The sequence below is a fragment of the Microcoleus sp. CAWBG58 genome, assembly GCF_020883045.1.
Taxonomy (GTDB): Bacteria; Cyanobacteriota; Cyanobacteriia; order Cyanobacteriales; family Microcoleaceae; genus Microcoleus.
Window position 1 is genome coordinate 38740 of the sequence record NZ_JAHRFA010000028.1, and the last position, 43183, is coordinate 81922.

Genomic DNA, 43183 nt, shown 5'->3' on the forward strand with positions numbered 1-43183 from the left:
CTTCAGTCCTGATATTTTTTGAGGACTGAAGTCCTCACTACAAACTGAATAATAGGTTTGTAGTGAGGACTTCAGTCCTGATATTTTTTGAGGACTGAAGTCCTCACTACAAACTGAATAATAGGTTTGTAGTGAGGACTTAATACCACCTCCTTTGTTATTCATCCCCGTTATAAATTGTAGGGTGCGTCGCTCGCTGGCAGCCCGGTTGAGGGCGAGAATTATTCGTGGCGACGTACCCTACTTCTAGGTAGAGGTCGTTCTCAAACTGTCCCAGGTAAACTGTCAACTGTCAACTGTTGAAATATGAGCCAATTACTCATTCATATTCTTGTAAGTAGCAACTGCCGAAGGCGAACTGCGGTTTAAATAACGGAAGATCCAATACTTAAATACCGTATCCAAGATCACGGGAAACGTGGCAATAAACAGAAAGATAAACTGCCTATTTTCTGGGAGTCCCAAGTGCCTCGATAAACCTTCGAGAATTACTTCCCAACCGTGCGGCGAGTGGAATCCCACAAACACATCGGTAAACAAAATAATTACAAAAGCCTTCGCACTGTCGCTGAGTCCATAAACTACGTCATCCATGAAAGATTTTAAAACTTCAATCTCTTTCTTGCTATTGACGAGAATCGCGGCAAAGGCAATCACTGACATCAAATCGGCAAAAATATTTTTAATTGCTCCAGCGCTTTCTTTGCGGTATTCTTCCGCTAGCTCAACTGCTTTCTTAGCAATCTTCTTTTCTTTCTCATCTGGAGAAAGTGATGGTGTTCTGCCAATTAAAGTGTCAAATTTGAGATGATGCTCAAATCTCTCCAGTTCTTTTAAGGCTTCTTCTTCTAGGTCAACATTTATGAATAAAGAAGCATTTTGCTTGACTCGCAAGTGGTCAATTACTGGCCCGACTATAAAGTTTTTGGCAATTTGATTCGTCAGCAGTGGCACTAAAATTAAAAGCAAAATAAATCTTAGAGAAATAACTGTTTTTACTTTAGAATTTCGGAAATTTCTGACTACATCTTTTTCCGCTTCCGGATCTAACTCTCTAGTAATTCGATTTAAGGTTCCCAACAGCGATCGCGGTAATAAATTTACCTCTTCAGAGCTAGTGTCAACTTCCCCATTAGTTTGATTGCCATTAGCTAATCCTTGATTGGTGTCAGGTTGAGAACTGCTTGTAGATTTCACCTGCACGTTTACCGAACTGACAAGTGGGACAATGGCAGTTGATTTACTATTATTAATATATTTCTCAATGACTCGATCGATAAACTCTAACTTCTCGAATACCAGTGACGATCGCTCTTTATTCTCTAAACCTAATCGTTGTTGGTGGTGCTGGACACTGTTACCGGCCTGCGGTTTTGCCCCCACGCGATCGGGCAATTCCAAAAAAGAACGGCTAGCATTAAACTCAACCATTCTCGTTTGGATGACCTTGAGGTATTTTTGCAGTTCGGATTTAAAGTAAGACAGGGTACTGTGTCCGTAATCTCCCGATCGCTCGGAGATGCCTTGGCCGCCAAAATGCTCATCTTCGATCGCCTTAATTGCTAGGGCAGCATCATAGGCTTGTTCTAATGCTCTTTCAGGCGTTTCTCTATACCACTGGTTAGCGTTGTAGAGATATTTTACAAACCTGTTCCACAGAGAAGTATTCATCAGAAAAATGGGTTTGAAACCCCGTCCTTCTAGGACGGCTTTACATTTGTTGCCACTACGGCCGGGCGAGCTGCAAGAGTTCGGTGTGATGAAAGTGTTGCACTTTCAACGGGACAGTTACCGTTTCAAATCTTGCAGCCCTGTACGCATAGTGTTTTGCTACCGAAGTAGCCTCCCTTTCGGGGTAATGTTAGCTTCGCCAATGTTTAGTGAGCTTGTTAGGCTGGCAGCACTGTTCCAGTGACCTTAGAACTGTTTAACCACCAGCGACAGAGCAAGGAACTAGCTACGCATTCGCTTGGTGTCGTGACTCAAAAAACGGAGTCAGTTAAGACTTAGGCCCGTCAGAATGGCTTGAAGGATTTCTCTTTCAAGCCTCATGCCTTTAGACTGAGGTTCCTGACAATTGTTGGAGCCGATTAGTTAGTAGCGGACATTAGTGATTAAAGTATTCATGGTATGTTAACAAATTTAGATAAATCAGGAACCGTTTCCGCAGATTCTATTTGGATTGTAGGAGGCGCTCGCAGTGGCAAAACTGCTCGCTTAGTCGAGCAGTTCTGCCTGTGGAGCAAAACTGTCAAGCCATTGCCCGCAAACGTTTCAAGCCGCGGGCGTTCTGGGCGGTGGCGGGCGGGACAAACAGCCCCAGCAATTTTAGTCTTAGCAGCTAACGGGGACAACCGACTGGAATTAGCCGATCGCATCGCCATAGCTACTGAAGGAAAATATGCCTTTCACTCCACAACACCATTCGGTTTTTTTGAGCAGGAAGTATTGCTATTTTGGCCGCTGCTTTTGCAGTCGCTAGATTTGAAAGCTCAATTTCCCCTGCGGCTGCAACCTGAAACAGAATTGGAACTTGCAGCCAGACTCTGGCGTCGCGAGTTAGACGAAGGGATTTTGCAACAAACAGGGGTAAGTCCAAATCGCATGGTGCGTCGAACTCTAGACTTATTACAACTTGCTGCTGTCAGCGGTACGCCCAGAGAAGAAATTCCCCACATTCTCCAACAGGGATTTGCCGCTGGTGACGGCTCGAATAGCCTGTGGACTAGCATGGGAGAGTTGCTCGAAAGGTGGCGGGAATGGTGCCTGACGCGGGGGCTGCTGACTTATGGGATTGTCTGCGAACTCTACTGGCGCTATTTGTTGCCAAATGTCACTTACCAGCAGCAGTTGGCTTCTAGATATCAAGCTGTCATCGCCGATGATGTTGACGATTATCCAGCCATCAGCCGTCATTTGTTCGATCGAATGCTCGACACGGGCGCAGTGGGGGCTTTTTCCTACAATCGCGATGGAGGAGTGCGTTTGGGTTTGGGGGCTGACACGGAATACCTCGCCCAACTCGAAACCCGCTGCGGCTTGGTGGAAAATTTGGACGCACAAGCCGGTTTATCTTCAGAGATTGGCGCTTTGGCCGTAAGTTTGGCAGTCAATTCTGATGGTTTTTATCCTTTAGGCTTGAGTTTACCAGGGTCGGTGCGATCGCTCGAAACCACTTCCCGCGCGCAACTGCTGCGAGAAACCGCCGAAATTATCGTGGATGCGGTGAAGTCAAAAGCCGTGGAAGCGCAGGAAATCGCCGTAGTTGCTCCTGGGATGGATGCGATCGCCCGTTACAGTTTAACGGAAATTCTCGCCCGAGATGGTATCGCGGCCGAATCGCTCAACGATCAGCGTCCCCTATCGACTACGCCAGAGATTCGAGCTTTGCTGACTTTGCTAGCGTTGGTTTATCCTGGACTAGGTCGTTTAGTCGATCGAGATGCCGTAGCCGAAATGCTAGTAATTTTAGGCAGCCAGAAACACCGGGAATTGCCGGAAACAGCAGAAGATAACCTCACTTTCAAGCTAAAATCTCAAATCCAAAATCTCAAATCGATCGACCAAGTGAGAGCAGGTTTAATTGCGGATCACTGTTTTTGTCCTGATGTCGATCGACCTCAACTTCTGGCAATTACAGCCTTTCCCCGGTGGGACAGAGTGGGACACAGAGCAGCTTTGGCCTACGAGCAAATTGTAGAGTGGATCGAACAACAGCGATCGCAACAACAGGAGCGGCTGTTACCCAGTCCCATTGCCCTGCTCGATCGAGCGATCCAGAAATTTCTCATCAACGACAGATATCTGCCGTTCGATCGGCTAGCAGCCCTCCGAGAGTTAATGGAAACCGCCGCCCACTACTGGGAAATCCACGCGCGAATGCAGCGTGTAGAACCCACAAACGGGGGCGACTCAGAAACAATCGCCCGGTTCATCCAGTTGTTGCGGCAAGGAACCGTCACCGCCAACCCCTTTCCAGTCCGTTCCCAAGGCCCAGAAGCCCAAGCCGTCACCCTCGCCAACATCTTTCAGTACCGCAGCAGCCGCCGCGCCCACAAATGGCACTTTTGGCTGGATGCAGGTTCGCCCCTGTGGTTGAGCGGTGGTGCGGCGACGTTGTTTGGTGCACCCTTATTTGTGCGATCGCAATTGGGGCGTCCCTGGGGAACCGAAGACGAAACGGCCGCCGACCAACAGCGACTGCGGCGAATTCTGGTAGATTTGTTAAGTCGTTGTTCTGTGCTTTACCTTTGCCACAGCGAACTAGCCGTCAACGGCCAAGAGCAAACCGGGCCGCTTCTGCCTCTCATTAACAGCTCTGTTTCTTTTGATACTCCCCAGCCCTAAAGGGACGGGGATTCTTGAAGAGTCCTGATACGAACTTTCAAAGGCGAAATTAAGGCGCCTCTACCCGCTCAGCTTAAATAAATCCAAGCTTTGCGTATACTTTTAGCTTTTTTATGCTTTCGGAGTCCATCACTAATGTCAAAGATACGGTACGCTCAACAACCTGCCATTATTTGCCCTTTAACTGTTCCGAAGCGAAGTCGGATATGTCCGTTGCCTGGATTTCTCAGAACTAGGATGTCTCAACACGTAGATGGTTATTCTTACTTACTGCTCCATTTTATCACAAATACTGAAGGCGGTTGAAACCGCCGCCGACTTATCCCCGTGTCTCGCATCCAGGGGCCCGGCGGGCTCGTCCTTCGGTCAACAGTCACCCTAAGCCATTGGGCAACAAGCAGGAGGAAAGAAAAGTATGAATGCCAAGATTTTCATTTTTTCTACCTCTGGATAGATACTCGGGCTTTACTCGCAGCCTGACTTCTAGATTCGAGGGAAATTGGGGGAGATAAAAGTGTACCCAAAACAGGTATCAAAACGTGCAATCATTAATATTTTTAGCTCGAAATATATCAGAGTTAAAAAATATCTATAGCCCTTGCAATTTTGATTTAGTATGCTAGAAATGAGCGAGATTATTAATCAATTTTAAGCCAGATTTTTGGCAACAAGCTGATACTAATCAGTTCTTAAAGTTAATCGGGATTGTCGTTGATAAGGAGCCAAAATAATGCCCAGTGCAGTACCAATTATTATAGTTGAGCCGGAGACAACGCCAACGCCGGCAACGACGCCAACGCCGGCAACGACGCCAACGCCGGCAACGACGCCAACGCCGGCAACGACGCCAACGCCAGCACCGACGCCAACACGGACACCAACTCCATCTGACGACACATTTGGTGGCATAGACGACACATTGGGCGGAGGCAATACCGCACCCTCAATCATTGGGGGCGTGCTCCGGGGAACAGAAACCAACGACTCGTTAGTTGGCAGTCCCGGCCCCGACGTGATTTCCGGGCTGCAAGGCAATGACAACCTGCAAGGATCGGCCGGCGACGATTTACTATTTGGTAACGATGATGAGGACGTATTGTTTGGCGGCCCCGGCAACGACGTGCTCGACGGCGGTTCAGGACTCGATACCTTGTACGGAGGCAAAGGGGGCGATTCCCTCGACGGGGGAAATAACCCCGATTTGTTGTACGGCAATGACGGCAACGACACGGTAATTGGAGGCGAAGGCAAAGATACGAGTTACGGCGGCAAAGGCACCGACAGCTTGCGCGGTGGGTTGGGCGACGACAGCTTTTTGGGCGATCGCGGCGATGACGTTCTCTGGGGCGATCAAGGTAATGACTCGCTCTTCGGTGGCGAAGGCGAAGACTTGCTATTTGGCAACGAAGGAGGCGACTGGCTCTACGGCAATGGCGGCGCGGACACAATGTTTGCAGGTGACGGCGACGATATCGTGTTCGGCGGTGCTGGGGACGACATCGTGGACGGTGGTGCTGGCAACGATATTCTTTGGGGCGAAGCAGGCAAAGACATAGTAGCAGGAGGCGAAGGCAGAGATGTCTTCGTTATCGGTACCTTCAGTACCCCCGGCGGCAGCAGCAGCAACGGCACTAACCCAGCATTTCTCACCACAGGCGGCCCGGATATCGCCGATGCTGATATTTTCACAGACTTTCGCCAAGGTGAAGATGCGATCGGGCTGAGCGGCGACCTCAAGTTTGAAGATTTGGTAATCTTCCAAAGCACCGACAGCAAAGCCGGCAGCACCATTATTCGCAACGGCGTCAGCGGCGACTTTTTAGCAGTATTGCCCGGAGTAGACAGCAGAACCTTGGGACGCAGCTCATTTGTAATTGCCCCCATAGTTCCAGGCAGCGCCACCCCACTACCAGCTCCCACGCCGACTCCGAGTCCGACGCCGACTCCCACACCGACGGCAAGTCCGACTCCAACTCCGACACCGAGTCCGACTCCAACTCCCACACCCACAGACACTCCGACTCCCACAGACACTCCGACGCCGAGTCCGAGGCCAATCTTCCCCACGCCGACGGCAAGTCCGAGTCCAACGCCGACGCCGACAGGAAGCCCGACACCGACAGGAAGTCCGACGCCGACAGGAAGTCCGAGTCCGACACCTGTCAATCAGCTTCCAGTCGCAGTTAACGACAACTTCACTACGGTTTCAGGTCAAACTCTGAGTTTCAACGTTCTGTTGAACGATACCGATGCAGACAAGAACCCTTTGACGGTTACGACTTTTACCCCAACGGCAAAAGGAACTCTGACTCCCTTGGGCGGTGGCGACTTCAAATACACCCCAAATGCTGGCTTCTCTGGTTCTGACAGCTTCAGCTACTCGATCTCAGACGGCAACCGCGGCACGGCTCAAGCGACAGTAACTATCAATGTCAGCAACCCGCCACAGCTAGTAATTAACGATGGTGTGGTGGTTGCCAAAAGTGCTCCGACTCAGACAATTACCGCCGCCGATTTGTTGGTGACAGATCCCGACAACCCTCCATCGGAAATTGTTTACACGATTACTAAAGCCCCCGACGCTACCAGAGGTTTTGTGCAAAGGGGTACCACATTTCTCAACGTGGGCGGCAAATTTAGCCAAGACGATGTCAACAACAACATTGTCAAATACAACTTGCTAGCAGGAGGTGGCAGCGACAGTTTCACCTTTACAGCCTCCGACGGGTCTTCAAAGATCGGGCCGGCATCGTTCAGCATTACGGTGGTAGATAATATTGTCGATCGCACCGCACTTCCTGCCAGCAGCTTTACAGGCAGCAACCTCAGCGACTACATCATCGGCGGGGCAGGCAACGATACCATCTCAGGCGGTGCCGGGGACGACATCATCGACGGCAGGGGCGGCGACGACTTTGCATTCGGTGATGCAGGCAACGATTCGCTGCTGGGTTCGATCGGCAACGACAACCTCGACGGCGGACTGGGTAACGACACTGTCAATGGCGAAGATGGCATAGATTCGCTAACCGGCGGACTGGGCAACGACTTGATGTTCGGCGGCAATGACAATGACATCATCTCGGGCGGTGACAACGGCGACACCATTGACGGCGGCGCTGGGAATGATTCGATATTGGGAGAAGCCGGCGAGGACTCGATACTGGGAGGCTCCGGCACCGATACATTATTCGGTGGAATTGGCGACGACTCGATCGAGGGCGGTGCCGGCGACGACATCCTCGACGGCAGCATCGGCAGAGACTTGCTCGATGGCGGTATCAATAACGATTCGATCTCCGGCGGCGATAGCGAAGACACCATTTTAGGTGGAGAAGGCAGCGACACCGGACTCGGAGGTGCGGGCAACGACTACATATTAGGCGAGGGCGGCGGCGACTCCCTGTTGGGCGAAGCGGGCGACGACACTGTAGACGGCGGCGCCGGTAGCGACTGTCTCAGCGGCGCCTTCGGCAACGACTTGGTATTGGGTGGCGATGACAATGACTCGCTTTCCGGCGGTGCGGGCAATGATATTTTGGGCGGCGGGAACGGTTCTGACTTGCTGACCGGTGATGCTGGTAATGATTTCTTCTACTACGAAACTCCGAGTGAAGGTGTAGATATCATTACTGACTTTAACGCTAATGGCACCGGCACCGACAGATTCTTGTTCAGGTCGTCAAATTTCGCAGGTTTAACCAACTCGGGAACTACTAACGATTTCACCAGTTTTATCGTCAGGAATATCGGCAGTGGCGGCGACAACATCAGCAAGCAAGAAGTGATTTTGTTTGAATCTAAATTTGACAACGCTCAAGCAATCAATGCAGTGTTGAAGAATCAAAACGGTTCGAGCAAAACAGGAGCTTTCTTCGTGTACCTGAACAATACTTTTAACCAGTATGTTCTCGGCTTTGACCCGAATGTGGCAGACGACAGTCTTCCAGCTTTCGATTTGGCAGTGTTGAATTCTATTCCTACAGCGCCGGGAGCTCTTAGCACCGTCATTACTGCCTCTGACTTTAAGTTTATTTAGGATCTCAAATTAAATAATTTACAGAAGGAAAGTGGGATGGGCGTCCCGCCCGTCCTTTCTGCACGAGTTCTTTGGGCCCATCCCACAAGAACCATCAATTTGTAAGTTATTTAATTCTCATTCCTTAGTGGTTTTTTAGTAGCGTCGCAAGGAGTCCGAAAAATGCCTAGTGCAGTACCAGTGATTATTATACCGGAGACCACTCCTACGCCGTCGCCGGGGACAACTCCGTCGATGACGGGGACAACTCCGTCGATGACGGGGACAACTCCGTCGATGACGGGGACAACTCCGTCGATGACGGGGACAACTCCGTCGATGACGGGGACAACTCCGTCGATGACGGGGACAACTCCGTCAATGGGGACGGGCCCGGGGATTTCGATCGTACCGGTGCCTCGACCAACTCCGACTGTACCCACGCCTCCCCCACAGCCGCTGTTTGTCGATGGTGTAGTTGTCGCCAATGACGGGAATAACTATTTAATCGGCAGCTTGTTCAACGACACGATTTCCGCGCGCGACGGGGACGACACGGTTCTGGGTCGGGACGGGGACGATATCATCAGGGGCGAAGACGGTAACGATTATCTCAATGGTGGCGCTGGTAAAGATATCGTTGAAGGCGGGCGCAGTAATGACAGCGTGCGGGGCGGCAAAGGCGATGACTTGGTTTCTGGCGACCAGGGCAATGATACTGTTTTTGGCGACCAGGGGAACGATGTTGTCTTGGGCTCTGAAGGCAACGATACGCTGTATGGCGGTAAAGGCAATGACTGTCTGCGCGGAGGTGCCGAAGACGATCTGATTTTTGGCGACAAGGGCAGCGACACTGTTTTTGGCGACACGGGCAATGACTGCCTGATCGGCGCTAGGGGCAATGATATTCTTTTGGGCGCAGACGGTGGGGATGTCATCAGCGGCGGTCTTGATAATGATACTGGTGAGGGTGGCGAGGGTGATGACCTGCTATTTGGAGGAGATGGCAATGATGCTCTATCTGGAGATGCTGGGGATGATATTCTGACGGGCGATCGCGGGTCTGATACTCTGACAGGAGGCGAGGGTTCGGATATCTTTGTGCTTGGTAGGGTGGGCACGTCGGTTTCTAGTAGCGGGTTTCTGACTACTGGCGGCCGCGAGATCGGCGATGCTGATTTAATCAGAGATTTTAAGGCAGGAGATTCGATCGGTCTGGCTGGAGGTCTAAACTTTACACAGTTAAACATCTTCCAAGGTCAAGGCTCGAATTCTAGCAACACGATTATTCAGGACAAGCAAACTGGCGAATTTTTGGCGGTGTTGGTTGATGTGCGACCTGGTTCGCTAGATGAATCTAGGTTCACTACGGCTAGAATACCGCGTGTAGAAGATAATCCGTTTACTATTCAGGGGACAACTACTTCCCCAACAACGGGGACAAGTCCTTCTCCGACACCGGCGGGGACAAGTCCTTCTCCGACACCGGCGGGGACAAGTCCTTCCGCAACACCGAGGGGGACAAGTCCTTCTCCGACACCGACGGGGACAACTGCTTCTCCGACACCCGCAACGGGAACAAAACCTGTTACGACACCGGTACCGACAGGAACAACGGCTTCTCCAACTCCAGCGCCGACTCCAACTCCAGCGCCGACTCCAACTCCAGCGCCAACTCCAACTCCAGCGCCAACTCCAACTCCAGCGCCAACTCCAACTCCAGCGCCAACTCCAACTCCAGCGCCGACTCCAACTCCAGCGCCGACTCCAACTCCGACTCCAACTCCGACGGCGGGCGGGACAACTCCGAGTCCAACTCCGAGTCCAACTCCGACGGCGGGCGGGACAACTCCGAGTCCAACTCCGTCGCCGGGGACATTACCGACACAGGTGGGCCCGAGTCCGAGTCCGAGTCCATCACCGGGAACAACTCCGAGTCCGAGTCCTTCTATAGTGCCGACTCCAACTGCGACAACCCCAACTCCGCCTTTCGGTGGGGGCCCAGTGCCACCGAGTTTTACCACTCCGACTCCTAACGAACCGCCGATCGTCGAAACTGGTAAAACGCTGACAGCTTTGCAGAATTCACCTCTGTCTCTGAGCATTTCCCAGCCCACGGATCCAGAGGGCCAGCCACTGTCGATCGGAGTAATCGGAGTGCCCAATCCGAATTTCGGTCAAGTGCTTGTCGGTACAACTCCGATCGCCCTGAACCAAAAATTAACAGTTCAGGAATTACTCGGCCTGCAATTCCAACCTAAAACTGATGTAATCGGGTCAGCCGGTTCCTTCAGCTACAGCGTAGCGGACGATCAAGGTGGCACGGCGGCAGCCTCAGTCGCGATTAACATCAACTCTTTCAATACATCGTCAACTCTTCCGACTAGCCTGCCGCCGGTGCTTGGCGATGATGGCATCGTATTTACGAATACGAATAATCTGCTACCGACGTTCATCGACGTACTCGCCAACGATTCCAGCCCACAAAAAGGGCCACTCAGCATTATCAATGTCGGCACGCCAAAACTGGGCATAGCTGTGAATCTCGGCACTCAGGTGCAGTTCATCCCCGGCAACGTAGCGGGTACAACTACTTTTACCTACAGCGTCAGCGACGGATTCGGGACAATTCCGGGCACAGGTACGATCGCCGTTTCAATCTTGCCGGCGGATAGCGGGCCTAACAGGTTGGTTGGTGGCTCTTTGCCGGACAATTTGAACGGTTTTGCAGGGGCAGATACAGTTGACGGCCAAGGTGGCAACGATACGATAAACGGCGGCTTGGATAACGACGTGCTCGTAGGCGGCCTGGGTGCAGATACCGTAACGGGCGGCGGCGGCAGCAATCAATTCCGCTATACCAGTCCTGCGGATGGTGGCATAGCCTTTGATGCAGCTTCTTCGGCGGCCATCAATGCTGCGATCGCCGCGGGCGGATACGATGTGATTACTGATTTTACCGGTCTCGGTGTGCCGATCGCCGATCAGTTCAACTTTGCCCCCGGATTCTCGAATCTAAACAGTGGCACTCTAGTTTTACTGAACGTGCAGACAACTGTTTCTGCAAATATTCTGGGAGGAAGTGCATTCTTGTTTGCCTACGATTCCGGCGGCAATACATACATCATTTATGACGGCAATGGCAACAACCTCGCCGGCAACGATTCTCGCATTTTGGCGAAGTTAAATGGTGTAACAGGAGTTACTTCTCTTTCGGGATTTGACTTCACGTTTATCTAGGTTCGTAGTGAGGACTTTAGTCCGCATAAAGAAGGACTAAAGTCCTCACTACAAACCGCAATCTAGGTTCGTAGTGAGGACTTTAGTCCGCATAAAGAAGGACTAAAGTCCTCACTACAAACTGCAATCTAGGTTCGTAGTGAGGACTTTAGTCCGCATTTTTCAGAGGACTAAAGTCCTCACGATCAAACCGTTAAATCTGATTTTCATCAGAAAAAAGTCCCAACAAAGGGCCGAGAATCGCACCAAAAACAAAGCCGCCGGCGTGGGCCCAATAGGCAACTCCCCCGGATTCCATGCCCACACTTGCCGGCGCATTCAAGGAAGCCAAACCACTCAATGCTTGCTGTGCAAACCAAAATCCGAGAAAGAAGAAAGCGGGAACTCTAACTGTAGTAATAAAAATGCCCAAAGGTAGTAAAGTAAGAACTTTAGCTTGGGGATATCTGAGAATGTATGCACCCATCACACCTGCGATCGCGCCGCTAGCGCCCAGGGACGGAATAGCCGATGTTGAGGAAAAAAACCACTGAGTTAGTGATGCTAAAACACCGCAACTAAGGTAAAATATTAAATATTTTACGTGACCTAAACGGTCTTCTACGTTGTTACCAAAAATCCACAAAAATAACATATTTCCGGCAATGTGGAGAAAGCCTGCGTGCAGGAATTGCGAGCTAATTAGCGTCGTCCATTCGGGAAATGGCGAAACTGGCAGAGACACCCGACACATATTGCTTAACTGGCAAGGAACTACCGCCCAAGAGTAGAAAAATTGCGTTAATTGGCGATCGCCCAAACTGAGTTCGTACAAAAATACTAATACGTTGGCAGCAATCAGCCCGAGGGTGACGTAGGGAGTGATAGTGGTGGGATTGTCATCGCGTAAGGGAACCACAGCTTTTTTTCCTCAACATCAAAATATAGGCAACACGATAACGCATTTATATCCAGGGTGTCTCCTATCTAGAGGAAGAAGTCAGTTGACAGTTGACAGTTGACAGTTGACAGTTGACAGTTGACAGTTGTCAGAAGGAAGAGGGACTTGGCTGCTGTTGCGTCCATCTTTGTCAATAAAAAGTGTTTTTAGTGAGGGGTTTGATGCGGACTAAAGTCCTCACTACAAACCTGACTAAAGTCCTCACTACAAACCTGGTTTGATGCGGACTAAAGTCCTCACTACAAACCTGAGAAACTTGATATTTTATGCTGCTATTTCTATGAAAACTCCTACACTTTCTACCGCCATTACGCTCACCGCACACAAAGCATAAATTCCCGTTCCTACGGTTACTTGTACGGTGTCTGCATTAATGATTTTGATGAGCTTCCAGCTATCGCCATTCTTTTGATAAAGCGTCCAAGAACGGATGTTTTTATCGGCGGGATTTTTCCACTGCAAAACATTGGTATTTCCTACTTTTTGTACTACCACTGATACTGGAGGGGCCGGTGGCTTGCCATTTTGCCAAGGCATGGCGGGAACGAGGGCGGGTTGTGCGTATGTAGTGGATTTGAAATTATCGTAGATTTGCTGGCGGTTTTCACTAAATGCTTTCATACTGAAGAAAACGTTGCCTAAAGCTAAGCTGTTTTTAGAGTTGCGCGTAATCTCAATTTGATTGTTGATTTCCTGCACCGTCCACTTATTGCCGTCCAGTTTTCCGAGGTTATTTCCTACATAAATATGTCGGTTTTGGGGGTTATTTTGTAGCCACCATTCCAGCAACATTGGATAGCTTTGAGCTGTTTGATCGATGCGCCAGTAAAGTTGAGGATTGAGATAATCTACCCAACCTGATTCTAACCATTTTTTGGCATCGGCATAGAGTGTTTCGTAGGCGTCTAAACCGCGACTTTGCGGTGGTTGTCCGGGCCGATAAATGCCGAAGGGACTGATGCCAAATTTTACGTTGGGTTTGACTGTTTTAATTCCTTGTCCGAGTCTTCTAACTAATTTGTTGACATTTTCGCGGCGCCAGTCTCCTAAACTCATTTTGCCGCCTCTGGAAATATAACTATTGTAAATCTTGCTGTCGGGAAATTCTTGTCCGTCAATGGGATAGGGATAGAAATAATCGTCGAAGTGAACGCCGTCTATATCGTAGCGCTTAACTACGTCTAAAATTACGTTGTAAGTCTTGTCTAAAACTAAATCAATTCCCGGATCCATCCACAAATCATCACCCCACGGATAAACGCATTCGGGATTGGTAACTGAGATGTGCGGGCGGACGTTGGGAGGGGTTTGAGTGGAAACTTTGGCGCGGTACGGATTGAACCAAGCGTGAACTTCGATGTTGCGTTTGTGGCTTTCTGTAACGGCAAATGTTAAAGGATCGTAGTAAGGTTGCGGTGGCTTTCCTTGAGTTCCTGTTAGCCACGCACTCCAAGGTTCTAATTCTGAGGCGTAAAGGGCGTCGCCCGCAGCTCGAATTTGGAGGATAATTGCATTGAAATTCATTTCTTGCAGCCTGTCCAGGATTTTCAGGAGTTCTGCTTTTTGCTGTTCTGTTGAGAGTTTGTTGCTGAACGGCCAGTCAATATTCCACACGGATGTTATCCAAACTCCGCGAAATTCTCGCTGGTGGTTGACGTAAACTTGGGGTCTGGGAACTTTGCTGAGAACTATAATATATTGATTGTATATTTGTGGTGCTCTTTTGAGATATACTAATGCTTGATAAACCCAGGCGACTACATCGGCTCTGGTGGCGTTTCCGGCGGGATTTAATAGGTTTAAGTTGGGGGCGTTGACGACTATTTCGGATTGGGTGGCTATGACGATCGCCTTTTTGGCATAATTAGGAATTTCTGTACTGTCTTGGTAGATGTTTGATAGAACCAGATTGCTTGTCGGTGCAGCGTTTGACCCAAATATGCCGCTGACTAAGGCAACTAATGCCTCCGCCCTGGTAATTAGGCTTTCGGGTTTAAACAGGTTGTCGGGATAGCCGGAGATAAATCCTCTTTTATATGCTGCTTGAATGGCTGTGGCGGCCCAGTGGGTGGAGGGAACGTCGATAAAGGGTATGTAGGGCCGTTTGTCGGGTACGGGAAAGGCTTTACTGACTATGGCGGCGAATTGGGCGCGGGTGAGGTTGCTGTTGGGGCGAAAAGTGCGATCGGGAAAACCGCTGATTACGGCCCTTTCTACTAAGCCGTCAATGAATATTTTTGCCCAATGATTTTGAATGTCGGAAAAGCGATTAGTGCTGGAAACCATAGTTTTATTTATAATCGGGAATTGGGAATTGGGAATGGGGAATTGGGCATTGGGAATGGGGCATTGGGGAGCGGTTATTAGTTATTAGTTATTAGTAGCAAGTCACAAATAACTAATAACTAATAACTAATACAACTATAATTGCTATAGCAACTGTCAACTGTCAACTGTCAACTGACTACAACAAACTGGCATTTTCGTACAGCAGCCGGATGATATTGATGATTTTTTGTCCGTATAAAGGATCGGAATTCCAGCGGCCTGCAAGTTCGTTGACGGTGGGGGCTACGCCGCGCTTGACAAAACGAAAACGCACGTTTTCTTTAACTAAAGGTTGGTTGATTGGTTCGTTACTGGCGTAAGCTTTTAAGTGCTGAATTTGCGCTCTAATTCCTGTTCTGGCATCGGGAAAGGAAATGCCGGAATTTGTGGGGCTGACAATTCCCATGTCGGCAAAGTTGAATTGTTCTGGTTTGACTGCACCGCCAAAGTTGAGATAGTTTGTTTCTAAACACATTTGGCAAAAAGCTACGTCGTGGTTGACGCCTTCTGCGGCTGCTTCTTGAACGTAAATTTGAGGTAGGTTGGGAAATATTACTAGGGCTTTGCTATTTGTTTTGGTGAGAAATACTGTGATTTGTTGGGCGGTAGTTAAACCGCGTCCCATGATTTTTCCTACGCCCGAGAGGATATCGCGGCGCGATCGCAGGGAGACTGATGTGGTTGCCTGATCCCAAGTTACGGAAATGTCGTTATCACGCAAATCGACAGCCCGCACGAATACTACTCCATTGTAGGTGATTCGGCGATCGGCTGCCTCTGGTTTAACATTGAGAACGTCTAGAACTTCGGAAGGAACAAAAGCATTTCCATTGACCAAAATGCCTTTGTCTTCGTGGGGCGCACCGTTGATTTGGATATTAATTAAAGGATAAACTGTAGGTTTTGGTGTCGGTGTCGGTGTCGGTGTCGGTGTCGGTGTCGGTAAGGGTTTTAAAGGAGTATTATTTAACCAAGCTTCAAGTCCGTCAGCGAGTCCGAGGGCGATATCACGGCGGCGATTTTGAAATACTTTCAAGTCATCAGGGCTGGTTATAAAACCGAGTTCAATTAGAATCGAAGGAATGTTGATGCGGCGGCAAAATCCGAGGCTGCCAACACCTGCTTCAGTATCTGGTTTAGCGCCGCGATTCGGTACTTCTGGACACCGACGTAAATAGCCATTTAACAGCAAATCCGCATCAGCTTTTCGGGTGGGGTTGCTACCAATATAAAATGCGCTAGCACCCCGAACTTGAGGATTAGAAAAAGCATCAGCGTGCATTTCTAATGCTACATCTCCCGGCTGGCAGCGGTTGTTTATCCAAGCGATAGTTTCTACTAAACTTAGAGTGTCGGGCACAGAGAAAGTTGTGATGCCTCGCTTCTGCAATTCGGCTACTACTAAATCCCGAGTTAGGATCATTTCCTGTGCTTCGGTTGCGCCAAATGCGATCGCCCCAGAATCGCGCACGCCGCCTTCAAACCCGCCGTGTCCGGCTGAAACAAAAATAGCACCCATTAAATAAAATCCTCAACCCTGCAATTATTTGAACTTCTGCTTTTCAGCTTGGGCTTTATTTTACCGCAAAGGCGTAGATTTTATAATTGCATAGCAAATTTGTAGTTGCGCCCTAGGTGGGGGTTTTCACCCCTGGGCGCAACTACAAACTTGTTAATCCGGGTGCAGGTTACCAGAAAGAATTGGTTGAAAGCCCCAAGTCTTTAAGGGAGAAATTACGATCGGACTATTCGTTACTCCAATCCTCTGACTTAAGGGTAGAGGTAGCTCTCAAACTGTCAACTGTCAACTGTCAACTGTCAACTGTCAACTGTTTACATCTTGACAGCGGGGCTAGTCGAAGGTTTTGGCGCTTTAATTTCTTGGGAAGCTGCGCGGGCGCGGAAGAGTTTAGCCACGACTTGCTCGCACTTGGACAAATCCGCTTCTATCTGTGTAAAGATGTCAGTTGATACCGGATCTGTGAACTTCGCTCGCAGGTTGTTGATATCGACAACACCTGTTTGCAAATCGCCGAGAGTGCTCCGCAGCAAGAAGGTTTCATCGGTTCCTTGCATTGAGGCTTTTAATTTAGCGTATTTGTCAGCAATTTGGGCGGGAATTGACGGTTTTTCGCCGAAATCGTTGAGCCGGTTTTCGAGAGCGAGGATGTGTTTCTGTTTATTTTGGATCGTGTCCGTCAGGAGCGATCGCAAATCGGCATCTCCGGTTTTTTCCGCATAATTCTGAAACGCTTCGCAAGCATAGCGTTCCCCTGCGAGGGCGGTATTCAAACCTTTCACAATGTCCGCTTGTGTCGAGCCGCCCCAACCATTAGCTAGTTTCCACCATTCTGCACTCGCGTCAGTTTCTTCGGGCAAACCTACTGCTTTACCGCCGTAACCGAGGCGCGCTAGAATAGCGGTGGTAAATATTCCTAAATCTCCCGGTTGGCGGGAAGTAATCAAGTTACCGTCAACTACTAAAGGTTCGTTGATGTAGTTAGCTCCGGCATTAATCATGTCTGTTTTAATTGCCAAGAAACCAGTCGCATTTTTGCCTTTGAGCGCGTCGGCTTCAATCAAAAGTTGCGGGCCGTGACAAACAGCAGCGACTATTTTTCCTTGTTCCATCGCTTCTTTGACAAACCGCACTGTATTGGGATTTGTCCGCATAGTATCGGGAGCCATACCGCCGGGAATTACGACTGCATCGAATTCTTCTGCTAATGATTCAGTGGTAGTTCCGTCAGCTTGCTGGGCGACTTTACCATTTTTTCCTGCATACTTTTCGTTTGTCCGCGAACCGAGGACAACTACGTCAAATCCTGCTTGTTTTAAGCCGTTGTAAGGAACCAGAAATTCTGAATCTTCAACTCCATTTTCGATTAGTATGGCAACTCGTTTGCTTTTGGCTCCGTTATCTGCTGTCATAACCAGTTTCCCTTAAGCTATCTTTTTATCTAAACATAAATCACCTCTCGTTTTTTGAGCATCTGGCTAAAGTGATAAATTAGTTATTCTTAAAAGCTGTTAAGGTGAGTCTTTAGAGCTATTTTATAGTAGAGCAACATTATCAACTGTCAACGAAGAGGGCGGGCACGGGGGCACCGCCCCTACAACTGTTAATGCACGTAAGAGGCTCCGTTAATGTCGATCGTGGTTCCGGTAGCGTGGGCAGCCAAACCCGATGCTAGAAAGGCGATTACGTTGGCAACATCTTGAGGAGGGGCGATTTTGCCGATCGGGATATCGCGCACAATTTGTGCTTCACCGCACTCCCGAATAAACTTATCCGACATTTCCGTACTCACAAATCCCGGCGCCACAGTAAAAGCCAAAATATTATCAGCAGCGAATCCTCTAGCAATACTGCGAGTCAAAGAAACAATCGCACCTTTTGATGCAGCATAGTGCAAATAATTCGGGTCATCGCCGCGAAAAGCAGCGCGACTTGCTATATTAATAATTGTACCAACCTTGCGAGTTTTAAAATGCAAAATTGCTTCCCGGCACAAATCGGCAACCGCAACTAAATTAACTTGTAGAGTTTGCTGCCAAGCCGACGACCAAATATCGAAATCGTCCTCAATACCCGCTGACTGCATAATCCCAGCATTATTAACTATAATATCAATATGACCGCGCCACTTTACAGCATCTTGCCACAAAAGAGAGGCCGCATTTGGTAACATCAAATCTGCTGCTAATAAAAAACAGCGATCGCCCGCCACACTTGCTGCTACCGATTCCGCCGCTTCCTGACTGCGACAGTAATGCAAAATTACCTCAGCCCCAGCATTAACAAGAGTCTGCACCGTCACTGCACCAATCCCTTGCGAGCCGCCCGTCACTAAAATTACCTTTCCAGTTAAATCAATCATTTCTCTCTCTTTTTTCTCTTTCTCTGCGCCCTCTGCGCCCTCTGCGGTAAAAAACAATAAATCCCATTCACAAGCGAATAGAATTTGCTATATGATAATTGTACATGATTAAATGTCCTCTTAAAAATAGAACGATAATTTTTCTCTCTTTCTTCTCTTTCTCTGCGCCCTCTGCGCCCTCTGCGGTAAAAAAAAATAAATCCGATTCACAAGCGAATAGAATTTGCCATAGGATAATTGTACAGGATGAAATGTTCTCTTAAAAATAAACCTAAAAAATCGCCATGAAAGCAGTTGTATTCGATCGCCACGGCAGCGTTGACGTATTGCAGTACCGAGAAGTAGAAAAGCCGATCGCCAAAACAAACGAATTGCTAGTCAGAGTTCGTGCTAGCAGCGTCAATCCCGTAGACTGGAAAATCCGGCAAGGACACCTGCAACTACTCACAGGATTTAACTTTCCTCGAATTGTCGGTTCCGACATCTCGGGAGTTGTCGTAGAAATCGGCTCGGAAGTGACTAGATTTCAACCCGGAGACGAAGTTTATACATTTTTAAATCCAATCGCTGGCGGTGCTTGTGCCGAATACGCTATCGTGCCAGAATCGAGTGCCGCCTTTAAACCTCACAACATCACCCATGTCGAAGCAGCAGCAGTACCCATCGCAGGTTTAACGGCTTTGCAAGCGTTGAGAGATTTGGGTGAAATTAAAGCAGGATACAAAGTATTGATTAACGGTGCTTCCGGCGGAGTTGGGATTTTTGCGGTGCAAGTTGCTAAAGCAATGAATGCGGAAGTAACGGGAGTTTGCAGCGCCAAGAATAGAGAATTTGTCAAGGGTTTGGGAGCAGATTTTGTTGTCGATTATGCAGAAATTGATTTTACTCAACAGCGCGAAAAGTATGATATAATTTTGGATGCTGTGGCGACAAAAACATTTGCTGAATGCGAAAACGTGCTGCAAGCCGAGGGAGTTTATATCTCGACTTTGCCGAGTTTCGACAACCTCGCACCGATGTTGACGAGCTGGTTTATTCCTGGTAAAAAAGCTAAATTGATTGTCGCCAATGCCAATCCGAGTGACTTGGAGATTTTGCGGGAGTTGATCGAATCCGATAAAGTAGAGCCGATTGTCGATCGCACTTACAGCTTACCAGAAGTGGCGGCCGCCCACGGTTATAGCGAAACCGGCCGTGCTGTCGGCAAAATTGCGATCGGCATTGAAGAAGTCAGTTGACAGTTGACAGTTGACAGTTGACAGTTGACAATTGGTAGGGGTGGTGCCCCCGTGTCCGCCCTCTCTGAGTTGACAGTTAATAGTTAATAGTTAATAGTTACCAATTACAATTACCAATTAACAAATCTAAAATTGCCCCATTACCACAAAGAATTGGTTGAAATCCCCAAGTCTTTGATGGAGAAATTAAGCTCGGACTATTCATTACTCCAATCCTCTTCCTTCTAGGTAGAGGTCGCTCTCAAACTGTCAACTGTCAACTGTCAACTGTCAACTGTTGAAAGATTCCCCATTACCAATTCCCCATTCCCTATGACTGTGCCCTCAGACTTGGAGACATCCGAACAAGATTCCGACAACAACCTGGAACAAGTTAGCGCCGAAAATAGCATTGAACCAGTCGCCGATGATTTGATGGCTGTCAACAACTTAAAAGGTGCAGAAGTTAGCCCGGAAAATATTCCACCAGCCGCTGATGATTCTATGGGTGTGAGTAACCTAGAAGGTGCAGAAGTTAACCCAGAAAATAGCATCTCAACAATCGTCGATGATTCTGTAGGTGTAAGTAACTTAGAATCTGAAGAAGTTACTTCGGAAAATATCATTGCACCAGTCGCCGACGATTTGACGGATGTCAGCAACTTAGAATCTGAAGAAGTTACTTCGGAAAATATCATTGCACCAGTCGCCGACGATTTGACGGATGTAAGTAACTTAGAATACGAAGAAATTAACCCAGAAAATAATATTGCACCAGTCTCTGACGATTTCACAGATGTCAGCAACTTAGAAACTGAAGAAGTCAACCCGGAAAATAGTATTGCACCAGTCTCTGACGATTTCACAGATGTCAGCAACTTAGAAACTGAAGAAGTCAACCCGGAAAATAACATTGCATCAATCGCCGACAGTTTTCTGGGTTCCCGCAACCTCGAAGACGAATATCTCGACGAACTTCCCGACGAAGTTGAGATGTCTTTGTTCGACCATTTAGAAGAATTGCGACAGCGACTTTTCTACTCGCTAATTGCCGTAGCAGTCGGTGTAGTTGGTTGTTTTTTAACTGTTAAACCCATCGTACAATTGCTAGAAGTACCCGCCGGGCCTGTCAAATTTCTACAACTAGCTCCCGGCGAGTATTTCTTTGTTTCTATCGAAGTAGCTGGGTACAGCGGTTTGCTGATTGCAAGTCCGTTTATTTTTTACCAAATAGCGCTATTTGTGCTACCGGGTTTGACTCGCAAAGAACGCAAGTTGCTCGGGCCAGTGTTTTTGGGTTCTAGTTTCCTCTTCTTGGGCGGGCTGGTATTTGCTTACATCGCTTTGATTCCAGCGGCGCTGAACTTCTTTGTTACCTACGGGGCGGATGTTGTAGAGCAGTTGTGGTCGATCGACAAATACTTTAAATTTGTACTGTTGTTAATGTTCAGCACGGGTTTAGCTTTTCAAATCCCAATTGTCCAAGTATTGCTCGGCGTTTTGGGAATAGTTTCTTCTAGCAAAATGCTATCTGGCTGGCGTTATGTAGTCTTGGGGGCGGCGGTTTTGGGTGCTGTTTTAACGCCTTCTACTGACCCTTTGACGCAAAGTCTTTTGGGGGGTGCGGTGCTGGCTCTTTACTTTGGTGGCGTCGGTTTGGTGAAGCTTTTGGGGCGTTAAACAGTTGATAGTTGACAGTTGACAGTTGACAGTTGACAGGTGACAGCGAAGTGATAAGAACCGAGATTTAAACTCCGTTCTTATCACAATCTGCCTTGATGCTGGGGCTTCAAACCCCTGCTATTCGGTGAGACTTAGGAAGAGTAAGTAATAGACAAGATTCTAAAAATAACTGGGACAGGCATCTTGACTGTCCCACAACTTTCTTTCGATCGCCTATCTTGATTTACCAGTGCGATCGTCAGAATGTAAAATAAACACGGTCGAGTTATAAATCCTTAAAAAAATGCGAGAACTTTACCCGCCCAGACAACCCTATAACGAAGGACAACTCAAAGTTTCTGACATCCATACCATTCATTTTGAAGAGTCGGGCAACCCAGAGGGAAAACCTATTGTATTGCTACACGGTGGGCCAGGAGGTGGATGTCCGCCTTTTTACCGACAATATTTTGACCCAAAAAAATGGCGTTTGGTGATGTTTGACCAACGCGGATGCGGTAAAAGTAAACCTCATGCAGAATTGCAAGAAAATACAACTTGGGATTTAGTCAACGATATTGAGAAACTTCGAGAATATTTAAATATTCAGCAATGGGTTGTTTTTGGTGGTAGCTGGGGAAGCACTCTATCTTTAGCTTACAGTCAAACCCATCCTGACCGTTGTAACGGTTTAATCTTGCGCGGCATTTTTATGCTGAGACAAAAAGAAATTCGCTGGTTTTATCAAGAAGGAGCAAGTTATATTTTCCCGGATGCTTGGGAAGAATATGTTAAACCTATCCCCATAAATGAAAGGGACGATTTGCTAACAGCTTATTACCAGCGCTTGACGAGTCCAGATCCTCACATTAGATTAGAAGCGGCTCGTGCTTGGTCAATTTGGGAAGGGAGTACGAGTAGATTATTTCCCGATTTAGATGTCAAGCAAAGCTTTGGAATTGATGCTTTTGCCGAGGCGTTTGCCAGAATTGAGTGCCATTATTTTATCAACAAGGGATTTATAGACCCGGAAGATAAATTGCTTTTAAATATCGATCGCATCCGCAAGATTCCGGCGGTTATCGTTCAGGGAAGATATGATGTTGTTTGCCCGATGATCTCGGCGTGGGAACTGCATCGTGCTTGGCCTGAAGCTGAGTTCATTGTAGTTGCCGATGCCGGACATTCGATGAGCGAACCGGGAATTCGTACCTGTTTAATGGAGGCAACAGATAAGTTTGCAGACTGGTAGTCATCCAAATTGCTAATGGTGAATTGCTGATTTTTAATTAGTCCTATAAAGATTTTATATCAAATCTGGTAGCATCAGAATTATTCAACTCCCCCTTCTCTCTCTGTGTGCTCTGTGTTCTCTGCGGTTAAATCATTCCCATGGAACCGGAAACAATATTATGCGTGAAAATGATTTTTTGGTGAGTATTAGACGATCGCTCAATTTGAAGATTTATAAAAAATATAGAGGTGCGATCGCGCGCGCCTCTATATTTTAGTAAAAGTTAAAATTCCACACCAAAGTTTTGTCAAAACTTTGCCTACATTCGGAACTGTTCTACTTCAGGCGTGTAGCCGATCGGCAAAATGTAATCGAGATTCTCGTGGGGACGAGCAATTATGTGATACGATAGCAACTTTCCGCCATCGACCTTTTTAACTGATTCAATTCCAGCAGCAACGGCTGCTTGCACTTCAGAGATATCTCCTCGAACTATAATTGTCCAGTAAGCACGGGTTATTTTTTCATAGCGCACTAAAGTAACTCGGGCTGCTTTCACCATTGAGTCTGCAACTTCTACGGCAGCGGGAAATCCTAAGACTTCAACCATTCCAACTGCAACACCCATTACAACATTCTCCTAAGTTTCACAAGATATCTGAGACTCATTGTATGTGAAAGTGTTGACAGAAATTGGTTCGGATGATTTTGGTCAGCGAGAAACCCCACCGCCCCAAATTTTCACAGCCCCACAGCCTCCTGTGGCATTTCAATCCTGCTGCCTGGCGCCCAGGAAAGCCCGCTACATCATAAGTTTGAATCAAAAAACTGCGAAAATTAGCTGCGCCACAGCGACGGTTCCTCGCCGCCCCCACGCTGGCTGACAAATTCGCCTGACGATTTTTGGGACTTTCAACTTAAAAAATCCAGCCCCGCCCAGACACAAAACTTTACAAGCGACGAGATGGGCGATCGCTCGCTATGATTTCCTTTGCAGCTTTCCCGATCGCACTCCGGTATGATTCGGATGTCACCGTATTTTATATGACTGAGGACTAAAGACTAAGGACTGATGACTGATGGCTCAAAACTCATCAAGCAACCACTCCGAGGCTCTTTCGCCCAAATCCAGGGGAACGCTGACAGCTTTGCCCAAGCGCGGGCGATCGCGAGTAGTGACAATATATTCTCTCACCTGTTCGGTGCTGCCCCAGCCGTTGAGGTAATTGGCCACCGCGTCCAAATGCTCGAAATAATCAGCCTCCGTCATCGGAAAAGACACCTGTTCCAAATATTTCCACATCACCTGCACAAAAATCTTGCCTCGCGTTCGCCGCAATCTGATATCGTAAGACTTTCCCCATTTTTGTAGGAGTAGCTGGTGTAAATCCTTGCCCGTCATGGTTGCTCCTGAGTGAATCTGTTAAACAATAAAAGACAAAGTTCAAAAAATGTAATAATACTCTAATAAAGGCTGGAAGGCGCATTCTTAAAAGGAATTTTCGCTGCCTCAAATTTGTGCGAGCAGATTAGCACTCCTAGTCCGAGTTGTCTGCACGTACAAGTTGGCTCACAAACAAACGTAACTTAAAACCGTAAAGGCAGGTCATGGCTCAAACTTCTGCTGGAAATCCCGATGTTCCCGATATGGGGCGTCGCCAATTTATGAATTTGCTGACGTTCGGTACAGTCACAGGTGTGGCACTGGGCGCGCTTTATCCCGTTGTTCAATACTTTGTTCCTCCGTCGAGTGGGGCTGTTGGTGGTGGTGTCACAGCTAAAGATGCCTTGGGTAACGACATCATCGTTAGCGAATATTTGACTTCGCACCCTGCGGGCGATCGCACTTTGGCCCAAGGCCTCAAAGGCGACCCCACCTATCTAGTGGTCGAAAAAGACCTAACTATCGCTGAATACGGCATCAATGCAGTCTGCACTCACTTGGGTTGCGTCGTGCCTTGGAATGCTAGCGAAAACAAGTTTATGTGTCCTTGCCACGGTTCTCAATACAACAGTGAGGGCAAAGTGGTACGGGGCCCCGCACCTTTGTCTTTGGCCTTGGCCCACGCCACTGTCGCAGATGACAAGGTAGCTTTTACCCCTTGGAAAGAAACAGATTTCCGTACCGGCGAAGAACCGTGGTGGTCTTAGTTTTTAGTTAGTAGTTAGTTGTTAGTGGTTAGTGGTTAGCAGTTGTTAGTTAGTAGTTAGTAGTTAGTAGTTAGTGGTTAGTAGTTTTTAATAGCAAATAACCAATAGCAAATAACCAATAGCAAATAACCAATAGCAAACAACCAATAGCAAATAACAAATAACAAATAACCAATAACAAATAACCAATGACCAATGACCAATGACTAAATTGTCTGAACCTTTGAGATTGAATACTCTGATGTCACAAATTAACTTATCTGCGGTATTTCGCCGCAGTGCCAGGACGATCGCCAAAACTGCCTTAATTGCGATCGCCGCCGCCGGATTTTTTCTCAGTAGCGACATCGCACTTCCCCAAGCAGCATTCGCTTACCCTTTCTGGGCCCAGCAAACAGCACCCGCTACTCCCCGCGAAGCTACAGGGCGCATTGTTTGCGCTAACTGCCACCTCGGTGCCAAACCGACTGAAGTAGAAGTCCCCCAATCTGTTTTACCAGACACAGTTTTTGAAGCTGTGGTCAAAGTTCCTTACGATCAAAGCGTGCAACAAGTTACCGGCGACGGTACCAAAGGCGGCTTGAATGTAGGTGCAGTTGTCATGTTACCCGAAGGTTTCAAGATTGCTCCCGCTGACAGAATTCCCGAAGAAATGAAGGAAAAAGTCGGCGATCTTTACTTCCAACCTTACAGCGAAACCCAAGAAAACGTTGTTTTAGTGGGCCCGCTGCCTGGTGAACAATACAAAGAATTGGTATTCCCAGTTTTGTCGCCAAACCCCGCAACTGACAAGTCAGTTCACTACGGCAAATATCTAATTTATGTCGGCGGAAACCGCGGTCGCGGTCAGGTTTATCCTACTGGCGCCAAGAGCAACAATACTGTTTATAATGCCTCAGTAGCTGGCACTATTTCTAAAATTGCTCAACCCGAAGATGGCGGTTATGAAGTGACAATTCAACCAGCAGAAGGTGCAGCGGTTGTTGATACAATTCCCCCAGGCCCAGAACTGATTGTTACTGAAGGACAAACTGTTGCAGCCGGCGAAGTTTTGACAAACAATCCTAATGTAGGCGGTTTCGGTCAAAAAGATGTAGAAATTGTGCTGCAAAGTGCAAATCGAGTTACAGGATTGATGGCTTTCGTAGCTTTGACTATGTTGGCTCAAATTATGCTGGTTCTCAAGAAGAAACAGGTGGAAAAAGTTCAAGCTGCTGAAATGAATTTCTAAAGCAGGACTTTCATGAGTTGGGTAAAGTACTCAGTTATTAGTGTCAACAAATACGTCTTGTGTAGTGCGAGACTGCTGCCTTACTATTAAGCCTAGATCCCCCCTAACCCCCCTTAAGAAGGGGGGAACAAGAGTATTCTTAAAGTCCCCCTTTTTAAGGGGGATTTAGGGGGATCGAGACTTAGATACAAACCTGAGATATAAAAGGTTTTAGGCAATTGTTGAGACTAATGGTGCTTTGTGCGTACCCAACTATTAAGTAAGTAAGGCGGGGAATACCCGCCTTATTCTTTGATAAATAAGAAGTAAAATAATGCCAATTGATGAGAAAACAATTCAAGTAGGATCGCTGGAATGGTTTTATCGGGAAGCAAATCCGGTAAACGAAAGTGATAAATCTCCTGTGTTGCTGCTGCACGGTATACCGTCCCAAAGCTTTACCTGGAGTGCGATTATGCCAGATTTGGCGGCCCAGGGATTTCGATCGATAGCGCCGGATTGGGTGGGCTACGGGCGATCGACAAAACCAGACAAACGCGACTTTGCTTATACTCCCGATGCCTTTGCAGACGCCCTTGCAGGCTTTATTCAAACCTTAGAATTAGACAGAGTTTCCCTAGTCGTCCAAGGATTTTTAGCATCTGTCGGCATCCAATACGCTTTACGAAATCCCGATAAAATCGATCGTTTAGTAGTCATAAATACACCAATTTCAGCAGATATCAAATTGCCTTGGAAAATGCAGCAGTTGGGACTGCCATTTATTGGTGATATGCTGACGCAAGACCCACTTTTGATAGACAGAACCCTCGAAGGCGGAAGTCGCATCAGGGTATTAGACAAGGATTTAGATGTTTACCGGCGCCCGTTTTTGAAGAGTTCGGATGCAGGGCGATCGCTAATGAACACCATCCGCAACATTCAACTGCCAAAGTCAATGGCAGAAATTGAATCCGGCTTACAAGGATGGACAAGCCCAACCTTATTTGTATGGGGTTTAACCGATCCTTGGCTGAGTGTTGAACCAGCTAAAAAATTAGTCACTTCCATGAAAAGTGCCGAGTTAGTCACCTTAGAAGAAGTCTCCCATTATCCTCAAGAACATTGGTCAGAAAAAGTTGGCGGTGCTCTGATAACTTTTCTGCGCCAAAAGGAGGTAAAATAATATTTTGTACATAACTCTCGGTGCAAAGTAGGGGCGGTGTCTCGGTGCCGGCCCGCAACGAGAAATCTAAAATCTAAAGTCTAAAATCGCTGTCAGGAACTCAGAGGCTCAAGCCACTGAGCTTGTAAGAAATTGCAAGCTGTTCTGACCAGACCCCTCCTAGGAGGAGACGTTATTTAGGTCACGACACCGGAGAATGCGACGCCAGTTTTCCGCTCTGTCATCTGCGATTAAACAGTTTTAAAGTCACTGAAACAGTGTCGCAGGTCTAACAAGCCTTTATAACCAGGTCAAGGCGAACATTACCCCGGAAGGGAGGCTCCATCAGGAGCAAACATTATGCGATCGCTGGTTGCAACATTTGAGATGGTAATTGTCCCATCGAAAGTACATTACAAAAGTACACCGGACTCTTGCAACTCCAAGGCAGTAATGGAAAGATTCAAGGCGATTGAAATCGCCGGGTCGTTTTCCTCTCAGGTCTTTCATACTCTGAGTTTACCACTTACCGTATTGTTTTTATGACTCGTCCCCGTTCCTTTTTTGCCTTGATGATGGCATTTTTGATGGCATTTCTGGTTAGTTGCAGCAGTGTCGAAGCAAAAGTTCCCACGACTTACACAGCAGCCCAGATCCAACAGATTCAGCGCTATGTTCCTACTCTGACAGAGTTCCGATCGCGCATGGACAACCTAGGAACCCTAATTCAGAAAAAAAATTGGATTGATGCCAAAACTTACATTCACGGGCCTCTCGGCGAATTGCGCGCCACGATGAAAACCGTGTCGGGCAGTTTGTTGCCGAAATCTCAACAGCAAGCTATGGATTTGACCAAGAGTTTGTTTGCTGATTTGGTAGAGATTGATAACGCTGCTAAAATGGCTGACAATGCCAAAATCACCGCTAGTTATAGCAAAGCTGTGAAGGATTTCGATACTTTCTTGCAGCTACTTCCTAAAGCCTAATAGCTTGAGGAAGTAGTTATTGTAGGGTGCGTCAGGGCTGAAGGTTTGGAACACAGACGAAGAACTTTCTCCCTGATACCAATTTTTGATGAGACCCCGTAGAATTCCGAAATCCGATCCCCCCTAACCCCCCTTAATAAGGGGGGGACAAGATTCCGATCGAAGTCCCCGCAACGATGCGGGGGATTTAGGGGGATCGGGATATATGCAACTTCACATTAAATTGGTATGACGCACCCTACTGCTAAAATATAAAATCTAAAATTTAATTGAATGATTCGCGTTGCAATTATTGGTTGCGGTATTGTTGGGGCTTCGATCGCGTTTGAATTAAGTAAATTTCCCGAATTAAAAGTCACTGTATTCGACAAACAGCCCCCAGCCCAAGCTTCTACAGGTGCAGCCCTCGGTGTTTTGATGGGAGTAATCAGCCACAAAACTAAGGGCAGAAATTGGCATTTAAGGGAAACCAGCCTTCAGTATTACGAAACTTTGATTCCTGAATTGGAAGCAGCTACGGGACGGAAAATTCCATTTAACAAACAGGGAATTTTGCTGCTGTGTTCGGAAGGAGAGGATTTAAGTAAGTGGAAAAAGCTAGCAGCAACTCGCAAGTCTCAAGGTTGGAAATTAGAACTTTGGGAGGTGGAACGAGTGCGCGAGTTTTGTCCTCATCTTGATTTAAATCATAACATAATTGCTGGGATTTATTCGCCTCAAGACCGGCAAGTCGATCCGATCGCACTAACTTTGGCTTTGGTGGATGCTGCTACACAAAATAAAGTGATTTTTGAGTTTGGGGTGGAAGTTGCAGGGGCCCAAATGGCTGATAGTGGCAAGTTCGATCGACTAATTGTATCTGCTGGTTTAGGTTCCGCTGCTGTCACTGCATCGCTAAATCAATTGGTGGACATTCGCCCGGTGTTGGGACAAGCCCTGCATTTGCGGTCAAAAAATCCCTTAGGAAACCCAGATTTTGCGCCAGTAATTACCTGCGATGACGTTCACATTGTACCTTTGGCAAATCAAGAATGTTGGGTAGGGGCGACGGTGGAGTTTCCCGAAAACGGCGGGGAAGTGCAGGCGAATGCTGATATGTTGGATGAAGTGATGGCAAGGGCGATCGCACTTTGTCCGGCCTTAGCCGAGGCCCAAATCATCCGAAAATGGTCGGGATTGCGCCCGCGCCCCGAAGGACGCCCAGCCCCAATTATCGAAGCGCTTCCCAGTAACAGCAAGGTTTTGATAGCTAGCGGCCACTACCGCAACGGTGTTCTGCTGGCCCCTGCAACCGCGCGATCGATCCGAGAGATGATTTTGCAATAATTAACAAATGTTAATATAATCAATAAAGTGGTTGAAACCGCGTCAACACGAGACTTTACCCGAGGAGTGCGGGTTGAAGACTAGGTAATTGAAATTACGTTATCTTCTTGAGTCCGCGGAGGCGGACATTGTTTGTCTAGGCGCGGTTTCAACCGCCGTCTTATCTTACATCTAAAAATGTCCGAAAACCCCTTAGGAAAGCCACGAATTTTGTGGCGAGTAATCTTGCTATCTGGAGTCAGCTTGCTGCTATATTACGGCTGGTACAAATGGATTATTCAAGAAGAATTGCGGACTTATAACGGCAAGGGTTGGTCGGGGACACTTTGCTTGTTGCCCTTTGTTTTAGGAGTAGCCATCCCCCAAGCTTTGCGAATATTCGACCCCGACGTTCCCGGATGGTTTGGTTGGTTTTCCTTCGTAGGAATTGCTTGGATTTACATCGTGCAGTTCAAACTTTACAACACAGTTAACGAATTGTACCGCCAAGAAGGAATTAAAGAACCGCTAACTGTTTGGTGGATGTTTGTACCTGGTTTAAATTTAATTGTCGGCTTGCGGCAAATTCATTTCTTAAGCCAGTTTTGGGCAAAAAAACAGGGAATTGAAGTCAAGGATAACTTAGCCGAAAGCCTTCCTTTTCTGTCAGCTAACGCTTGAGGTAAAACTTTTCACACCGATATCATAGGTTTGTAGTGAGGACTTCAGTCATTTCCATTTACACAGGTTTGTAGTGAGGACTTCAGTCCTTTCCAGGTTTGTAGTGAGGACTTCAGTCCTTTCCAGGTTTGTAGTGAGGACTTCAGTCCTTTCCAGGTTTGTAGTGAGGACTTCAGTCCTTTCCAGGTTTGTAGTGAGGACTTCAGTCCTTTCCTTGTACAGCAGAATAATGATTTTCCGAGTGTAGTGCGATCGTCCTCCCTCGCATGAAAGTGTGGCATCATCAGCCCTTTCTCCATGTTTGAGTCAATCAGGACTAAAGTCCTCACTACGAACCTGTTAATCAGGACTTTAGTCCTCACTACGAACCTGTTAATCAGGACTTTAGTCCTCACTACGAACCTGTTAATCAGGACTTTAGTCCTCACTACGAACCTGAGTTAATTAGGACTTTAGTCCTCACTACGAACCTTTGAATCAGGACTTTAGTCCTCACTACGAACCTGAGTTAATTAGGACTTTAGTCCTCACTACGAACCTGAGTTAATTAGGACTAAAGTCCTCACTACGAACCTGAGTTAATTAGGACTAAAGTCCTCACTACGAACCTTTGAATCAGCAAAACCGATTCGGTAAATTAGCAAGAATCAGTTTAAGTTCCGGTTCATTAACCCGCTTAATTGCTTTCGGAATACTTACCCACTGTCGCTTTCTACAGCTAGCTTCCGGCCATTTTTCCAGAACAGTTTGTACTTGCAGTAAAAATACTTCTACCTGACAAATATAGCCAGACTTTTGGTACTCGTAAGTTCCCAGCAAATCCGGGAACACCTTACCCAACAAACCTGCTTCTTCCCAAGCTTCCTTAGCAGCAGAATCTTGAGGAGTCATGTCAGGTTCAATTAACCCTTTAGGAATCACCCAACGCTTACCCGTTGAAGAAGTGATCACCATTACTTCAATTTGTCCGTTTTGAATGCGGTAGGGAATGACAGCCGATTGTTCTACCAATACAATAGTTCTTGTACTCATGATTTATGCAATCTTTAGGGTGCAAAGGCTGCTTCAACTTGATTGAAAGTTGAAGATTCAAAATAAAAATGTTGATACACCCTGATTATCTATTAGAACTTACCCACCGATACAGCAAAATCAGTTCCTTTTATGAAAAATAATTGCTGAAAGCTATTTTTTCATAAAAAAAGCCAGGTTTATTTATTGAGTCGGATTGCTTAAGTTCTATTTGCGATCTCTCAGTCGAGACAATAACTAAGTCAGAAATAGAAATATGTAGGATTTTACCTTTGCTTAAAATACCAAACTTCAAGGCAATACAGCTAAAAAATAAGATTATTTTAATAACAGGGCGATCGCCAATCGCAACTTTAAATGCACCCAACCCAACTAACGGCGTTTCCAGAGTTTTGCCAAATTTATCCACAAAATAGATGGCTGCTATTGAACTGGCAGAATGTCTTCCAGGATACCTAATGTTAGAATTATTGTAATTGTTAGCTGGTAGGGTGCGTCGCCCGAAACAATCCTCGATCGTAGCAACAATCTCATAGCGACGCACCTTACTACAATATTTTTTGTCAGATTTAGCTTGCTACTGGGGCGGTGCGTGACTGTACACATTTGGCTGGTTTCGATTTAACGATTTATCGCCGTCACACACCCTACAATTAGCTCGTAGGGTGTGTCGCCCGAAACAATCCTCGATCGCAGCGACAATCTCATAGCGACGCACCTTACAAATCATCGGACTTCTAGGTAGAGGTCGCTATCAAACTATCAACTGTCAACTGTCAACTGTCAACTGTTGAACTAATCTTTCTTCGCCTTAGCCTCCAGATTTTCCATCCTACTCTTCAAATCTTGATTGTCCTTTTTCACCTGATCTAACTCCTCGCGCAACTGCTTCACCGCTGCATCAGAACCAGCATTTTTCTGCACTCTTTGCACAGCTTCATCAGCCATCATGCGGACGCGGCCATCAGGAGTTTGGTCAGCTAAAGAACGCAAAATTCTGATAGCTTTGCGAGTTTCCATCTGTCCCAAACCGACAACAACAGATACTTGAGTCAAGAAAAAAGTCTCTTTAGAAAGTTCCGCCAATCGGTGCAAAATGCGTTCCAAATTGAGCTTAGTTTGACCTGTCGAAATTGTCCCCAAAGAGCGAATTGCAGCCAAGCGCAAAGCTTGCGGAGTACCAATGGCTGTGTATTTCAAAATCAGGTTTAGCGCATCTTCAGAAGTTTTCATTTGTGCCAAACCGGAAATAGCACCCGATCGCACAACCTCATTCCAGCCCTCGCGCTCTTTCAAAACCAATTTTAACTCTTTGAGTACCTGTTCGTCCGTGGGTTTTTCATCGGGGTTAGCCCCTGCGATCGCACCCATCGCACTCGCTGCGGCCGCTTCTACATAATAGCTGTCATCGCCTTTTTCAACGATCGACCTCAGCGCCTTATAAGTCTCGTGAGTCTTAATTTTACCTAACGCATTCACCACCGCACGGCGCACCCGAGCATCTTTATCCTTCAAACCAGTTACTAAACCATCAAAAGCTTGGTCGAGTTTAATCTCAACCAACTGACCGGCAACTTCCGCCCTCACAGCCCAAAACGGCTCTTTTTTGAGAACTTCTGACAGCGCTTTCACAGCTTCCAAGCCTCCCTTTTTCGCCAAAGCGTGGGCGGCGTAAATCCTAGAAACCGGGTCTGGATCGAACTGTAACTGAGCTTTGAGTTCGGCAACTCCATACTCTAGAGCAACTGTTTTTAGGTATTTATTGCCGACATCAAAACTGATATATGCGGGCTTCTCTTCTAGGGGGAAATAGAAACTTTGCTCGCGTTCGTGAACTCGAACCGTGAAAGTTTTTATATTAGCAGCATTTCGCTCATCTGCATCTTTTTCCGGTTTGTAACCGAAGCCGATCGGAATTTTGAGGTCAAAGACATCTTTGCTGTTACCGTTGCCATTTTTGTTGTCTTTTACCTGAGTTTGGGTAATAGTAACTTTGGCTAATTTGCTGTCGCCGTCCCAGGAATAAGCAACTTTGTAATCTGGATGGCCGCCGCGATAAACGTACTGGTCAAACAGGAACATGAGATTGCGACCAGTGGCTTTTTCGATCGCCCTTAGCAAATCGATCGTTTCGACAGTCTGGTGAGCGTTATCGCGCACAAAAGTTTGAATTGCCTTGTAAAATAGTTCGTCGCCCAACTCAGCGCGAATCATGTGATACACGCAAGCGCCTTTTTCGTACAAATGGCGATCGTACAATTCAATCGCTTCGCGGTAAACGTGAGTCACCATCGGCCGGCGGTAGCGGGCGCTGTCTTCAGCTAAATAGTTGCGGGCTTCACCTAACATATAATAAGCCGCATCTTCTTTGCCGTATTCTTTGTCAGTCCACAACACCTCACAATAGGAAGCCATGCCTTCTTTGATCCAAGCATGAGACCAATGTTTAATTACTACTAAATCGCCGAACCATTGGTGAGCTAATTCGTGGGCGACTAAGCTTTCTGTACCGCGATTGTCGAGGCTGGCGCGTTCGTCTAACAAGCACCTATCTGTTAGCAAAGTTGTCGATGTATTTTCCATGCCACCGAAGATGAAATCATCGACGCAGACTTGAGCGTATTTAGGAAAAGGGTAAGGATAGCCAAATGCTTCCGAGAAAAATTCAATCATTTTGGGCGTTTTGCCCATGCTGCGCTTACCGTCAGCTTCGCGACCTTTTTCGACGTAATAATTAACTGGTTTGCCATTCCATTCGTCTTTGATTTCGGCAAAATCTCCGACTGCTAAGGTCATTAAATAAGTCGGATGTACCTGAGTTTGCGACCAGTGATAAATCTTGTCGTCGCCGTCGTTTTTTGTGCTAATTAATTCGCCGTTGGATATTGCAAAAAATTGTCTGGGAACTTGCACTCTAATTTCGGAAGTTGCCAACTGTCCGGGATAGTCGAAACAGGGAAACCAGAAGCGGGAATCTTCGTCTTCGCCTTGAGTCCAGACTTGTGTTGGTTTGTCGGGATAGTGTTTGTCGGGGCCGACGAAATAGAGGCCGCGCTGGGGTTTTTCGACCGAGTAGGCGATCGCAATTGTAATTGGTTCGTAAGCTGTTGTTGGTTCGTGCAGTTGAATTTGCAGCACTTCGCCGTCGCTGTCAAAATTTTGCTCGGTTTCCCCGACTTTTACAGATTTAATCTTCAGGTTGACAGCATCTAAGGTTAATTTGTCAATACCGCTGCGGACTGGATTTATGCGGATGCTGCAAGTGCCGCGAAAACTTTGTTTGGGAATATCGAGCACTAAATCGAGGAAAATATGCTCTACTTGTCCGGGGCGATCGGGGTTGTAGTGGGGTCTAGCACCGGGCATCTCGAAGGATTTGTGACCGTTTTCAGTATCAAAGTAGTTGTTTAACATTGTGATTGAGGAGTTGTGAGTCGATCGGCGATCGCAGGCAGCAGCTATCGGGCGGAACTGCCAGCTTAATTACAGAGTAGCGCGTCCTAGTTGCTGTTGTCGCTAATCTGAAAAATTCAGGCGATCGTTCCCGGAATGAAAAAAAGGATTTTTTAGCTACAATATCAGCAAGGCTAATGTCTGCAATCATCAGCCTGCAATTTAAATTGAGAGGGAAATCTGCGTCAACAACCCACCACTGACCTGAGTACAGGTTCAGTGGGGGCTTGAAATACAGCTCTAGTTGACCCGTCTTATGTACTTTGAGTACTACGTTTTTTGAGTTACGACACCTACAGATGCGACGCCAGTTTGTAGCACTGTCATCTAACGTTAAACAACCATTTGGGAGGTACTGCGTTAGATCTAACAAGCTCAAAAAACATTGACCAGGCGAACTTTACCCGCAAGGAGGGACAGCAATGTCCAAAGTCTTCCTAATAGACCAAGGTAAACAACCACTAAATCCAGTGTACCCAGCACAGGCAAGACAACTATTGCGTGATGGAAAAGCTGCCGTATTTCGTCGCTATCCCTTCACATTGATACTAAAAAAGGAGGTGTCAAATCCAAAAGTCAAACCACTCCGAATCAAAATTGACCCAGGCGCAAAAACAACTGGACTTGCACTGATTGACGACAACACAGGTGAAGTTGTTTGGGTAGCCCAATTGCAGCATCGAGGGTTTCAGATTCGGGATTCCTTAACTTCACGCCGTCAGTTACGGAGGTCACGACGTAATCGTAAAACTAGGTATCGCAAGCCTCGTTTTCTCAACCGCACTCGCCCCAAAGGATGGTTGCCACCGTCTTTAAACAGTCGAGTTGCCAACATCTTGACCTGGGTTAAACGCTTGTCATCGCTGTGTCAAGTTACTGCCATATCTCAGGAATTAGTAAGGTTTGACACTCAGCAGATGGAAGATGCAGAGATTAGCGGTAAGGGATACCAACAAGGCACGCTTGCTGGGTACGAAATACGTGAATTCTTACTCGAAAAATGGGGTAGAACCTGTGCTTACTGCGGTACAAAAGACATCAAGCTTGAGATTGAGCATATCCAACCTCGGTCAAAAGGCGGTTCTAACCGCCTCAGCAACCTATGCCTAGCCTGTGTCTCTTGTAATCAGAAAAAAGGAGTCCAAGATATTAAGAATTTTCTAAAAGGTAAGCAAGACTTGCTCAAACGCATCTTGTCTCAAGCTAAAAGACCTTTGGCAGATACAGCCGCCGTCAATGCAACTCAATGGAATTTGTACGAAAACCTTAAAAAAATAGGGTTATCTGTTGAAGTAGGTACGGGTGGTCGTACTAAGTACAACCGAACTATTCGAGGCTTAGACAAGACGCATTACTGGGATGCTGCTTGCGTTGGAGTATCGACACCAGAACAATTAATCACAACAGGTGTTAAGCCTTTGTTGATTACTGCCAAGGGACATGGAACTCGTCAACAATGCCGCACGGATAAGTTTGGATTTCCGGTTCGTTATTGTTCTAGAACCAAGTTTCACAAAGGTTTTCAAACGGGCGACATCGTTAAAGCTGTTGTAACTTCAGGGAAAAAGATTGGAACTTATGTTGGTAGAGTAGCCACTCGCGCCATCGGTAGCTTCAATATTTCAACGCCTGATGGACTGGTTCAGGGAATCAGCCACAAGTACTGCAAACACATTCATAAAAAGGATGGTTACGCTTATGTTGCATAGATCCTGCCCCCCTTTTCCTCCCGTTTACCCCGTGCTGAGTACAGCTATGCTAGAAGTTTCCAAGGGGGAAGACAGATGACAGCTACACTATCAGTTCCCAGTGCGATCGCATCTTGGCTTGGTGACGAAGCCGAAGACTTGCTCACCCATCAAGCAAAAATTTCCAAAGATTTGTTGCACCTACCAGGCCCGGATTGGGTCGATCGCATTTTCGCTCAAACCGATCGCTCTCCTCAAGTTTTGCGATCGCTCCAGCAACTTTATTCTAGCGGACGCTTGGCAAATACCGGCTATTTATCCATCCTGCCAGTAGACCAAGGAATCGAACACTCAGCCGCCGCTTCTTTTGCACCAAATCCCATCTATTTTGACAGCGAAAACATCATCAGACTAGCAATATCTGCGGGCTGCAACGCTGTCGCGACAACTCTCGGAGTGTTAGGAAGCGTATCTCGGAAATACGCGCACAAAATCCCTTTCATTCTCAAACTAAATCACAACGAACTGCTAACTTATCCCAATCAATCTGACCAAATAATGTTTGCTTCCGTCGAGCAAGCTTGGAATTTGGGAGCCGTTGCAGTCGGAGCTACAATTTACTTTGGTTCCCCAGAATCGACGAGGCAAATCCAAGAAGTCAGCCAAGCTTTTGCTCACGCCCACGAGTACGGCATGGCAACAATTTTGTGGTGCTACCTCCGCAACGATATCTTCAAACAAGACAAAGATTATCACCTTGCCGCTGATTTAACAGGTCAAGCAAATCACCTAGGAGTGACAATTCAAGCCGACATCATCAAGCAAAAATTGCCCGAATTTAACAACGGCTACGCAGCAGTTGCTAAAGCCAGCGGCAAGACTTACGGCAAAACCGACAGCCGGGTGTATTCCGATTTGACAACCGATCACCCGATCGATCTAACCCGCTATCAAGTGCTCAACTGTTATGCAGGAAGGATGGGTTTAATCAACTCCGGCGGTGCTTCGGGAAAAACCGATTTTGCCGAAGCAATTCGCACGGCGGTAATCAACAAGCGCGCAGGCGGCTGTGGCTTAATTTCCGGCCGCAAAACTTTTCAGCGTCCCTTTGAAGAAGGTGTAAAATTGTTTAACGCCATTCAAGACGTTTATTTGTCGCCCGAAATCACGATCGCCTAAAACTTCACAGCACACTAAAATTAGGGTGCGTGCTGCGAACCCAATGCTATAAGGTTCGTAGTGCGTCCTGGTGTCCGCAGAATTAAGAGCGGACACCAGGACGCACTACGAACCGTTTTGGTTATGCTAATCTACCGGACATGATATCAGTTCTAATCCCGAGCAAAAAACTCGATCGAACGGTTTGATTTCCATACTGTGCAACTATCAACTGTCAACTGTCAACTGTCAACTATCAACTGTCAATGAGCGGTATAACCCCCATCAATTACCAATTCAGAACCAGTAACAAACTTCGATTCATCCGATGCCAGATAAAGAATACCGTAAGCAACATCATCAGGTTCACCCATGTGTCCCACCGGATGTAAGCTATCAAGGATTTTCCGTCCTTCAGCCACATCACCTTGTTCGGCCAACAACTTCTCTACCAGCGGTGTCCAGATAAATGCCGGATGAACTGAATTAACCCGAATCTTATTTTTGGCATACAATAGCGCATCTGTTTTGCTCATCAACCGCACTGCTCCCTTTGAGGCATGATAAGGAGGCATATCCGGGCCGCCAACCAATCCGTAAACAGAAGACAAATTAATAATGCTGCCACCTCCCGTTTCTAGCATCGAAATCAAAACGTGTTTAGTACAGAGGAAAACACCATTTACATTTATTGCCATCAACTCATTCCATTCATCTTCGGCGATTTCGTGGGTGGGTTTATTGATACCAACAATCCCTGCATTGTTCACTAAAATGTCAATTTTTCCCCACTTCTCTCGAACTTCAGACACCACCTGTTTAACGCTCGCTTCTTGTGTAACATTTAGATGCCAGTATTCTGCTTTTCCGCCTTTTTCGGTAATCTCTTCTACCAAACCTCTGCCTTCCTTCTCAGCTATATCCGTTACCGCAACACAGGCTCCTTCTTTCGCCAGCAACAGACAAGTCGCCCGACCAATTCCCGAAGCGCCACCTGTGACAACCGCAACTTTCCCTTCTACTCTATTCATAAAAACCTCTTCAAGAAATGAGTTACAACAGTGACATCGGATACACCAACTTGGCTACAAGTATGATATAGCGAAACTAACCAATTCGCCGATCCATCCCGACACCAACCAGGCTACAGGTATCATGTGGGGATTCTGGCGAATATGCTACGCAAATAGTATAGTGTATCAGGAACCTGCTTGTACCATGTGTGGGTTGAACCAAGCCACAATTACTTGTTGTAACTCAATCAATTTTTGTCGAAGTATGGCATTCGCGCGATCGTCCATGATAGAAAGGGAGAACTAGGGACATATCTGAAAACGAGAATTTAACGTTCAGATTTTTGTTTTAACTAAGGATCGCAAATTAAATAACTTACATTTTTAATTGTTATGTGAGATGAGAACGAAATATGACTCCACAAGTGATGGCTGCGGTTGCGAGCATCAATCCACCAGCCAGACCATAAGTTGTACCTAAACCCACCCATTGACTCAAAGGTTGACTGACGAAGGGTGAAGTAAATTGACCTAGGAAAAAGCTGGTGGTAAGTCCGCCCAAAATTCGCCCTCGCAGAGATGCGGGAGTTGATGAGGTCAAACATACGTTCATATTTGGCATCAGTAACCCGACACCTAAACCAGCGATCGCCAAACCAATCAAAACTATCTCATAGGTGCGAGCAAAACTAATCACCAGATAACCAATCCCCATCAACCCAAAGGCGATCGCATAAATGTTCGTAAAGGTGAAACGAGCTTTCAGGCGTTGATAGCTAAGGGCGCTGATGGAAGTAGCGAGGGTAGCAAGGGCGATCGCCAATCCACTTTGCGAAGCATTAGCACCCATTAACTGCTGAAGATAAAACGGAATCTGCACCGGAATCATGTAAAACACGATTTGAGTAAGCAGTGCAATACCGTAGGTTGTCAGTAGCAGCGTCCACGGGACTGCCTCAGATGCGATCGCACCAGCTTGTTGAACAGCATCTTTATCGCGATCTGGTTCAGGAAGTACCAGCAAAATCAATGGTAGAATCAACCACGCCATCAGGTAAATTAGAAACGGTTGCCGCCAATTGCGATCGGCCAAATAGCCGCCGAGGGTGAGAAAAATCATGCCGCCGAACCCCATGAAAGCTGCTTGCAATCCCAGGAATTGCGATCGAGCCGCACCGATGTAATAATCAGCAATCAGCGTGGTTGCAGTCGTCATGATACCTGCCACGCTGAAGCCCAGGAGCATCCGTCCGAGCAAAATTAGCCCAATTTGATCCAACAGAAACCCAGAGCTGCCTGCGAAGCCATAGAGAAACACAGATAAACCGAGCAAGCCTTTGCGCCCAAAGCGATCGATCGCAATTCCGGCAACGGGCGCACCGATCGCGATAAACAAAGCTGGGGCCGTCAACACCAATCTCACCCAATAATCGGCATTAGAAACAGCCGCAAAGTGCTGCCGCATTGCTGGGAGGGAAGGGGCGATGGTTGCTCCTGCCATCACGGTTAGGGTGCTGGCTAGCAGCAGGGTTGCTTTAACGAGAAATGTATCAGGGCTGCGTGGTTTCATAGACTGTTTAGGCAATTATCTGCCTTCATTTGTGTGGATTTGCTTGTCATATCATGTCCGGTTGATTACCATCACAAAAACCGTTTGTAGTGCGGACTTCAGTCCGCAGCATAAAGCGGACTGAAGTCCGCACTACAAACCTTACTTATTGGGGTCAATCGATCGGACATGATATATCATTTGCGATCGGTCTATCAAATTCTTACATACCAAAGTTTTTTTTGTACCCATCTGCTTAGATCGACCCCAAATATCAGGCAGGTAAACACAGATGAACACAGATAATTTCAGGGTATTTTGGAGATAATGCAATTCCTGTCTATTCAAAATGATTGACTAGGGTTTGAAGTCGATTATAATCCTAATTTCCCAATGTATTCTGCTACAAAAGTTAGTGCGATCTGCGGATATTGAATGTTCGCAATATTGTCTAACTTGCCCTTACCAGAAACCATCGTGAATAGATCCAAATCTAAAATCTAAACTTCTAACTCATCTTTTTGAAAAAAGATATATAATTAAAAGATGCCTCACAGCCTTATTTTAAACCTACTGCCAGTTGCACCAATCCCATCCCAATTTTTAACGGGACGGCATATCCACGCCTTATTTCTCAACCTGGTGAGTGCTGTAGATAGCGATTTGAGCGCGTACCTGCACGACCAATCCAACGAAAAAGCTTTCACATTAAGCCCTTTCCAAGCAAGCAGAAAAGAGACTTACAAAAACAGCAACTCGCAGCCACAAAAGAGGGTTTTGCCTCCGGCGGGGCGCACAAGTTCCCACGCCCTACAGTGGGAACACAAGCAAGCAATTGGGGAAAATACGCCGATTTGGTGGCGCATTTCTCTGCTGGATGACGGTTTGTTCGATCGCCTAACTCAACTGTGGCAGCAACTCAACTTCGAGCGCCCGTGGCATCTGGGCCCGACAGATTTGTACGTGACTAGCATTGTCAGCGAAGCGCGATCGCACCAACCGTGGGTGAATTTTTGCAATTACGCCGAATTGTTCGATCGCGCTTCGGAAACTGAGCGCCAAATTGCGTTTACCTTCTGCACTCCTACTAATTTTCGGCAAGGCGTGTACGATAGTGCGATGCCGACTAGAGAGAGTATTTTTGGCAGTTTGGCAAATCGTTGGAACAAGTACAGCGAAATTGCGATCGAACCTACTTTCACAGAAGCTATTTTTCCCAGTTTCTTCGATATCCGCACCGAAGTTTGTACGGATTCTCGGAGTAAATTTATTGGCTGCGTCGGCGAGGTTAGTTACCGAATTATGGGAGATGTCAGTCCGCTTGCGGTCAAACAAATTAACGCTTTAGCAGATTTTGCACTTTACAGCGGAGTCGGGCGCAAGACGCCGATGGGAATGGGAATGACGCGCCGATTGCCAAATTTTTAATCATTCACTTTTCGGCTTAATTTCACTGACGATTTCATAAACATCAGTGTCAGGACTTTTCGCAAACAAAGGCGTCATCTGCTTCAATATTTGCTGATAAGCTTCGCTTTGATTGGCGGCCATCTCTTCTACGCTTTCCCAAAAAATGATGGCAATACCTTTGTCTGTATTGGGCAATTGCAGTAGGTATGCTCCCTTAAAACCTGTGGCATAAGTCGCAACGGCTTTGCCAAAAAGTTCTTCTGCTTCTTTGAATTTTCCTGGTTTAAATTCGCCAATGGCAACGTAGGCAAACTGATGTCTGAGAAAGTCTAAAAATTCTGACATATGCTTTTCCTCAAAAAATTGTGATACACCAAGTTATATTTTAGGCGATCGCCCGAAAATTGTAAAATTCGCCCGTTTAGTAGCTTCGCGCTCAGCACAGCCACCGATTTATGAGATATTGCAGCTAGCTGCGATCGCACTTTACACCTAAAAACACGTAAAAAACGGTTTTTTGCAATAACCCAATTGAAATTTGTAGAACTTATCTGCAAAAATTCTAACAGACAAATACCAATAAAGTAAATAATCGCTAAAAAAAATGCCAAAAATATTAGTAATTGAAGACAATAACTTAATCCGAGAAACCGTTTTAGAAATTCTGAACTTGGGCGATTTTGAAGCTGTCGGCGCTGAAAACGGAAAACTTGGTGTCGAGTTAGCGATCGCCCAAATTCCCGATTTAATCTTGTCTGATGTCATGATGCCGGAACTCAACGGCTTTGAAGTTTTTGCGATTTTGCGATCGCACCCTGCAACCGCCAGCATTCCGTTTATTTTTCTGACAGCTTCCGAAATGGAAAAAGCGATCGAACTCAAAGCAGACGGCTATCTCAAGAAACCTTGCAGCATGACAGAAATCCTCGGGGCGATCGCCACTCAACTAGAAAAACCGATATTTATCGAAGAAGGAAGAAGGCTCTCGGGCTGCACTCAGGCTCAAAAGACTTGTCCTGAGGGCAGCCGAAGCAAGCAACAAGGCACTTCTGCTTCGCTCAGGCTCAAAAAAAGGAAAAAAGAAGAAGCAAGAAATAATACAAGCTCGTCGAAAGTAGAATTAAGAATATCCTAACCATCAGATATGCTGCTATATCAGCCCTAAACATCAAAAAGTAGACAACTATTCTGCGCCATCAAATCTCAGGTTGCGCGCCCGGGTTCAAAAATCTAGGTTTGAGATTGCATTGCGTTGCTCGCAATAACGCCCGCAGTAACATTACTGATACATAAATTGAAGGAATGTCAAATTGGTTCCAGCCGGAGGTGACTTAGACTGGGTATATTGAATTTGTTGACACTCTCCGCCCTAAAGAGACGGGGATTCCTTCATCACAGGGAGCCTAGTAGCTTTACCCTCTGAAAGCATCTTGACGGTATGCCCTACCGCTGCAAGCCCACGCTGGACTACTACCTGCGCTGCTGCTACATCTCTATCTGCTTCATATCCACACT

At 46.9% G+C, this 43183-nt stretch carries 33 protein-coding genes and 1 pseudogene; 17 read left to right on the forward strand and 17 right to left on the reverse strand.

Features of this window, described 5'->3' with window-relative positions:
• Positions 1–157: 157 nt before the first annotated feature.
• Both QZ918_RS14790 and QZ918_RS14795 read right to left on the reverse strand, forming a co-directional pair.
• Entirely contained in the window at positions 158–289 is a 132-nt protein-coding gene (locus QZ918_RS14790) for a hypothetical protein (protein WP_293336252.1), read from the reverse strand.
• 26 nt (positions 290–315) lie between these two features.
• A complete protein-coding gene (locus QZ918_RS14795) occupies positions 316–1671 on the reverse strand; it encodes a proton extrusion protein PcxA (RefSeq protein WP_293336254.1) in 1356 nt (451 codons plus the stop codon).
• 459 nt (positions 1672–2130) lie between these two features.
• Here QZ918_RS14795 and QZ918_RS14800 point away from each other — a divergent pair, with 459 nt between their 5' ends.
• The 3 genes from QZ918_RS14800 (at position 2131) to QZ918_RS14810 (ending at position 11605) form a co-directional block, all read left to right on the forward strand.
• Positions 2131–4347 (forward strand): recombinase family protein, encoded by a 2217-nt coding sequence (locus QZ918_RS14800; RefSeq protein ID WP_293336256.1) that lies wholly within the window; start codon positions 2131–2133, stop codon positions 4345–4347.
• A 730-nt stretch (positions 4348–5077) separates the two neighbouring features.
• Positions 5078–8386, forward strand: a complete 3309-nt coding sequence (locus tag QZ918_RS14805; protein ID WP_293336258.1) for an Ig-like domain-containing protein — start codon at positions 5078–5080, stop codon at positions 8384–8386.
• Between the two features lie 162 nt (positions 8387–8548).
• Entirely contained in the window at positions 8549–11605 is a 3057-nt protein-coding gene (locus tag QZ918_RS14810; RefSeq protein WP_293336260.1) for an Ig-like domain-containing protein, read from the forward strand.
• Between the two features lie 193 nt (positions 11606–11798).
• Here the strand turns inward: QZ918_RS14810 and QZ918_RS14815 are convergent, their stop codons facing one another.
• The 5 genes from QZ918_RS14815 to QZ918_RS14835 all read right to left on the reverse strand — a co-directional run bounded on the left by QZ918_RS14815 (position 11799) and on the right by QZ918_RS14835 (position 18754).
• On the reverse strand, positions 11799–12503 hold the full coding sequence (locus QZ918_RS14815) for a rhomboid family intramembrane serine protease (protein WP_293336262.1): 705 nt from the start codon (positions 12501–12503) through the stop codon (positions 11799–11801).
• Between the two features lie 306 nt (positions 12504–12809).
• Positions 12810–14831: a glycoside hydrolase family 10-like protein gene (locus QZ918_RS14820; protein ID WP_293336264.1), complete on the reverse strand. Its 2022-nt coding sequence runs from the start codon at positions 14829–14831 to the stop codon at positions 12810–12812.
• A 178-nt stretch (positions 14832–15009) separates the two neighbouring features.
• Complete coding sequence (gene tftA / locus QZ918_RS14825; protein ID WP_293336266.1) at positions 15010–16392, reverse strand: hormogonium tapered terminus morphoprotein TftA; 1383 nt, start codon at positions 16390–16392, stop codon at positions 15010–15012.
• Positions 16393–16706: 314 nt separating this feature from the next.
• Positions 16707–17804: a DJ-1/PfpI/YhbO family deglycase/protease gene (locus tag QZ918_RS14830; RefSeq protein WP_293336268.1), complete on the reverse strand. Its 1098-nt coding sequence runs from the start codon at positions 17802–17804 to the stop codon at positions 16707–16709.
• A 191-nt stretch (positions 17805–17995) separates the two neighbouring features.
• Positions 17996–18754 (reverse strand): SDR family NAD(P)-dependent oxidoreductase, encoded by a 759-nt coding sequence (locus QZ918_RS14835; RefSeq protein WP_293336270.1) that lies wholly within the window; start codon positions 18752–18754, stop codon positions 17996–17998.
• 284 nt (positions 18755–19038) lie between these two features.
• Between QZ918_RS14835 and QZ918_RS14840 the strand changes: the two genes are divergently transcribed.
• The 3 genes from QZ918_RS14840 (at position 19039) to pip (ending at position 22885) form a co-directional block, all read left to right on the forward strand.
• Positions 19039–19992: an NAD(P)-dependent alcohol dehydrogenase gene (locus QZ918_RS14840; RefSeq protein ID WP_293336272.1), complete on the forward strand. Its 954-nt coding sequence runs from the start codon at positions 19039–19041 to the stop codon at positions 19990–19992.
• Between the two features lie 891 nt (positions 19993–20883).
• On the forward strand, positions 20884–21651 hold the full coding sequence (tatC, locus tag QZ918_RS14845; RefSeq protein WP_293336308.1) for a twin-arginine translocase subunit TatC: 768 nt from the start codon (positions 20884–20886) through the stop codon (positions 21649–21651).
• Positions 21652–21937: 286 nt separating this feature from the next.
• Entirely contained in the window at positions 21938–22885 is a 948-nt protein-coding gene (pip, locus tag QZ918_RS14850) for a prolyl aminopeptidase (RefSeq protein ID WP_293336274.1), read from the forward strand.
• A gap of 301 nt (positions 22886–23186) precedes the next feature.
• Here pip and QZ918_RS14855 read toward each other — a convergent pair whose 3' ends face one another.
• On the reverse strand, positions 23187–23495 hold the full coding sequence (locus tag QZ918_RS14855) for a carbon dioxide-concentrating mechanism protein CcmK (protein WP_106149684.1): 309 nt from the start codon (positions 23493–23495) through the stop codon (positions 23187–23189).
• A 46-nt stretch (positions 23496–23541) separates the two neighbouring features.
• On the opposite strand from QZ918_RS14855, the gene QZ918_RS14860 reads away from it, so the two are divergent.
• Positions 23542–23751: a hypothetical protein gene (locus QZ918_RS14860; protein ID WP_293336276.1), complete on the forward strand. Its 210-nt coding sequence runs from the start codon at positions 23542–23544 to the stop codon at positions 23749–23751.
• A 200-nt stretch (positions 23752–23951) separates the two neighbouring features.
• On the opposite strand, the gene QZ918_RS14865 is transcribed toward QZ918_RS14860, so the two are convergent.
• The gene (locus QZ918_RS14865; protein ID WP_293144705.1) at positions 23952–24269 is read right to left on the reverse strand and encodes a DUF3067 family protein; all 318 of its coding nucleotides are present in this window, start codon (positions 24267–24269) and stop codon (positions 23952–23954) included.
• 206 nt (positions 24270–24475) lie between these two features.
• Here QZ918_RS14865 and petC point away from each other — a divergent pair, with 206 nt between their 5' ends.
• The 6 genes from petC (at position 24476) to QZ918_RS14895 (ending at position 30365) form a co-directional block, all read left to right on the forward strand.
• Positions 24476–25018, forward strand: a complete 543-nt coding sequence (gene petC / locus QZ918_RS14870; protein ID WP_293144703.1) for a cytochrome b6-f complex iron-sulfur subunit — start codon at positions 24476–24478, stop codon at positions 25016–25018.
• A 241-nt stretch (positions 25019–25259) separates the two neighbouring features.
• Positions 25260–26249, forward strand: a complete 990-nt coding sequence (gene petA, locus QZ918_RS14875; protein WP_293336311.1) for a cytochrome f — start codon at positions 25260–25262, stop codon at positions 26247–26249.
• Between the two features lie 313 nt (positions 26250–26562).
• Positions 26563–27414: an alpha/beta fold hydrolase gene (locus QZ918_RS14880; protein WP_293336278.1), complete on the forward strand. Its 852-nt coding sequence runs from the start codon at positions 26563–26565 to the stop codon at positions 27412–27414.
• Between the two features lie 521 nt (positions 27415–27935).
• Positions 27936–28379, forward strand: coding sequence for a photosystem II protein PsbQ (gene psbQ / locus QZ918_RS14885; protein ID WP_293144699.1), 444 nt, complete (start codon positions 27936–27938; stop codon positions 28377–28379).
• 273 nt (positions 28380–28652) lie between these two features.
• Positions 28653–29705 (forward strand): NAD(P)/FAD-dependent oxidoreductase, encoded by a 1053-nt coding sequence (locus tag QZ918_RS14890; RefSeq protein WP_293336280.1) that lies wholly within the window; start codon positions 28653–28655, stop codon positions 29703–29705.
• A 177-nt stretch (positions 29706–29882) separates the two neighbouring features.
• On the forward strand, positions 29883–30365 hold the full coding sequence (locus tag QZ918_RS14895; protein WP_293144695.1) for a hypothetical protein: 483 nt from the start codon (positions 29883–29885) through the stop codon (positions 30363–30365).
• A gap of 615 nt (positions 30366–30980) precedes the next feature.
• Here the strand turns inward: QZ918_RS14895 and QZ918_RS14900 are convergent.
• From QZ918_RS14900 to QZ918_RS14915, 4 genes are all read right to left on the reverse strand, one after another.
• Positions 30981–31397, reverse strand: a complete 417-nt coding sequence (locus QZ918_RS14900) for an NUDIX hydrolase (RefSeq protein WP_293336282.1) — start codon at positions 31395–31397, stop codon at positions 30981–30983.
• 130 nt (positions 31398–31527) lie between these two features.
• On the reverse strand, positions 31528–31941 hold the full coding sequence (locus tag QZ918_RS14905) for a hypothetical protein (protein WP_293336284.1): 414 nt from the start codon (positions 31939–31941) through the stop codon (positions 31528–31530).
• Positions 31942–32192: 251 nt separating this feature from the next.
• Entirely contained in the window at positions 32193–34811 is a 2619-nt protein-coding gene (locus tag QZ918_RS14910; RefSeq protein ID WP_293336286.1) for a M1 family metallopeptidase, read from the reverse strand.
• Positions 34792–35001 carry a hypothetical protein gene (locus tag QZ918_RS14915; protein WP_293336288.1) on the reverse strand — a complete coding sequence of 70 codons (210 nt, stop codon included), beginning with the start codon at positions 34999–35001 and terminating at the stop codon, positions 34792–34794. The genes QZ918_RS14910 and QZ918_RS14915 overlap by 20 nt, the downstream gene beginning before the upstream one ends.
• A gap of 271 nt (positions 35002–35272) precedes the next feature.
• Here QZ918_RS14915 and iscB point away from each other — a divergent pair, with 271 nt between their 5' ends.
• Both iscB and QZ918_RS14925 read left to right on the forward strand, forming a co-directional pair.
• Positions 35273–36559, forward strand: a complete 1287-nt coding sequence (gene iscB, locus QZ918_RS14920) for an RNA-guided endonuclease IscB (RefSeq protein WP_293336290.1) — start codon at positions 35273–35275, stop codon at positions 36557–36559.
• 75 nt (positions 36560–36634) lie between these two features.
• Positions 36635–37717, forward strand: a complete 1083-nt coding sequence (locus QZ918_RS14925; RefSeq protein ID WP_293336292.1) for a class I fructose-bisphosphate aldolase — start codon at positions 36635–36637, stop codon at positions 37715–37717.
• 242 nt (positions 37718–37959) lie between these two features.
• On the opposite strand, the gene QZ918_RS14930 is transcribed toward QZ918_RS14925, so the two are convergent.
• On the reverse strand, positions 37960–38727 hold the full coding sequence (locus QZ918_RS14930) for an SDR family NAD(P)-dependent oxidoreductase (protein WP_293336294.1): 768 nt from the start codon (positions 38725–38727) through the stop codon (positions 37960–37962).
• A gap of 373 nt (positions 38728–39100) precedes the next feature.
• Entirely contained in the window at positions 39101–40279 is a 1179-nt protein-coding gene (locus tag QZ918_RS14935) for an MFS transporter (protein ID WP_293336296.1), read from the reverse strand.
• Positions 40280–40804: 525 nt separating this feature from the next.
• On the opposite strand from QZ918_RS14935, the gene cas6 reads away from it, so the two are divergent.
• Positions 40805–41686 carry a CRISPR-associated endoribonuclease Cas6 gene (gene cas6, locus QZ918_RS14940; RefSeq protein WP_293336298.1) on the forward strand — a complete coding sequence of 294 codons (882 nt, stop codon included), beginning with the start codon at positions 40805–40807 and terminating at the stop codon, positions 41684–41686.
• Here the strand turns inward: cas6 and QZ918_RS14945 are convergent, their stop codons facing one another.
• Positions 41687–42013 (reverse strand): antibiotic biosynthesis monooxygenase, encoded by a 327-nt coding sequence (locus QZ918_RS14945; protein WP_293336300.1) that lies wholly within the window; start codon positions 42011–42013, stop codon positions 41687–41689.
• Positions 42014–42272: 259 nt separating this feature from the next.
• On the opposite strand from QZ918_RS14945, the gene QZ918_RS14950 reads away from it, so the two are divergent.
• Entirely contained in the window at positions 42273–42803 is a 531-nt protein-coding gene (locus QZ918_RS14950) for a response regulator (protein ID WP_293336302.1), read from the forward strand.
• A 234-nt stretch (positions 42804–43037) separates the two neighbouring features.
• Here QZ918_RS14950 and QZ918_RS14955 read toward each other — a convergent pair.
• Positions 43038–43183 (reverse strand): annotated as a pseudogene (locus QZ918_RS14955) (RNA-guided endonuclease TnpB family protein); the annotation flags it as partial.

Excerpts from the sequence above, each read along its gene's own strand:
- QZ918_RS14810 (WP_293336260.1), top strand. The coding sequence starts at position 8,549 with ATGCCTAGTGCAGTACCAGTGATTATTATACCGGAGACCACTCCTACG.
- QZ918_RS14820 (WP_293336264.1), bottom strand. The coding sequence starts at position 14,831 with ATGGTTTCCAGCACTAATCGCTTTTCCGACATTCAAAATCATTGGGCA.
- QZ918_RS14910 (WP_293336286.1), bottom strand. The coding sequence starts at position 34,811 with ATGTTAAACAACTACTTTGATACTGAAAACGGTCACAAATCCTTCGAG.
- QZ918_RS14945 (WP_293336300.1), bottom strand. The coding sequence starts at position 42,013 with ATGTCAGAATTTTTAGACTTTCTCAGACATCAGTTTGCCTACGTTGCC.
- QZ918_RS14890 (WP_293336280.1), top strand. The coding sequence starts at position 28,653 with ATGATTCGCGTTGCAATTATTGGTTGCGGTATTGTTGGGGCTTCGATC.
- QZ918_RS14865 (WP_293144705.1), bottom strand. The coding sequence starts at position 24,269 with ATGACGGGCAAGGATTTACACCAGCTACTCCTACAAAAATGGGGAAAG.
- QZ918_RS14805 (WP_293336258.1), top strand. The coding sequence starts at position 5,078 with ATGCCCAGTGCAGTACCAATTATTATAGTTGAGCCGGAGACAACGCCA.
- QZ918_RS14795 (WP_293336254.1), bottom strand. The coding sequence starts at position 1,671 with ATGAATACTTCTCTGTGGAACAGGTTTGTAAAATATCTCTACAACGCT.
- QZ918_RS14830 (WP_293336268.1), bottom strand. The coding sequence starts at position 17,804 with ATGACAGCAGATAACGGAGCCAAAAGCAAACGAGTTGCCATACTAATC.
- tftA (WP_293336266.1), bottom strand. The coding sequence starts at position 16,392 with ATGGGTGCTATTTTTGTTTCAGCCGGACACGGCGGGTTTGAAGGCGGC.
- QZ918_RS14925 (WP_293336292.1), top strand. The coding sequence starts at position 36,635 with ATGACAGCTACACTATCAGTTCCCAGTGCGATCGCATCTTGGCTTGGT.
- QZ918_RS14855 (WP_106149684.1), bottom strand. The coding sequence starts at position 23,495 with ATGGGTGTTGCAGTTGGAATGGTTGAAGTCTTAGGATTTCCCGCTGCC.
- QZ918_RS14895 (WP_293144695.1), top strand. The coding sequence starts at position 29,883 with ATGTCCGAAAACCCCTTAGGAAAGCCACGAATTTTGTGGCGAGTAATC.
- iscB (WP_293336290.1), top strand. The coding sequence starts at position 35,273 with ATGTCCAAAGTCTTCCTAATAGACCAAGGTAAACAACCACTAAATCCA.
- QZ918_RS14835 (WP_293336270.1), bottom strand. The coding sequence starts at position 18,754 with ATGATTGATTTAACTGGAAAGGTAATTTTAGTGACGGGCGGCTCGCAA.
- QZ918_RS14880 (WP_293336278.1), top strand. The coding sequence starts at position 26,563 with ATGCCAATTGATGAGAAAACAATTCAAGTAGGATCGCTGGAATGGTTT.
- petA (WP_293336311.1), top strand. The coding sequence starts at position 25,260 with ATGTCACAAATTAACTTATCTGCGGTATTTCGCCGCAGTGCCAGGACG.
- psbQ (WP_293144699.1), top strand. The coding sequence starts at position 27,936 with ATGACTCGTCCCCGTTCCTTTTTTGCCTTGATGATGGCATTTTTGATG.
- cas6 (WP_293336298.1), top strand. The coding sequence starts at position 40,805 with ATGCCTCACAGCCTTATTTTAAACCTACTGCCAGTTGCACCAATCCCA.
- QZ918_RS14935 (WP_293336296.1), bottom strand. The coding sequence starts at position 40,279 with ATGAAACCACGCAGCCCTGATACATTTCTCGTTAAAGCAACCCTGCTG.
- QZ918_RS14800 (WP_293336256.1), top strand. The coding sequence starts at position 2,131 with ATGTTAACAAATTTAGATAAATCAGGAACCGTTTCCGCAGATTCTATT.
- petC (WP_293144703.1), top strand. The coding sequence starts at position 24,476 with ATGGCTCAAACTTCTGCTGGAAATCCCGATGTTCCCGATATGGGGCGT.
- QZ918_RS14930 (WP_293336294.1), bottom strand. The coding sequence starts at position 38,727 with ATGAATAGAGTAGAAGGGAAAGTTGCGGTTGTCACAGGTGGCGCTTCG.
- QZ918_RS14840 (WP_293336272.1), top strand. The coding sequence starts at position 19,039 with ATGAAAGCAGTTGTATTCGATCGCCACGGCAGCGTTGACGTATTGCAG.
- QZ918_RS14950 (WP_293336302.1), top strand. The coding sequence starts at position 42,273 with ATGCCAAAAATATTAGTAATTGAAGACAATAACTTAATCCGAGAAACC.
- QZ918_RS14915 (WP_293336288.1), bottom strand. The coding sequence starts at position 35,001 with ATGATTGCAGACATTAGCCTTGCTGATATTGTAGCTAAAAAATCCTTT.
- QZ918_RS14900 (WP_293336282.1), bottom strand. The coding sequence starts at position 31,397 with ATGAGTACAAGAACTATTGTATTGGTAGAACAATCGGCTGTCATTCCC.
- pip (WP_293336274.1), top strand. The coding sequence starts at position 21,938 with ATGCGAGAACTTTACCCGCCCAGACAACCCTATAACGAAGGACAACTC.